The organism is Mesorhizobium sp. M8A.F.Ca.ET.165.01.1.1, assembly GCF_004792065.1.
In the GTDB taxonomy this organism is placed as follows: Bacteria; Pseudomonadota; Alphaproteobacteria; order Rhizobiales; family Rhizobiaceae; genus Mesorhizobium.
The window spans coordinates 103,457-161,127 of the sequence record NZ_SRTH01000015.1; the positions used below are offsets into that span (position 1 = coordinate 103,457).

Consider the following 57,671-nt stretch of genomic DNA (forward strand, 5'->3'; position numbering starts at 1 on the left):
AATGATGGACATTACCGGACCAAAAATCTCTTCGCGCGCAATTCGCATGGACGGCGAGACATCTTTGAAAATTGTCGGAAGGTAGAAGAAGCCTCCAGAAAGCCGGGGATCCTCTGGCCTCTTACCACCGAAGATCAGCGTCGCTCCGTCCTCCTTGCCGTACTCAACGTAACGCTCTGTCTTTGCCAATTGCTCTGCACTGACGAGGCATCCCATGTCCGTGTCCGGGTCGGATGGAATGCCGGCCGTGAGTTTCGACACGGATGCCACGATGTGCCCAATGACCTCGTCGTAAATACTCTCATGCAGGAAAACACGAGACGTCGAACCGCAGGACTGGCCACACCATGTAAAATTCATGCCCTGGACCGCGCCAGCTGCGACCTTCGCGGGGTCTGCATCGGGAAAGGCTATCAAAGCATTTTTGCCCCCTAGTTCGAGACTGAGTTTCTTTAACGTCCCGGCCGCGGAGCGAGCGATGGCCTTTCCTGTGGCGACCGACCCGATCAAGCCAACCATGGCGACTTTCGGGTGCTCGACAAGCGCTTGGCCGCATTCGAGTCCTCCCGGCAAAACCGTGAATACCCCGGGTGGAAACAGGTCGCCAACCAGTTCTGCAAACAGCAGCGTGGACAGTGGCGCCTGGGCGGGCGGTTTCATAATAATTGCGTTACCCGAAACGAGCGGGGCGGCTGCGCGTTGGGCGGCAAACAGAAATGGATGGTTATACGCATTGATACGCACGACCACGCCGAGGGGCTCCCTCACCGTGTAGTTGATTGAATCTGCACTGAAGGGGATAGTGGTTCCCTTTGCTTCCGTCGCAAGTCCTGCGAAGAACTCGAAGGTGGCGGCTCCGGATTCGGCGTCCTTAATCATCCGCTTGTATGGGCCACCAGAATCGACAGAATCTGTCAGAGTTATCCGCTCGGCATTGGCTCTGATGATTGCTGCCGCCTTGCGCAAAAGTGCGACCCGATCTTGCAACTTTGTTTGTCGCCACTCTCGGAAGCCTGCCTGTGCGGCGTCTACAGCGGCGTCAACATCCGCCTTACCTGCAATCGCGGTGATGCCAAGACTTGCTCCGGTAGCAGGATCGAAAACCTCTTCGCTCAAACCCGTCAGAGACTCGTGCCATCCGCCACCATAATAAAGCTTGCGGTGCGAGGGGAGGGCAGCCTGGATATTGGATTGCATGAGGGTCCTCGTGGCGAGCGTTCAATCTAGAGGCTATAACTACAAAATGTACGTTTCTTATCAAGCTTTTTTTGGAACGAGAACGGAAGGATCGCAAGGGGGAACACAAATGTCGCGGATATGAGTGTCCTGCGGAAATCCCCAATCCCCTCTTTGATTGAGTTAGCTTTGTGATGTAACTAGTGCTCCTTGGGATTGTACGCTTATCCCCTACGGCTGCGCAGATAGAGGTATATGGATGGCGAAAGTGACAACGACCAAGGAAGTCGCTCAAGGGAGAGTACGAAAACGCAAGTCGCAGCCAGCGCCCTTTTCTCCCCCGTTAACCGTTTCACACCGCGAGCTCTTGTACAAAGGTAGCGACGACCGCTTTCGACAGGTGATTTACCTTTTCGTTGAGGTGCTGGGACGCTTTTCGGTCTGCCGAGATGCGTTTGGTCGCTCGATCGGTCTGACCGGTTCGCAGTTCGCCGTCCTCGCCGGCGTTGCATACCGCCAAGGTGAGCAGGGCGTCACGATAAAGCGTTTAGCTCAATACATTCATCTCGCGCCGACGCACGTAACGACGGAGGTCGGCCGGCTTATCCGTATGGGCCTCCTGCAAAAATTCGCTGCTGACGATGACCGCAGAAGTGTGCTTGTCAGTTTGACTGCGGTTGGCGAGGAGACGGTCGTAACTGTCAACCACTTCGTCCGCCGCGTAAACGACGTCTTGTTTGAAGGTGTGTCCGCAGAGGATCTGGAGCGCGCGGAGGGCGTTTTCAACCGTCTGTCGCGCAACAGCGAGTTCGCCATAGCCGAGCTTAGAGTGGCCGAGCGTGAGAGCGCTGAAGGTGATAGTAGGTGGGGCATGGGCCGGTAAGGGGGATACAGCGCCAGTGCGCCCTCAGCACATTTGAGCCTGCAAGCGTTTCAAAATTCCCAACCAGTCGACCTGATAATTCCAGCATTCGACATTGCCGCATCTAGCCGAATTTGCGTTCACCTCTTGTTGTTGGTGACGCTGACGTCCAGCACCACCATTTACCGCGATCGAACGATGCGCTTGAAGGCACCTGTCGATGCCAGCCATGAGGGCAACCCGAACGCCGTGGCCTGGCGCGTAAGAACCGCTTCCCGCGCCCGCGATATCCCGACATGTCTGAAGGAGCTAGCGAACCTGTTTTTGAATCAAGTCGACGCCGCCAGCGGTCATGCCGTGGGCGAACCATGATGCGACCTGATTGAGATTTGGCCTGACCGCATCGGCTACGAGCAGATGCGCCACTGAATAGGATGCTATTATTTCGATAGCATGCTGCACATCGATAGCGCTGTGCACCTCACCTCGGGAAATCGCTGCTGTGAAGGCAGTCTCCATTTGGCGAAAAGTTTGAAAGACCACCTGTCGAAGCGACGATTTCACTAAAGGGGCTGACACAGCCTCTGCGAACATACACTGCAATATCTGGCCTGATCCACGAGACCAGCTGTTAAATACCTGCGTCAGGCAGGCGGCTATGTCCTCTTCAAAGGAATCTTTAAAAATTGGGGCGGCGCCATGATTTCTCCTCTCGTAGATATCTTTTAGCAAAGCAAACTTGTTTGGCCACCATCGATAGATCGTTGGCTTGCCCGCATGTGCTCGTCGTGCCACCGCCTCAAAGGAAAAGCCTGCGTGACCAGCCTCCAACACCAGGCTTTCAGCCGCCTTTAAAATAGCGTTCATTGTCTCGTCGCTTCTCCTCGGTCCAACTGAATGCCTGCTCATTGCCATCCACACCTTTCCGTCGAAACCGAAGCCGCTCAACGAAATGACAGGTGCCTTGCACAGCGGGCTACGGCACCCTTCCCGCACTTCGATCTTGCGCTAGATAGCTACATCATATACATTTATCGAAAGGTCTGTGGTTGTATAACTAGCGGTGCCTATTAGATGTTTGGCAAAGGTCTCATCCAGGTGCACGACGACTCGACGGGATGCGACTACTTCATCCTGGCCATCGACGGTCAAACTTTTGTAGCTCATCGGTCGAAACCAGATTTTGGCACGAGCTGTAAAAGCGATAAATCGCTAGTTCCAGATCGGCCTCGACGTGCAATTAATTTTTCGATCGCGAGATTCGGCATCACAGCACAGTACCAGGGCTGGGCAAAGAATTTGCAGTGCCGATCGGTGCGTGGAATCGCGAATTTGTTGAAGCAGCTCGTTCGCACTATGTCATCGCGATCGAGGCGTTCTAGATGGTATTCCGCCCGAACCTAGAGCTTTGGCGCTAACGCGCTTGGGTCGCCCACTGGAGCCTCACAGCGGCCACTGCTATCGGTAAGCCATCGTTGTAGTGGCCGGTGAGGCATAAAATCATCCGATCGAGGATACCGAAGCGGACAAGTGTGAAAGAGCGGTCAGTGGCGGCACGCCGCAACAGAGGGCGATAATTGCGGCCATGTCGTCAAAGTCCTGAACATCCATCTTGCGGCCAAGATGCGAGCTGTAGAGCGCGATGTTCAAGGCAGCCCTTGACGCGGAAACCCGGAGCCCAGACGGTAGGGTGCCAGTATGTTCGACGGCACCTCCAACTAGAATCGTTTGCTCGGCATGCTCGGTGTCAATCTCGACCTTCAGAAGTGCACGGTAGAGGTCGCCTGTTTGTCCAGCCGGCAGGTTTGCCATGCCGCCTTTTGACGCCTTGCGGGCCGCGCGCGTTGGGAGAACCACCGTGCGGTGCCACCGCACAGCCGGAGCAATTATTGCGTCGAACGCATTTTGGTCGAGGTAGGTTGCTGAAGGATCGGACCACCAGAGGCAGAAAAATGCGATATTTACATCAAGCCCAAGCGCATCCTGCAGATTGATACAACGCTCCTTCACTCCTGGGCGGGCGTAGAGTTCTAGAGAAAAACTCCACAAGTCCTTCTCTGCGACGTGGGGCATTTCGTCCTCCCAAGTTCGATCGGGTGCGAGTTAAACCAGCAGTGGGCAAGCCGCGGGCAGGACTGTTCACGCTGTCATTTGTGCGCGAGGGGTGCGTATAGTGCTGGAACCTATGCTCCGGACCACCTGACGAGATCCGGAGGCCTCATTCCAAAGAGATCGAGCGCCCTGCCCACGGTATGATCAACAATGTCATCAATCGTCTGAGGGCGAATATAGAAGGCGGGAACCGGTGGCATAACGATAGCACCAGCTTCAGTCACCTGCACCATGCTTTTAAGATGCCCAAGATGAAGCGGGGTCTCTCTCACCAACAGGACCAGCCGTCGCCGTTCCTTCAGGACGACGTCTGCCGCGCGCGTCAATAAGCTCGAAGTAGTGCCATGCGCTATCTCCGAGAGGCTCCTGATGGAGCAGGGCGCCACAATCATGCCAATTGTTTCGAATGAGCCACTTGAAATCGAAGCGGCAACATTTTCGTTGCGATGAACAACGCTAGCTAGTTCCTCAATCTCTTTGATCTTGAGTGAGACCTCATGCGTGGCCGTCAGCTTCGCTGATTTACTCATAACAAGGTGAGTTTCAAGATTCAGACGGCGTGCGATCTCAAGCGCCCGTATCCCGTAGATAATGCCCGAAGCTCCGCTAATTCCCACAATCAGGCGTTTCGACGATCCGGTCAAATGCTACCTCCAAAAATCAACCAACCTATCCTCGACGAACTGCAAAACATATCAAGGGGTGCATCGCCTGAGCAGGTGCAAAGTCGCGGTCCATCTTAAACGTTGCTTGAACCGCGGTTGCTTCAGGAGATCGCTCAACGAAGATTGGGGACGACGCTTAGACGACCGTTAAATGCAGCCAATCCAATGGCGGGGCGGTATATGCTCCTCGCTGTCCACCGTCACGCTAACATCCAGACCGCAGAAGTCAAGACATGTGAGCGAATAACATTTCATGATAGAACATCGTTGTAGGTAACGGCTTCCCTGCGCGCACAACGAGCTATCTCCCAGGGACGTCTCGCGCTGCACGTGGCGGTTGGCTTGAATGGCTTGAATGCGGAGCTTCGCCATCGCCTTAAAGGCAGGAGCCATGCCGGCAACTCGTGAATAGGGCGGAGGTCTTGTTCATAAACTGGAGCACTGCCTCGGGCGATGTTTCGAATCAACCTTCGCCTACAGGGTTCAACATTATGCATTCCACCTTGTGCTCGAGCTAGGCAGCAAGCTTCAGAAGCCGTGGTAACCCGCTCTCGCGGCGGGTGAAAGGTCAGCTCGCGCGAGAACCCGGGTCCCAGCAGCGGCATCAACTCGACGCTCTCGATACGGGCAGCGCCCTGGTGCAGGCAGAGAGGGGGCGTAATGGCGACACAGACGCCGGTCGCCACTCTGGCGGCGAGTGCGTCGGAGGTGTCGAATTCGAGCATGCGCGGCGGCTCCGGGCGTGGCGGGCGAAGATGCCACTCGACTTGCGTGCCGCTATGCGAGTGCGCTTTGTGCCAAATGAGCTGATGGTGAGAGAATATCTCGCGCCCGGCAATCGGGACCGAGGTTTTCGAGACTAACAAGAAACAGGGCGCGCTAAACAGCGGATGACCGATGCCGCCGTCACCTCCTCGACGAAGACCTAGTTAGCGCCCATCCGGGCTGGCATGACGCTTTGCGATCCCACCTTAGCTCTGGCCAATCATCCCGCTGCGGCCCGTGTTTGTGTTCACAAAATGGTCTAGGTCAGATCGTGGCAAGATCGAATCCGTAAAAAATGGGCCACTCTTTGTTGGAGCGGCCCCAGCTGGGGAGACAAATCAGATGATCAAAACCGTCCGTTTGGCGTTATTCCAAAGCAAGTTCCGACAGGACCCAGTGCATCGACAAGAGTTCGATACCTTTCCGGCTGATGTCTTGCTGCGACTGCGTCGGTAGGGTCAGTTCGGCCCAAACCCGGGCGAAGTCGGGCTCCCGTCGTCGAGTTTAGACAGCCAATCGATCAGGGCCGGGCGGTAGCGTGTAAGGCCCTTGTAGGTTGCAAGTTCTTCGGGCAGGTCGCGGATGACGCGGTGCAGGCGCCGCGCCCATTTCGGCTGCGTCACCAGTTCGTCCATCTTGATGAGGTAGCAGCGGATCGGGAAGACGATGCCGTTGGAGCGCGGCAGCCGCCAAAAACTCTGCAATTCGACGCGCAGATGCACCTTGTCGCCGACATTCTCGGGCGTCACCGTGGTGCGGTCCGGTCCCCATTTGTGGTAATTCTCCGGGCTGGTGTCGAGGCGCGGATTGACGGTCATCGTCCAGTTCAGTCGCCTGGCCGGTTTGCCCTGCTGGATATTGGTGAGGAATTTCAGCGCCCTGACGAAAATCCCCTTCTCGTGCGCCAGCGGCACTGGCGCGTGCCACTCGAAGAAGTTCATGCCGATGTCGAAATCGAGCGACCAGTCGGCCTGGGTGGTGACCATGCCGGCATCCATCCACAGATTGCCGTCGCGCTGGTCGAGGATGCAGAAATCGCCCTGGCTCTGGCGGGTGATGTATTCCATCGGCCCGTAAGGCAGCGTCGAGGTGTCGCCGAAGGTGAAGGTGTCATCGATGCCGAGCGGCCGGTTGATCCAGCGCCAGCGATCGCCGTTTCGCTCCAGGGTGAAATGCTCGGGGTAACCCAGCGCCTGCTGTTCCATCAGAAGCTCAAGCAGGTCCCAGCCGGCCAGCGTCATGTGCGGCAGCGACTGGCAGCGCAGCGGGTCCTCGGCCAGCACCAAAGCGCGGTCCTGCATCTCGGCGACATAGTGCTCGTCGACGTCGATCAGGTTTTCCAACACGCTGCCCTTGGGACCAACAACATGCGGCTCGATATTGACCGCATACATGTAGCTGTCTTCGTGGAACGGAAACGGGAAGCGCTTGATCTGCTCCGGGCTGTTCCTGAAGGTAAAGTCGCCCCGGAACGTCTCTTTTCTAAAGTCAATTCCCATAACATCCTCCTCCTGACCGACGAACGCGCCGATATGCCTCAGCGTTCAAGCACCAACGATTTGCCCTCGAAGCGGGAGACGCATGGCATGATCTTGCAGCCTGAACGGTGGTCTTCCTCGCTCAGCCAATGGTCGTTGTGGATGAACTTGCCGTCATACGAGATGACGTTGGTCTCGCACTGGCCGCAGACGCCGCCGCGGCAGAGATATGGCGGATCGACACCGGCGGCTTCGATGGCTTCAAGCAGGCTTTGCTGCTCGCCGATGCGGATGGTCTTGCCGCTGACGGCAAGTGTCACGTCGAAAGGCAGGCCGGGCTGGGGCGCCGCGAAATGCTCGTAGTGTACGGTCTCCGAGGGCCAGCCCAGCTCTGCAGCGCGGGCGCGGACCCAGTTGATCATGCCGGCCGGGCCGCAGACATAGAGATGCGTGCCCAGCGGCTGCGACGACAACAGCCGGTCCAGCTCGATGCGCTCGTCGCGATCGTCGTGATAGAGCCTGATGCGGTTGCCATAGCGCTCCTGCAGCACGTCGGCATAGGTGCCGAGCGAGACGGTGCGGCAGGTGTAGTGCAGTTCGAAATTGCCGCCGGACCCGGCGAGCTGCGCGGTCTGCGCCATGAACGGCGTGATGCCGATGCCGCCGGCCAGCATCAGATGCTTCTTCGCCCTGAGGTCGAGCGAGAACAGATTGACGGGGTAGCTGACCACCATCTCCAGGCCGGGCTTGACCGACCGGTGCATGAACAGCGAGCCGCCGCGGCCGACATCGTCGCGGCGCACCGAGATGGTGTATTCGCGCGTGTCGAGCGGCGAGCCCATCAGTGAATAAGGATTGAGCCTTGTGAGGTCGCCGTCGCGCATCTCGACCACGACATGGGCGCCGCCGGAAAAGGTCGACAATAGCTCGCCATCGCGGCGGCGAAAATGGAAGCGGGTGACGAGGTCGTTGACCGGAACGACATCGCTGACGACAACATCGAGCTTGGTGGTGCCGGTGCTCATGGGAAGGCCTCCTCCATTGGAGGAATTTCCGAGCGATCCTCGGCATTGATGCACACGCCCTGGAACGCCGCGAGACGCCGCGAATAATGATCGCGCACCAGAAGCAGCAAGCCGCAATGTGCGCAGGTCGCCGGCTGCGTCGTGACATTCTCGGTGATGCCCTTGCAGTGCACGCACTGCATGCGCCGCGCCAACGAGCCGCGATGCTCTGTTTGCATCGAGGTGTGATCGATGCCGGCTTCGAGCGCCACCTGCATGGCCTGGCCGATCAGCCCTTCGGTGCCGGCGAGGTAGAGGCGCAGGCCCATATGGGCGTTGCTCAGCGTCTGTTTCAGTCGCGGCAGCAGGCTGGCGAAGGACGGCGCCTGATGAAACTGCCCCGGCTTCAGCGCTTCGAGAGCGGCGACGTGTTTGCCGTCCGGATCCGGGATATAGACGATTTCGGCGCCTTCGAAAAATCCGGCCGGCGCTCTTGCGGCCATATCTGAAATAGCAAGAGCTCCTTCCGCGTCAGCAACAAAAAGGTGGTGGCTTCCGGTCTGCGGGGACAATGTTCCGAAGACCGGCCGACTGAGAATCGTCTTTACCGGCGTGGTGTCCAACGCCTCATCCCTTCGCAGTGCGCTTGATCTTCTTGGGGTCGTCGAAGGGCAGCGGCTGCGCCGTCGCCTTGATCGAGCCGCTCTTGTTGCGGATTTCGAGCTTGGTGTCCTTGACTGCACAGTCGACGTCGAGCCGGGCGATGCCCATCGATTTCTCGACCAGCGGCGAATACATGGCGCAGGTCACCACGCCTACCTTTTTGTCGTCGCGATAGACCGGCGCGCCCTCGTCGGCCGGCTCCTTGCCGTCGAGCAGAACGCCATAGATCTTGAAGCGTTCCTTGCCCTTGAGGCGGTAATGCTCTTCGGCGCCGCGGAAGCCAGTCTTGCCTGGGCTGACGGTGAAGTCGAGGCCGAGCTCCCACAGCGTGTCACCGGGGCCTTCATTCTCGAACGGATACTTTTGCGAATTATCGTAGGGGTAGAACAAGAGGTAGCTTTCGACGCGCAGCATATCGAGCGTGGTGAAGCGGCAAGGAATGATGCCGGCGCTCTTGCCCTCGTCCAGGATCCTGTCCCAGATCGTGCCGGCATCCTGACCACGGCAGAAGATTTCGTAGCCGCGCTCGCCTGTATAGCCGGTGCGCGAGATCATCACGGGCAAGCCGAACAGCTGCGTTTGCATGTGATGGAAATAGTTGAGATCGCGAATGCCAGGCACATGCTTGGCCAGATAGTCGACCGCTGTCGGACCCTGCAGCGACAAATCGTGCAGATTGTCGTCGAAGCGAACGGAAACATCGCGGCCGATCGACGCCCGGGTCAGTTCTTCATGACCAGACCCTGAGCCATGGACGACCATCCAGGAATTGGTGGATATCCGGTAGATGACACAATCATCGGTGAATTTGCCTTGGTCATTCAGCATGCACGCATAGACAGATTTGCCGGGATAGATCTTTTCGACATCACGGGTGGTTGCGAGATCGATGAGATGCGAGGCGTGCGGCCCTGTGATGTGCACCTTCTTCAGGCCCGACACATCCATAAGTCCGGCCTTGGTGCGGATGGCGATGTACTCCTCGTCGGCATCCTTGTCGTAGGTCCAGGCGGTTCCCATGCCGCTCCAGTCTTCGAGTTTCGAACCCAGCGCCCGGTGGCGATCCGCCAGGGTCGAAAATCTCCAGGATGCCGTCATCAGTAGTCCTCCTCCGAAACTGTCCCAATCGCGTCCGCGCTTTGCCTAAGGCTGGCGCCAAGTAAGCCATACTGAACTGAAATTCGAGCGCAGTGCAATACCCATATGCAATAAAGTTTACTGTAAGGCAACTTTTCGGTTTGCGAGCCTACCGCCGAACTCGTAAAGAATGCCTGCCCTAAAGGAACAGTTATGCGCTTTCAGAAATGAGGCTAGAGCGTCGAGATGGTTGGAGTGACCTCGTAGTTCCTGTGACGACTATGAAAGCCATTAAATTCAAGGTCTTGAAAGTGGAAGCGCGCGGCTGCGGGGCACCGCCGCGAGCCCTCAATCATGTCCGCCAGGCAGTTGACGAGGCCTTCGTATTCCCTGTGGATTGCTAGAAAACTCGCGTGCGGGAAACGATCCTGATGATGGCGAATGAGTTCGTTGGCGTCCTTCCCCAGCAGGATGGACGCGCCCCCCTTTGAGCTAGAGTCGACAAGAACCGTTCTGGCCAAGTGGGATGCATCTGTCTGGCCTCAACGGGAGCTTCGCAAACAGCCAAGGGGCTTGCCACCTCTGTCATCTGAAAAAGGGGAAATGGCGATGGTCCGGCGAAAAGTTCGTCGTTCGCGTCGACACAACTGCTTGGCGATGTGCCAAATGCGCGGCGAACCGCGTCAGACCCGCAGCTGATCTGCTGGATCCCTGTGTCGCTCCTGTCGGGGACTCCATCCGGAGGATGGCTGGTGCTGCTGAGCGGGACATAGGCTGTAAGCATCTGAAAAAATTACATTTAATTATATCCTACGCCGCCGACAATATGCTACTTGAAGCGTTGCTTTTACACTGATATGAATATAAAATTCATTGCAGGAATATCAGAAACCCCTCAAGTATGCCCCAGGGGCCGAAGGGTCACGAAGATGATCATGCTCCCGGAACAGGACCATCGCCCAAGAGACGAGCAGGGCGATGTTTTGGAAGAAAATCGGCCAATGAATTTCCGTGAAGATGCCCGCAGCTTGCTGTTCCGACTGCTCTTGTCGGTTGTGGCCGAACGCGAGCCAGACATAGCCGAAGTGCTGAATGGGCAAGTCGATCTCGACACATTGCCAAAGGAACGGCGCATCGCCGCTCTGCAGGCCGCTGGCATCTGGTTTCAGCTCCTGGCCATTGCCAGAGAACTGGCTGCAATGCGCTCACGCCGGGAGCTTGAGCAGGCCGGCGGGGCCGACGAGGTGATCGGGTCATTCTCCAATGTGGTTGGCCAGATCGCAGCGCAAGGCTACTCGGCCGCGACTGTACAGGAGGTCCTGAACGGGCTCTGTGTCGGACCGACGATGACGGCGCACCCTACCGAAGCAAAGCGCGTGACGGTGCTTGAGATTCACCGGCGCATCTACCGCAAATTGACGGAACTGGAGCAGCAGCGATGGGCGCCACGTGAGCGCGATACTCTGGTCCGCGATCTGAAGAGTGAGATCGAAATCCTGTGGATGACCGGCGAGCTAAGGCTGGAGCGCCCTTCCGTCGAGCGAGAGATTGCCTGGGGATTGCATTTTTTTCGTGAGGTGATTTTTGAGGCGACGACGCAGCTCTATGAGACCTTGGAGGGAGCATTGCGCCGGCACTATCCGCAGCATGATCTCAAGACGCCGTCGTTCATGCGCTATGGTTCCTGGATTGGGGGCGATCGCGATGGCAACCCCTATGTGACGGCAAAGATCACTGCATTTGCCTTGTCTGAGTGTCGCAACGCGGCCATCGAATGGTATCGGGAAAAGGTACGGCGGCTGGTCACAGTTTTGAGTGCCAGTTCCAATGTTGTCGATATGCCGGAGTTCTTTGGATCTGCGCTGACGGTGGCGCTTGATAAAAGCGGTGATGGACAGCAGATCGCGACGAGGAATTCGAATGAACCTCTTCGGCAGTTCGCTGCAGCCATGCTGTGTCGGCTTGATGCGCTGCATGGCAGGGGAAGTGGTGTTGCCTATCAGAATGAAGAGGGTTTCAGGAAGGACCTGCTATCGCTTTCGAAGGTGCTTGACGCCATCGGAGGCAATCTGATTGCCAAACGCTTCGTCCATCCGCTGGTGAGGCAGCTCGATACTTTTGGTTTTCGCACCGTGTCGCTGGATATCCGACAGAATTCGACGGTGGTCAATCGCGTCCTGGCGGAACTGTTCGCAGCAGCCTCGCCGCATGTTCCGGCGTGTCAACCTGGAAGCCCACAGTGGTCGGCGCGCATACGCGAAAGCCTTCACGCCGGCGAACGGCTCGAGATCAAACGAGACAATCTTGGTGAGGAAGCCCGTGAACTCCTCGATCTGTTTGATGTCATTCGCGACGCTGCGCTTGAAAGTGGTAACACGTCGATCGGCACCTTCATCCTGTCCATGACACAGTCTCCCGAGGACATTCTGGCGGTATACCTCCTTGCCCAGTATTGCGGTCTGGCGACCGCTCTCGATGGATCTGGCACGATCAGGCTCAAGGTCGTGCCCCTGTTCGAAACGATTGGCGATCTGCGCTCAGCACCAGAGATCATGGATCAATTGCTGGCGACGTCGATTGTTCGTCGATCGATACGTGACTTCGCCAACCGTCAGGAGATCATGCTCGGCTATTCTGACTCCAACAAGGATGGCGGGTTCCTCGCCTCTAACTGGGAATTGAGCAAAGCCCAGAAACGACTCACGCGGACGGGTCAGAAAAACAAGATCAAGATCAGCTTCTTCCATGGTCGTGGTGGATCGGTCAGCCGTGGCGGTGCGCCGACTGGAAGGGCGATCGCGGCCCAGCCCGCGCAAACAGTTGGTGGCGTGATGCGCGTGACTGAACAAGGCGAGGTGGTGTCTTCGAAATTCGCCAATCGCGGAACAGGGCTCTATCAGCTCGAAATCCTCGCCGCGAGTGTATTGGCCCACAGCGTCAAGTCGGCCGACGAGGCCGAACTTAAGGACAATCCGGAATTCGAAGAAGCGCTCGATGCCCTGACCGGCATGTCGCAGGCCTCCTATGCCAGCCTGATCAACGAGCCGGGATTCATCGACTATTTCAACCAGGCGAGTCCCGTCGAAGAGCTCGCCCTCCTGAAGATCGGGTCGAGACCTCCGCGTCGTTTTGGTGCAAGCAGCCTTGCTGATCTTCGAGCCATACCGTGGGTCTTTGCCTGGAGCCAGAACCGTCATCTTCTGACGGGATGGTACGGTATCGGCAGCGCATTGAATTCGTTCGTCTCCGTGCGAGGCGATCATGGCATTAATCTGCTGAAGCAGATGTTCGAGCGTTCGCGTTTCTTCCGCCTGATCGTCGATGAGGTGGACAAGACGCTATACCAGGCTGACATGGAAATTGGCCGCCTATATGCCGGGCTTGTCACTGATCCTGAGACAGGCGAGCGCATCCATAAGAAGATTGCTGCCGAATATCAGCTGACGCGCCGCATAATCGGGGAGATCACCGGCCCGGTCGACCTGTCGCGACGCTTTCCTGCGTTTAAGCGCCACTTCGACCGAACCCGACCGCAGATGGACGACATCCACAAGCTTCAGGTGAAGTTACTGCATGAGGTCCGAACGCATGATGGTTCGAAGCCAAGTCCTAAGCGGGCAATCAATGCGCTTCTGTTGTCGATCAACTGCATATCCGCTGGCCTTGGATGGACCGGCTAGCATCAGAGCTCGCTATTGTACTGAATAAGGAGGACACAAATGAATATTCCGACAAGACCGGACCTTGGCAGCCTCGGCCAGTTCTTTCGCACAGGCGTTGCAGAATCCGATCCGGCCGTCGACGCCGCGATGAATCGTGAACTGCAAAGGCAGCGGGACGAGATCGAACTGATCGCTTCGGAAAACATCGTTTCAAAGGCGGTGCTGGAGGCCCAAGGGTCTGTCCTGACCAACAAATACGCCGAGGGATATCCTGGCCGGCGTTACTACGGCGGTTGCCAGTATGTCGACGAGATAGAAGAACTGGCCCGCAATCGTGCCATGGAGCTGTTCGACTGCACTTATGCCAACGTGCAGCCCAATTCTGGCAGCCAGGCGAACCAGTCGGTCTTCATGGCGCTGATGCAGCCGGGTGACACGTTCATGGGGCTCAACCTTGCCGCCGGCGGCCACCTCACTCACGGATCTCCAGTCAGCCAATCGGGTAAGTGGTTCAACGTTGTCTCCTATGGCGTGAGGCCGCAGGATCAGCGGATTGACTATGATGAGGTGCGTCATCTCGCAATCAAGCATCGGCCGAAACTCATTCTGGCTGGCGGCTCGGCCTATCCTCGCATCATCGATTTCGAAATCTTCCGCAACATCTGTGACGAAGTTGGCGCCAAACTCTTTGTCGACATGGCCCATTTTGCCGGTCTGGTTGCAGGCGGGGTACATCCCAATCCGTTGCAGCACGCGCATGTCGTGAGCACCACCACGCACAAGACGCTGAGAGGTCCGCGCGGTGGCATGGTGCTGTCCAATGACGAGGAGATTGGGAAGAAGATCAACTCGTCGGTGTTTCCAGGCATCCAAGGGGGACCCTTGATGCATGTTATCGCAGGCAAGGCGGTTGCATTCGGTGAGGCGTTGAAGCCCGCGTTCAAAACCTATGCCGCCAATGTTGTCGCAAATGCCAAGGCTCTGGCCGAAACCATCGCGGCTGGTGGGGTGGACATCGTGTCCGGCGGCACGGACACCCATCTGATGCTCGTCGATCTGCGCCGCAAGCAATTGACCGGAAAGACTGTGGAAGCCGCTCTCGGTCGCGCTCACATCACCTGCAATAAGAACGGTATCCCCTTCGATCCGCAGACCCCTGCAGTCACTTCTGGGATCAGGCTCGGGACCCCCGCTTGTACGACGCGCGGCTTCATGGCCGAAGAATTTCGTCAGGTAGGGAAATTGACGATGAAGGTTGTCGACGGGCTTCTGGCAAACGGGGAACAAGGCAACAAGGCCGTCGAGAACGAAGTTCGCGAAGAAGTGGGCACGCTGGTGCGCAGGTTCCCCATCTACGATTAAACCGGGTTCAGGATCGACAATACCCATGGCCGAAGTGAACAGATTCAAGGTTATGATCGCGGACCGCAACCCGCTGGTCTTAAGTGCCCTTTGCGACATGATAAACAAGGATCAGCGTTTTGAACTCGCACAATGCGTTCAGAGCGGGGAAGCCTTCATCAAGGCGGCTTCCGAGCCGGTCTGCGCCTTTGATGTCGCGGTCGTCGGTTGGAAGCTGTCAGATATGGATGGTGGCGAGGTCCTGGCCGCGTTGCGAAGGCTCGAGCTTCACGTGCGTGTCGTGGTCTTCTCCAATGAGCACGACACCGCCATTTTGAAACAGTGCGTTCGCATGGGAGCACAAGGCTTTTGCTATCAGTTCGACGATCCATGTATTCTCTTCGAAACGTTACTCGTCGTCGCGAGAGGCAGGATCTGCATACCTTTCATCGATGTCGCCAAAATTAACGATACACCGTTGTCAAAACTTACACCGCGGGAGCGAGAGTTGCTGGCCGTTCTGGCGGACGGTTGGACCAATCTACAGATCGCGACGCGCACCGGTCTTTCCGAAAACACGGTCAAATACCATCTGAAAAATCTCTACGACAAGCTCGATGCACGCAATCGTGCTATGGCCGTGGCGCTGTATGCTGCAGAGAAGAAGCGGGGCGTGCCGCAAACTATCCGCTAAGTCCGGCAGACGACCTGGTGTCATTCACTCCACGTTCTGGCGCAGGCGGTCGGTCATTGAAGAAGGCCGCTTCACGCAGGGTTTGTTCTTGCCATCAGGCTCCAGCATGCGCCTGTCCGATTTCGCGCGCCAGACGCCCGCGATGCAGCACGCTTTTGGGTCGAACACGCACCCGCCGGTGATTTAGAAATATTCCTTTTAAGAAAGAAATATTATTTGTAGTATTCGTTTGGTTAAGCTATGGTTGGGCCGATAAAGGCAGAACGTCTCCTGCGAGACAGGTGCTATATGCAGGCATGTCTTTGCGAAACGCCGAGCGCGGAGTTCGTCATTTCCATGGAAATTGCCAACGTTTGCCCAGGCGGATTTCATCAACGTGGCTCATGCGAGGCGTCGCGCTTTCTGCCGCCGCTTCACGACGGGCATGCCCCATTCGGGCTTCATTTGTCTTTCCAGGATGCATTGGATTCTTACGAAGAATGGGCGGCTGAGGCCGACGAACCGTCGGTTGCGGTTGACGGTCAGCATGTGACGATCAGCTCCGTTTTCTGCCGAATGAGTGATTGCAAGGACCTGCTTCCCCGGCGCATGCTCGATGCACTGGTCGTTCTGGTTCCGCCAGAGGCTCAGAGATCGCTTGAAGCGGGTCGGACCACGTTTGCAAACGGGAGCCGACTGTTGTTGGCCATGTGCCATCAACGCCGCACCTGTCGTCGACAGATGCATAGTGACGAGCTGGCGCTCAATCACGTCGATTCGCTCCGGATGGAAAATATAATTCAAAAAATATTATCTCGGATTTATTGTTCCAAAGAGATATCGGCACCTCAGGTCAATATTATTTAAAATTCTAGTTGTAAAAAAAACATCGAAGTCATTCACAAATTTCTCTGGCTAGTACAGACAGTCATACTGATAACTGTCAGTGGTCTTGCGTGCGGTATAATTGAAAAGGGTAGGTTTGTCCTACCCTTTTGGGTCATGATGGAGTGCTCATATGGGCCTATTTCGAGGCGGGATCTTTGTATTTTCTCCCCGGATGGGTGTTGTTTCGAATGGGCCGAGATATCTATGCTCCAATCGGAACCAGGCGATGCCTTCAGAGCCGGGATTCGCCAAGCCGATATGAGGAGAATCTGTCATGGCCGGATACAACCATCTTTTCATCCCAGGACCGACCAACGTTCCTGAACGGGTCCGGCAGGCGATGAATGTTCCGATGGAGGACATGCGCGCCGGATCATTTCCGGAATTCACGCTGCCGTTGTTTGAAGACATCAAGAAGGTGTTCAAGAACGAGACCGGCCGCGTCTTCATATACCCCTCGTCAGGCACTGGCGCCTGGGAAGCGGCGATGACCAACGTGCTGAGCCCCGGCGACGGGGTGCTGATGTCACGGTTCGGCCAGTTCTCGCACCTTTGGATCGACATGGCCGACCGTCTCGGCTTCGTTGTGGATGCAATCGATTGCGAGTGGGGGACCGGTGTTCCGCTCGAGCTCTACGCCGAGCGGCTGAAGGCCGATAAGGGGCACCAGATCAAAGCGGTGTTCTGTACGCAAAACGAAACCGCCACCGGCGTGACCAGTGATGTCGCTGGTTGCCGTGCCACACTCGACGCGATTGGTCATCCTGCGCTGCTCTTCGTCGACGGTGTGTCATCGATCGGCTCAATCGATTTCCGACAGGAAGAATGGGGTGTCGACTGCGCCGTCAGCGGTTCCCAAAAGGGCTTCATGATGCCTGCGGGTCTCGGATTCTTATCGGTCAGCAAAAAAGCCATCGCCGCCTCTAGAGAGGCGACCCATCGGCGCTGCTATTTCTCGTTCGAGGACATGATCCGCGCCAACGATGCCGGCTATTTCCCCTACACGCCGGCGACACAGCTGCTGCGCGGCCTGCGCGCCTCGCTCGATCTGATCGCTGAGGAAGGGCTCGACAACATCTTCGCCCGTCACCATCGCCTCGCCGAAGGCGTGCGCAAGGCGGTCGACGCCTGGGGCCTGAAGCTGTGCGCAAAGGCGCCGAAATGGCACTCCGACACCGTCAGCGCCATCCTGGTGCCGGAAGGCATCGACAGCGGTGACGTCGTCAAGCGCGCCTACCAGACCTATCAGACCTCGCTCGGCGGCGGCCTCAACAAGGTGATGGGCAAGGTCTTCCGCATCGGTCATCTCGGTTGGCTGAACGAGGTGATGGTTCTGGCGTCACTGTCCGCCGCCGAACTGGCGCTGCTCGACTGCGGCGTCAAGCTGGCGCCGGGCTCCGGCGTCGGCGCCGCCATCCAGCATTTCCGCGCCTCGGCCGCGATGCCGGTCGCCGAAGCCGCCTGAGGGGAACCGACGATGAGCCACACCATCAACCATTTGAAAAAATTGCGGCTGCAGCGCAGCGAGCTGGCGGTTCCCGGTTCCAGCCCGGAAATGATCGACAAGGCGGCCAGCAGCGCCGCCGACTTCGTCTTCCTCGACATCGAGGACGCGGTCGCGCCGCCCGACAAGGAACGCGCCCGCAAGAACATCATCCAGGCGCTCAACGACATCGACTGGCGCGCCAAGGGCAAGACCGTCTCGGTGCGCATCAACGGGCTGGACACCCATTACATGTACCGCGACGTGGTCGATGTGATGGAGCAAGCCGGCGACCGGCTGGACACCATCCTGGTGCCCAAGGTCGGCGTCCCGGCCGATCTCTACATGGTCGAGGCCATGGTCAACCAGATCGAGATGGCCAAGGGTTTCAAGACCCGCGTCGGCCTCGAGGCGCTGATCGAGACCGCGCTCGGCATGGCCAATGTCGAGGCGATTGCCGCCACGCCCGGCCGGCTGGAGGCCATGCATTTCGGCGTCGCCGACTATGCGGCAAGCTGCAAGGCGCGCACCGTCAACATTGGCGGCCTCAATCCCGACTATCCCGGCGACCAGTGGCATTTCGCGCTATCGCGGATGACCGTCGCCTGCCGCGCCTATGGCCTGCGCGCCATTGACGGGCCGTTCGGCGATTTCTCCGATCCGGAGGGCTACATCGCCGGCGCCAGGCGCGCCGCTGCCCTTGGCATCGAAGGCAAATGGGCGATCCACCCGTCGCAGATCGCGCTCGCCAACGACGTCTTCTCACCGCCGGAAAAGGAGGTGACGCGGGCCAGGCGGATCATTGAAGTGCTCAAGGAAGCGGAGGAGCAGGGCAAGGGTGCTGCGTCTCTGGATGGCAAGATGATCGACGCTGCATCGGAACGCATGGCGCGCAACGTCCTGGTCACGCACGAAGCCATCGAGCGTCCGATGCATTTACGCGAAGCCGCACAGAACTGAGGAGGAGTTCGACATGGACATCCACGAGTATCAGGCGAAAGAATTGCTCTCCCGTCATGGGATCCATGTGCCGCGCGGCGGGCTGGCCTATAGCCCCGAGCAGGCAACGTATCGTGCCAGCGAAATCGGCGGCAGCAAATGGGTCGTCAAGGCGCAGGTTCATTCCGGCGCTCGCGGCAAGGCCGGCGGCATCAAAGTCTGTGCTTCCGATCAGGAGGTGTGCGATGCCGCCGAGTCCATGCTGGGCAGGAAGCTGGTGACCCACCAGACCGGCCCACGCGGCAAGCTGGTATCGCGGCTCTATATCGAGGAGACGGTCGAGATCCAACAGGAAATCTATCTCGCCTTTGTGCTGGATCGTAAGGCCGAGAGGGTCATGATCATAGCTTCCGCTTCTGGCGGCATGGAGATCGAAGAAATCGCGGAGAAAAAGCCTGACTCGATCATTCGGGCAACAGTCGATCCCGGTACGGGTATGCAGCAATACCAGGCGCGCGAAATCGCCTTTGGTCTGGGCCTGGAAACCAAATTGATCGGAAAGGCGACCGAGACGCTTCTGGGTTGCTATCGGGTGTTTCGCGACTATGACGCCGCGATGCTGGAAATCAACCCATTGGTCATCACCGGAGACGGCAATCTGATGGCCCTGGACGCCAAGATGTCGTTCGACGAGAACGCCTTGTTCCGGCGGCCGGAAATCTCCGAACTGCGCGACAAGAGCCAGGAAGACCCACGCGAAACCTTCGCCAGCGACCGCGGCCTCTCCTATGTCGGCCTCGACGGCAATATTGGCTGCATCATCAACGGCGCCGGCCTCGCCATGGCGACGATGGACATGATCAAGATCGCCGGCGGCGAGCCGGCCAACTTCCTCGACATTGGTGGCGGCGCCTCGCCCGAGCGGGTGGCGAAATCCTTCCGCGCCGTGCTTGGCGACAAGAATGTCGAGACCATCCTGGTCAACATCTTCGCCGGCATCAACCGCTGCGACTGGGTTGCGGAGGGCGTCATCAAGGCAATACGGGAAGTCGGCGTCAACGTGCCGCTGGTGGTGCGGCTTGCCGGCACCAAGGTCGAGGAAGGGCGCCGCATCCTGGCCGATTCAGGCGAGGCGGTGATTGTCGCCGACACGCTGGCGGAAGCCGCCGAAAAGGCCGTCGCCGCCTGGCGCGCGGCCACCAAGAAAAAAGCAGCCTGAGGGAGGTCGAGAAAATGGCAATCCTGCTCAACCGCAGCACCCGCGTCATCGTCCAGGGGTTTACCGGGAAGATCGGCAGTTTTCATGCCGAGGATATGCAGCGATACGGGACCAAGGTGGTTGGTGGCGTCACGCCCGGCAAGGGCGGCCAGACGCATCTCGGCCTGCCCGTCTTCAACACGGTCAAGGGCGCCGTGCGTGAGACCCGCGCGGAAGCGAGCATCGTCTTCGTGCCACCGCCCTTCGCCGCAGATTCGATCATGGAAGCCGCCGACGCCGGCATCAAACTCTGCGTCTGCATCACCGACGGCATCCCCTCGCAGGACATGATGCAGGTAAAGCGCTACATGCGCCGCTACCGCTTCGAGGACCGAATGCGGCTGATCGGCCCGAACTGCGCCGGCATGATCACGCCGGGACAGGCGCTGATGGGCATCATGCCGGGCAACATCTACCTGCCCGGCCGCGTCGGCATCGTCGGCCGCTCCGGCACGCTCGGCTATGAGGCGGCCTCGCAGATGAAGGCGCTCGGCATCGGTGTATCGACCAGCGTCGGCATCGGCGGCGACCCGATCAATGGGTCGTCCTTCCGCGACATTCTTGAACTGTTCGAGAAGGATGATGACACCGACGCGGTGGTCATGATTGGTGAAATCGGCGGATCGCAAGAAGCCGAGGCCGCCGAGTGGGCCAGATCGAATATGAAGAAACCGTTGATCGCCTACATCGCCGGGCTCTCTGCGCCGAAGGGAAGACGTATGGGCCATGCCGGAGCAATCATTTCCGCCTTCGGCGAGTCTGCACAGGAGAAGGTGGAGATCCTGCGTGACGCCGGCGTGACCATTGTGCCGACACCCGCCGCGTTCGGCGCTACAGTGGCCGGCGTGCTCGCCGAGCAAATGAAAGCCGCCTGATCCGAGTTCGTGCAATCGGGATTGGTTTTGACGGGCGATCCTTATCCAACCGGCGAGGAACTCGCATGAAGCCGCGCATAATTGTGACGAGGCGTTGGCCCGACGCTGTCGAGCGCGTCCTTGCGGAACGCTTCGACGTCACGCTGAACCAGGGAGATATTCCTTTCACATCGACGCAGCTCAAGGCCGCGATGGCGGGCTTTGATGCGATTCTGCCGACGGTCAGCGACAAGCTGCCCGCGTCTGTTTTTCCCGATGAGGACGGGCGCACCAAGTTGATCGCAAATTTCGGAGTTGGGTTCAGTCACATCGATCTCGATGCCGCCAGGCAGCGCGGCATCCTAGTGACAAACACGCCAGGCGTACTGACGGATTGCACCGCCGATATTGCCCTGAGCTTGCTGCTCGCGGTTGCGAGGCGCACCGGCGAGGGCGAACGCCAATTGCGGGCGGGAAAATGGTCGGGATGGTGTCCGACCCATATGATTGGCGCCAAAGTTTCGGGCAAGACGCTAGGCATCATCGGGATGGGGCGCATAGGCAAGGCAGTTGCGAAGCGTGCCCGTTTCGGCTTTGGCATGGACATCATATTCTTCAATCGCTCGCGCGTGGATGATGATGAGCTCCGGGCGATGGCTGCCACGCAGGTATCAAGCATCGAAGAAGTCCTCAATCGATCGGATTTCGTGTCGCTGCATTGCCCCGGAGGGGCCGAAAATCGACACTTGATCGACGTCAAGCGCATCGGCGCAATGAAGCCCGGGGGATTTCTGATCAATACGGCCAGAGGTGACGTTGTCGATCAGGATGCGCTTATTCAGGCGCTCGAGAACCGCACCATCGCTGGCGCCGGCCTGGATGTATTTGCCGAAGAGCCTCTCGTCCCCGAACGGCTCTTGCGATTGAACAATGTTGTTCTGCTTCCGCACCTGGGCTCTGCCACCGAAGAGACACGCGTGGCGATGGGGATGAAGGCGGTGGACAACCTGATCGCCTTCTCCGAGGGGCGTCAACCGCCCGACAGGGTGACCTAGGTGGTCATCCAATCGGCTGGCGTGCTCAAGGCCCTTCGCCAAGAGGCTGTAGCCCTGTTTCGCGACGGCGTGGCGGCAGCAAATCCTGAACACGCAGTGTCCGCGGCGTTGCTTGAGCGCAGTGAGCTGCTCGAGCGGGCGTCGCGGATCATTCTGGTCGCCTTCGGCAAGGCAGCCTGCTCCATGACGCGGGCTGCCCTGCCTTTTGTCCGCGACAAGTTGGAGAGGGCCATCGCCCTCACCAATCACGAGAACATCGACCCCATTGATGGGGTCCAGGTGATCACCGGCGGCCACCCGATCCCGGATCAGGGCAGCATTGCGGGCGCAGCGGCGATCGAGAATGCCGTTGCGGGCGCGCGGGACGGCGACCTGGTTCTTGTTCTGGTCAGCGGTGGCGGCTCGGCCTTGCTGTGTGCGCCGCCGTTGGGCATCGAACTCGCCGACAAGATAGCCCTCAACAAAGTATTGGTTCACTCCGGGGCGGACATTGGCGAGATCAATTCCGTCCGGCCATTGTTCTCGCGACTTAAGGGCGGCCAGCTTGCCCGTTTGGCGGGAAAAGCCCGCGTATTATCATTAATTCTCTCGGACGTTCGTGGCGACAAAGTCTCGGCAATCGCCAGCGGACCGACCGCGATGCCCGATGTCTCGGCCCGACGAGCAGTTGAGGTGCTTGATAAATATGGACTGCGGCCGAAGTTAACCACCGCTTTGAATTGCCGGCTTGATGAGTTCCAAGCGGTACCTCACGAGGCCGCGTATGATTTCGACAATGTCGAGAATGTCATTGTCGGGAGCAATCTGATCAGTCAGCGAAGGGTAGCTGACAAGGCCCGCATCCGGTTTCATTCCGTGGTTCACCCAAATGACTGGCTTTGCGGAGATGTCCTTGCTGCTGCAGCCACGCTCCACAAACGCGCACGCACGGCCGCCGAACACAATGCGCCTGTGGCACTGGTCTTTGGCGGGGAAACCACCGTAAAGGTGAGGGGTAGTGGGACCGGCGGGCGTAATCAGGAACTCGCCTTATGCTTTGCTCTGCTGAACGAACATTTGCCTATACGCAGACCATGGGTTTTTCTCAGTGGTGGAACCGACGGTCTTGACGGACCGACGGATTCAGCGGGCGGCATAGTTGATGTTGGCTCGCTTGACCGGATGCGGAAGACGGGCCTCGATCCCCTCGGCAGCCTGGAGAACAACGATTCCTACCGGGCGCTTGCTGGCTCAGGGGACTTGTTGATTACCGGCGCGACCGGCACCAATGTTGCCGATATTCAGATTGTCCTGATGCGCTGACCTTCAGTGTCCTCGGGCGCCCGGATAGTGCCGGCACCCTTTAACAACGCTTCGATGACAGCCAGCCGTGCCCAGTGCCAGGAGTCGGCGTATTGTAAGGTGTGGCAAATATGTTTACCTAAAGTGAAATCGTAGGGTCTGGGATTTGGGCGGTTCGAAATGGCAAAAGTCAAAAAGCTTGTGACGGCCGCCAAGGTGTCTGTCAACGAGCCAGAGGGCAAACCGCCCGCGGCGCCAGCCGTCCCACGTTCTGCTGTCTTGTCCCAGGATCCCCATGCCGTTCGCGATGCCAGGGAGAAAGTCCTTGAGCTTGCGATCGGTCGCGAGGTCCGAGCCTTTCGCAAGAAACTGGGCATTACTGTCGCGGACCTTGCGAGCACCACGAATATCTCGCTCGGCATGCTGTCGAAGATCGAGAACGGGATAACATCACCGTCCTTGACGACGCTACAGACGCTTTCCAATGCCCTGGGCGTGCCGATCACGGCCTTTTTTCGACGCTTCGAGGAGGATCGAAACGCTGTTTTCGTCAAGGCAGGCGAGGGCATGGACGTTGAACGGCGTGGCACCCGGGCAGGTCATCAGTACACCTTGCTTGGCCATATCGGTTCGAACACCAGCGGAGTCGAGGTCGAGCCCTACCTCATTACCTTGACGGAAGACTCCGACGTCTTTCCAATGTTCCAGCATGATGGCATGGAATTTCTCTACATGCTCGAGGGCGAGGTTGTGTATCGCCACGGCGGCAAGCTCTACCGCATGTTGCCTGGCGATAGCTTGTTCTTCGATGCTGATGCCCCGCACGGACCGGAAGAACTGATCAAACTTCCAATGCGCTACCTTTCCATCATCTCGTATCCGCAGAGCGGCGGACAGGATTAGCTGGGCAGAGGACCACGGGAACACGGGTTTATTTTGTGGCCGACTGAGGCCCTTAACCCAGCGGCGTTGCCTATTCTCGTCAACGCCTTCGCCAGCCTTGTCAGGCAGCCTTCGAGAATTTCTATAAAAAGCAGATAGTTGGCTCTCGCTGCTATCATCAGTTGGGTATGGTTCTGGCCTGTATGCGAGAAAAAAATGGTGTCCGCTTATTTCTCCCTCAGGAAAAAAAAATTCATGACAGTTGATTTGCCAATTTGGACCTGCTACCAAAATTGTCAGCTGCAATCACTATGGAGTGGCCGTCATGTGCGGAATCGTGGGGCTTTTTTTGAAGGACAAATCGCTTCAACCCCAATTGGGTGCGATGTTGTCCGAGATGTTGATCTCTATGACGGATCGCGGACCTGATAGTGCGGGCATTGCTATCTACGGACCTGCCACGCCTGGCCGCGCCAAGGTCACCATTCAGTCGCAGTCGCCGCAGTCCGATTTTGCCGGATTGGCAGCGGAGCTGCGCAAGAAGATTGGCGTCGAGGTCAAGGTCGCTGTCAATTCGACGCATGCCGTCATCGACGTCCCCTCAGACCGGATCGATGCGACCCGTGCGGCGCTTGGCGAGATCAGGCCATCGATCCGCGTCATGGGTTCGGGCGATAACGTCGAAATTTACAAGGAAGTGGGCTTGCCTGGGGACGTGGTCGATCGTTTCGGCCTGTCCAAGATGATTGGAACGCACGGCATCGGTCATACCCGTATGGCCACCGAATCGGCGGTGACGACCATGGGCGCCCATCCGTTTTCCACGGGGCCGGACCAGTGTCTGGTTCATAACGGCTCGCTGTCAAACCACAACAACGTTCGTCGTGAACTCAAGCGCGAAGGCATGAAGTTCGAAACCGAGAATGATACCGAGGTGGCGGCTGCTTATCTTTCATCGAAGATGGCTCACGGTATGAAGCTTGGCGAAGCGCTGGAGCACACACTCGGCGATCTGGATGGCTTCTTCACTTTTGTCGTTGGCACCAAATCAGGCTTCGGCGTGGTCCGTGACCCCATCGCCTGCAAGCCGGCAGTTCTCGCCGAAACCGACCAGTATGTGGCCTTCGGGTCGGAATACCGCGCTCTCGCGATGCTGCCTGGCATAGAAAACGCCAAGGTTTGGGAACCTGAGCCAGCAACTGTCTATTTCTGGGAGCATTGAGGTATGCATACGACCAATCTTGCCACGGCCGCAGCGCCGCGCAGTTCGGACCATTCAGCGGTTAAGTTCGATCTTGCCAAGACGCCGCTACGGGAACTCAACCAGGCGCTTCACAACATCAAGCCGGGGTCCAACGAGACGGCTTGGGAAATTCTAAACCCCGGCGGCGGGCATGCTGTCGCTGCTGGAGTGGACCAGCCAATCACTGTCGATATCAGGGGCAGCGTTGGCTATTACTGCGGCGGCATGAATAGCCAGGGCACCATTACGGTACATGGGTCGGCCGGACCTGGTGTTGGCGAAAACATGATGTCGGGTGAAATCATCGTGAAGGGTGACGCCAGCCAGTACGCTGGCGCTACCGGCAGGGGTGGCTTGCTGGTTATTGAAGGCAATGCGTCTTCGCGCTGCGGGATCTCCATGAAGGGCATCGATATCGTCGTTCATGGCGATATCGGACACATGTCGGCTTTCATGGCGCAATCAGGGCATCTGGTGGTACTCGGCGATGCGGGAGACGCGCTCGGAGACTCCATCTACGAAGCGAAGTTGTTCGTCAGGGGCAAGGTCCAGAGTCTTGGAGCCGACTGCATCGCCAAGGAAATGCGTCCCGAGCACATCGCCAAGCTGCAGGAACTGCTCGACCGCGCCGGTGTCAAGGGCGTGAAGCCGGAGGAGTTCACGCGCTACGGCTCCGCGCGCACCTTGTACAATTTCAACATCGACAACGCCGCCGCGTATTGAGGCCAGCATCATGACCTATCAGAATCCGCCAACCATCCCGCGCAAATCCGCGACGTTCGACGACTATACGATGTCGGAAATCCGCCGCGCCGCGGCCACGGGCATCTACGATATTCGCGGTAGCGGCGCCAAGCGCAAGCTCCCGCACTTCGATGACCTTTTGTTCCTCGGCGCGTCAATCTCCCGCTATCCGCTCGAAGGTTACCGTGAAAAGTGTGACACGACCGTCATACTCGGCGCACGCAACGCCAAGAAGCCGATTACATTGAAGATCCCGATCACTGTTGCCGGCATGAGTTTTGGCTCGCTGTCTGGCCCAGCCAAAGAGGCGCTGGGACGCGGTGCCACGCTGTCGGGAACATCAACGACTACCGGCGATGGCGGGATGACCGAGGAAGAACGAGGCCACTCGCAAACGCTGGTCTATCAGTATCTGCCCTCGCGTTATGGAATGAACCCGCGCGATCTTCGCCGCGCCGACGCAATCGAGATCGTTGTAGGCCAGGGTGCTAAGCCCGGCGGCGGCGGCATGCTGCTTGGCCAGAAGATCTCTGACCGCGTTGCCGAAATGCGCACGTTGCCCAAGGGGATCGACCAGCGTTCGGCTTGCCGGCATCCTGACTGGACAGGACCTGACGATCTTGAGATCAAGATTCTCGAGATCCGTGAGATCACCGATTGGGAAAAGCCTATCTACGTCAAGGTCGGTGGCGCACGTCCTTATTATGACACCGCGCTTGCGGTGAAGGCGGGTGCCGACGTGGTCGTGCTTGATGGAATGCAGGGCGGCACCGCCGCAACCCAGGAAGTGTTTATTGAAAACGTGGGCCAGCCTATACTTGCCTGCATTCGGCCCGCCGTCCAGGCGTTGCAAGATCTCGGCATGCACCGAAAGGTGCAACTCATCGTCTCTGGAGGCATCCGCAACGGCGCCGATGTCGCCAAGGCGTTGGCGCTGGGGGCCGATGCCGTGTCGATCGGAACGGCGGCGCTTATTGCTCTAGGCGACAACGATCCGCGTTGGGAGTCCGAGTACCAGAAACTTGGAACCACTGCTGGCGCATATGACGACTGGCACGAAGGCAAGGATCCGGCCGGTATCACCACGCAGGACCCCGAGCTGATGAAGCGGGTCGATCCGATCGCGGCGGGGCGACGGTTGGCCAACTACCTGAAGGTGATGACGCTGGAAGCGCAGACGATCGCGCGTGCGTGCGGGAAGAATCATCTGCACAATCTGGAGCCGGAGGACCTTTGTGCCCTGACGCTTGAGTCAGCAGCCATGGCCGGCGTGCCTTTGGCTGGCACGAACTGGGTACCGGGCAAAAACACCTTCTGATTCAGCAAAGCTGGGAGAGACAAGCTATGGGAACGGCTTTCGAGAGCAAACTGGAGCCTAAGGCGGCAACCGATCTGGGTGAATTCGCCAAGGCGCGGAGCATCAAGTATTTCATGATCTCCTATACCGACCTTTTTGGTGGGCAGCGCGCCAAGCTGGTTCCCGCTCAAGCAATCGCCGACATGCAGAAGGATGGTGCCGGTTTTGCCGGCTTCGCCACCTGGCTCGACCTGACGCCGGCACATCCCGACATGCTGGCGGTTCCGGATGCCTCCTCCGTCATCCAACTGCCGTGGAAGAGGGATGTAGCCTGGGTCGCCTCAGACTGCGTGATGGAAGGCAAAGGCGTCGAACAGGCGCCACGCAACACACTCAAGCGTCTGGTGGCGGACGCGGCCGAATTGGGCATGCGCGTCAAGACCGGTGTCGAGCCGGAGTTCTTCCTGACGACGCCGGGGGGAGAGAAAATCTCCGACGAGTACGATACCGCGGCGAAGTCCTGCTACGACCAGCAGGCCGTCATGCGTCGCTACGATGTCATCGCCGAGATCTGTGACGCCATGCTGGAGCTTGGCTGGAACCCCTATCAGAGTGACCATGAGGACGCGAACGGCCAGTTCGAGATGAACTGGCAGTATGACGACGTGCTGCCGACCGCGGACAAGCACTCGTTCTTCAAGTTCATGGTCAAGTCGATCGCAGAAAAGCACGGCTTGCGCGCCACCTTCATGCCGAAGCCATTCCAGGGTCTGACCGGAAATGGCTGCCACGCCCACATCTCGGTATGGGACCTTGCCGGCAAAACCAATGCGTTCGCAGACAAGAGCATGGAGCTGGGCCTTTCCCAACAGGGCCGGCATTTCCTCGGCGGCATCATGAAGCATGCCTCGGCACTTGCCGCGATCACCAATCCCACGGTCAATTCCTACAAGCGCATCAATGCCCCACGCACGATCTCCGGCGCGACATGGGCTCCCAACACGGTGACCTGGACCGGCAACAACCGAACCCACATGGTGCGCGTGCCTGGCCCTGGCCGCTTCGAACTCCGCCTGCCCGATGGCGCCGCCAACCCTTATCTCATGCAGGCAGTCATTCTCGCTGCTGGTCTTTCCGGAATTCGCACGAAAGCCGATCCGGGCGAACGCTCCGACATCGACATGTACAAGGACGGCCACAGCGTAACCAACGGTCCGAAGCTACCGCTAAACCTGCTCGACGCGCTGCGCCAATACGACAAGGACATCGAACTCAAGGCCGCGATGGGCGAGGAGTTTTCGACGGCGTTTCTCAAGCTGAAGCATCAGGAATGGAACTCCTATGCCTCCCATTTCACGCAATGGGAACGCGATCACACACTGGACGTCTAAATCCAAAGAGTCCGCGTGGAAAACGGCTCCGTCGCCGCCTCCGCTTCCTCCCAGGGCCCGGCGGAGCCGTTTTCGAACATTTTGGAAGTGCAACTTTCGCAGAATTGACCGATGAAATACTCCATCTTCTCCCTGGCGCGTGCGGCATTGTCCGGGCACAAAAACTGGTCCCGTACCTGGCGTGACCCGGCGCCTAAAAGTCGTTATGACGTCGTGATCATCGGCGGCGGCGGCCACGGGCTGGCCACTGCCTATTTCCTGGCCCACAAATACGGCATCAGGAATGTCGCCGTACTGGAAAAGGGCTGGATCGGCTCCGGCAATGCCGGCCGCAACACCACCATCATCCGCTCCAACTACATGCTGCCCGGCAATACCGGCTTCTACGAGCTGTCGATGAAGCTGTGGGAGCGGATGGAACAGGACCTCAACTATAACACGATGGTCAGCCAGCGCGGCATCATCAACCTCTACCATTCCGACGCCCAGCGCGACGCCTTCGCGCGGCGCGGCAACGTCATGCGCATCAACGGCATCGACGCCGATCTGCTCGACGCCACGCAGATCCGCAAGATGCTGCCGTTCCTCAACTACGACAATGCACGCTTCCCGATCCAGGGCGGACTGCTGCAACGCCGCGCGGGCACGGCGCGCCACGACGCCGTCGTGTGGGGCTATGCCCACGCGGCCGACAAGCTCGGCGTCGATGTCATCCAGAACTGCGAAGTGACCGGCTTCATCCGCGACCAGAACGGCGCGATCACCGGTGTCGAGACGTCGCGTGGCAGGATCGGCGCCGGCAAGGTCGGCATGGCGGTCGCCGGCAGCTCCTCGAAGGTGGCGGCGATGGCCGGCCTGCGCCTGCCGATCGAAAGCCACGTGCTGCAGGCCTTCGTGTCGGAAGCGATCAAGCCACTCATTCCCGGCGTCATCACCTTTGGCGCCGGCCATTTCTATGTCAGCCAGTCCGACAAGGGCGGCCTGGTCTTCGGCGGTGATCTCGACGGCTACAATTCCTATGCCCAGCGCGGCAACATGCCGGTCATGGAGGATGTCTGCGAAGGCGGCATGGCGCTGATGCCGATGATCGGCCGGGTGCGCATGCTGCGCCAGTGGGGCGGCATCATGGACATGTCCATGGACGGCACGCCGATCATCGATCGCTCGCCGGTCGACGGCCTCTACATCAATGCCGGCTGGTGCTACGGCGGTTTCAAGGCGACACCTGCCTCAGGCCTGACCTTCGCGCATCTGCTCGCCCGCGACGAACCGCATGAGGAAGCCAAACGCTTCCGCCTCGACCGCTTCCAGCGCGGCTTTATGATCGACGAAAAGGGGCAGGGGCCCCAGCCTAACCTTCACTGAAGACCAGAACAGGACTATCGGGAAATGCGCATAGCATGTCCATTTTGTGGAACGCGCGAAGTTGGCGAGTTCACCTATCTCGGTGACGCCAAACCGAAGCGCCCGGCCATGGTGGCCCTCGATGTCGCCGGCGGTGCCGTCGGCGAGGCGGAGGCGTTCTACGATTATGTCTATCTGCGCGACAACGTCGCCGGAGAGATGAACGAATACTGGTACCACGGCGGTGGCTGCCGCTCCTGGTTGCGCGTCTCCCGCAACACCGCCACGCATGAAATCACATCGGTTGTGGCTGCGCCCGGCGTAGGCGCCAGCTCTTCGCCGGCTCCAACCGCAGGTGTTAGATCATGACCGGCTCGCTGACGCTCACCTCCGCGCAAGGCAGGCCCGCGGCAGGTGCCAAGGTTCCCACGGCGGCTTCCGGCAGCGCCCAATCCAACCGCCTCGTCACCGGCGGCCTGATCGACCGTGCCGCACCGCTGAACTTCGCCTTCGACGGCAAGACGATGACTGGCTTTGCTGGTGACACGCTTGCCTCCGCGCTTGTCGCCAACGGCGTCAGGCTGGTTGGCCGCTCGTTCAAATACCATCGCCCGCGCGGCATCCTGACGGCCGGCTCGGAAGAGCCGAACGCGCTGGTCGAATTGCGCAGCGGCGCCCGCCGCGAGGCCAACACCAAGGCGACCACCACCGAGCTTTATGACGGCCTCGATGCGCTGAGCCAGAACCGCTGGCCATCGCTGCGCCACGACGTGATGGCGGTCAACCAGCTCCTGTCGCCGATCTTCGTCGCCGGGTTCTACTACAAGACCTTCATGTGGCCGGCGAAGTTCTGGGAGATGATCTATGAACCCGCCATCCGTCGCGCCGCCGGCCTTGGCCGGTCGAGCGGCCTGGCTGATCCGGATCACTACGACAAGGCCTGGGCGCATTGTGACGTGCTGGTGGCGGGCAGTGGCCCGGCCGGCATCTCCGCCGCACTCGCCGCCGGCCGCGCCGGCGCCCGCGTCATTCTCGCCGAGGAAGACAGCCGCGTCGGCGGCAGGCTCTTGTCCGATCACGCTGAGATCGACGGGCTGTTTTCGCGCGAATGGCTGACCAATGCGCTTGCCGAGCTCTCGTCCTTGCCCAACGTTCGCATCATGACCCGCACGGCGGTGTTCGGCGTCTACGACGGTGGAACCTATGGCGCCCTCGAACGCGTCAACGACCATGTGGCGACGCCCGCCAAGCATCGGGTCCGCCAGCGGCTCTGGCGCATCGTCGCCAAGCGTTGCGTGGTGGCGGCCGGCGCCATCGAGCGCCCGATCGTGTTTTCGGGTAATGATCGCCCAGGGGTGATGATGGCTTCGGCGGTCCGCACCTATATCGACCGTTTCGCCGCGACGCCGGGCAAGCGCATCGCGCTGTTCACCAACAACAATGACGGCTGGCAAACCGTCGAAGCAGCGCTGCGTGCCGGCATCGAGATATCCGGCGTCATCGATTCACGCCCGCACATTCCCGACCAGTTCCGGGCGGTTGCCGAGGCTTCCGGCTTCCGCGTCTTCAACGGCGTCGTCAGTGACGCCAGCGGCGGCGTGTCGGGAATAAGCAGGATCAGCATCGCCCAAGCCAGTGGCGGGACAGCGGAGATCGCCGCCGACACGCTGGCCATGTCCGGTGGCTGGAACCCGTCGGTCGGCCTGTCCTCGCATCAGCGCGGCCGACCCACCTGGCGCGACGACATTGCCGCCTTCGTGCCGGGCGATTGTCCGCCTGGAATGACTGTTTCTGGTGCGGCCAACGGTGACTTTTCGCTTAGCGCCTGCTTGCGTGGCGGTCATGCCTCGGGCATCGAGGCCGCCGCCGAATGCGGCCACAAGCAAAAGGCCGGCGCCGCGTCCGCGGCCGTCGCGGAGGTATTCTCGATCGCGCCGCTGTGGCATGTCGAGGGCAAGCACAAGGCATTCGTCGACTTCCAGCATGACGTCACGGCGTCGGACATTGCGCTCGCCCAGCGCGAAGGCTTTGAATCGGTCGAGCATCTGAAGCGGTACACGACGCTTGGCATGGCGACGGATCAGGGCCGCAATTCCAACGTCACCGGTCTTGCCATCATGGCCGAAGTCAGCGGGCGCACGATCCCGCAGACCGGCACCACCATCTACCGGCCGCCGCAGGTTCCGGTTGCCATCGGTGCCCTTGCCGGCCACCATCGCGACGAAAAATTCCATTCGACTCGGTTGACGCCCTCGCACCGCTGGGCCGCCGAGCGCGGCGCCGTATTCGTCGACACCGGCCTGTGGAAGCGCGCGCAATGGTATCCGCTGCCCGGCGAAAAGGACTGGCTGACGTCGGTTGACCGCGAAGTGCTGACGGTGCGCAACGGCGTTGGTTTCTGCGATGTCTCCACGCTCGGCAAGATTGACGTAATGGGTCCCGACGCCGGCGCCTTCCTCGACCGCGTCTACATCAACATCTTCTCCTCGCTCGGCGTCGGCAAGGCGCGCTATGGCCTGATGCTGCGCGACGACGGCATCGTCATGGACGACGGCACCACGTCGCGGCTTGCCGAGGACCATTATTTCCTGACCACCACCACGGCCAAGGCCGGCCCGGTGATGCAACATCTCGAATATTGCCGGCAGGTGCTGTGGCCCGAACTCGACGTGCAACTGACATCGTGCACCGACCAGTGGGCGCAATTCTCGATCGCCGGGCCGAAAACTCGCGATCTGCTGCGCGAGATCGTCGACCCGGCCGAAGACCTGTCCAATGAAGGCTTCCCCTTCATGGGCGTGCGCGAGGTGAAGCTGCGCGGCGGCGTCACGGCCCGGCTGTTCCGCATTTCTTTCTCGGGTGAAATGGCCTTCGAGATTTCCGTGCCGGCGCGCTATGGCGACGCCCTGGTGCGCAACCTGATGATTGCCGGCAAGCCGTTCGGCGTCATCTCGTATGGCACCGAGGCGCTCGGCGTCATGCGCATCGAGAAGGGCCACGTCGCAGGTCCCGAACTCAACGGCACGACGACGGCGGGTGATCTCGGCCTCGGCAAGATGGCGTCGAAGAAGAAGGATTTCGTCGGCCGCGTTCTCGCCGCTCGCGAAGGCCTCGTCGATCCGAACCGCCAGGTTGTGGTCGGCCTAAAGCCGGTCGACAAGGCACGACGGCTGCGTTCGGGCGCGCACATCATCCCCAAGGGCGCGATACCGGGACCCGACACCGACCAGGGCTACGCAACCTCGGTCTGCCACTCGCCGATGCTTGGCCAGTGGATCGGCCTTGGCCTGGTCGAGCGCGGCCGCGAGCGCTTTGGCGAAATCGTCCGTGTGCATGACCCATTGCGCGGCGAGGACTACGACGTCGAGATCTGCAATCCGGTCTTCTACGATCCCGAGGGAGGACGCCAGCGTGGCTGATTTTACCTGGACCGCCAGTTCGCCGCTGCAGCATGCAGCCGCTCCTGGTCGCCGAGGCGCGGCCGTGCTTCAACCTGGCATCGTCTTGTCGGAGGTGCGCGACTTCAGCCTGGTCCTGGTCTTCGCCCGGCGCGGGCAGGGGCCGGCCACCGCCAAGGCCGCCAAGGCACGGTTTGATGTAGAAGCGCCGTCAACGCCCCAGGCCGTCGCGGGCGAGTCCGCCACGCTGATCTGGTCAGGCGCCGACCAGTTCTATGCCCTGTTTGCCAACGCGAAGGAGCAATCGCCGGTCGACGCGCTACGCGAAAGTTTTGCAGGCAAGGCGTCGCTTTCCGATCAGTCGGACGGCCGGGCGCTGATCCGGATATCCGGCCCAAGCGCGCGCAAGATGCTGGCCAAGCTGTCATCGCTTGATCTGGACGATACGGTCTTCCCCGTCGGTGCGGCCGCCGCGACCTCGATCGACCACACCGGCGTCAATTTGTGGCGCGGCGCCAACGCTGACGATGGATCACCAGTCTTCAACGTCCTGGCTTTCACCAGCTTTGCCGATAGCATCTGGCATAGTATCTTAGACGCATCCGCCGAATATGGCACTGAGATCGTCGGTTCTGATGGGCTCTAACGGAAGCTTCATTTTTGGCGGTCGACTGCCTGCAGTCAACCCAAATCAAGCGCGTCGCCTGGTGGAGACATCAATGCAGCACTGCCGCTTTAAGTGTCATCCTCGACCGTACTGACGTGAATCTCGGTCGGCACGAGGGGCAGAGCCTTTGTAGGACGGCGCATCGATAACCTGTCTCCCCCGAGCGAAGCTCGCTTGAAAGGCTGTATCGCTCAACGGATCGCCTCTATAGTTGTGGCGCTCCCATGCACTCGGACCACAATCATGAACCATCAAAGCTCGGGATCAAACATCCGGCTGAAATCGATCAAGAGGGGTCATCCAGTCTAACGACGTCGCCGGCAATGCGCTGGAGCTGCGCCACAGCGTTCCCGACAAGTCGTCCCATTACTTTTTGCTCCGATGCGATCTCGGCCAAGGGTACCAGCACAAATGCACGATTGAACATTTCCGGATGAGGCAGGGCACAGCCTGGGAGGCGAATTTCCGCGTCACCAACGAACAGAACGTCGATATCAATGAGACGAGGCCCCCACGGTCTCTCTGGTGTACGCCCAATCTGGCTTTCGATCGCTTTGCAACGTTGCAGCAGATGGCGTGGAGGCAGACTGGTCAAGCCGATTGCACAGCCGTTGACAAACCAATCCTGGTCCGTCGCGCCCCAGGCAGCCGTCTTGTAGAAATGTGAGACGGCATCGATTTCCACGCCTTCTTCGAGGCTGAGCAATGACAATGCGGCGCGAAGGTTCGCCTGTTTGTTGCCTATGTTGCTGCCAAGGGCAAAGGCTACCCGCGACTTGCGCGCGCGGCGTACTTCGATTCCGACATGATCCAAGGCGTGGGCAATCGGGGCAGAAGGCTTGCGGATCCGGACCAGCACCTCAGACACGGATGGAAATCCGACAAGAACTCTCTCGGCGATACGGTCACCGAGCGTTTCGATCAACCTAAAGGGGCCGGAAGCCGACACCTCGACCGCGAGGTTGCATAGCGTGGCGTAGCAGACGGCCTTCGAATAGTCGTCGTCACGCACGCATTGTTCAAGATCCGAGACGCAATCGATATCGATGAAAAATTTCTGCCCCAGACGCGTCTCTTCGCTCAGCACTCCATGATACCCGTGTACGCAGAGGTTGGACACAAAAACCCGGTCGGTCACCGCCGCGATGCTGGGCCTCGGCGAATCCTCAAGCAGACCGGCTGAGTGACGGGTTGTGGGAGATGCGAACGGGACGTTCAATTGACGGCCCGTTCCAGTTCCCGCGATTCCGCGAAGCTGCCTGAGGCCTCGAAATTTTCGTCGGAAACTTTTCCAACTCCCGTCGGCGGCATGCCTGCGACATCCTCGTTGTGCGGATAAAACGGCATTGCTGCCAGCGGGCCTTGGCTGGCAGCAAGTCCGGTGGAGTCCGGCGAACACATGACGGTTTGCACAGCAATCGTCGCCGCTAACCCGTGCATCTCAGAACAGGCCTTCGATCTGGCCGGCCTCGTTGAGGAAGATCTTCTCCGAGGACGGCGCCTTGGGCAGGCCGGGCATGGTCATGACCTCGCCGCAGATGATGACGACGAAGCCGGCGCCCGCCGACAGCCTGACCTCGCGCACCGGCACGGTGTGGCCGGTCGGTGCGCCGCGCAGGTTCGGGTCGGTCGAGAACGAGTACTGGGTCTTGGCCATGCAGACCGGCAGATTGCCGTAGCCGGCGTCTTCCCAGGCCTTGAGCTGGTCGCGCACCGACTTGTCGGCGATCGCTTCCGAGCCGCGATAGATGCGCTGGACGATGGTGTTGATCTTCTCGAACAGCGGCATGTCATCGGGATAGAGCGGCGCGAACTGCGAGGCGCCGGATTCGGCCAGCGCCACCACCTTGTTGGCGAGGTCCTCGATGCCGGCGGAGCCCTTGGCCCAGTGCTTGCACAGGATCGCCTCTTCGCCCATCGAGGCGACATAGTCCTTCATCGCCTGGATCTCGGCGTCGGTGTCGGAATAGAAGTGGTTGATGGCAACCACCGCCGGCACGCCGAACTGGCGGATGTTCTCGATGTGGCGGCCGAGATTGGCGCAGCCCTTCTTGACCGCCTCGATGTTTTCCTTGCCGAGGTCTTCCTTCTTGACGCCGCCATTCATCTTCATGGCGCGCACGGTGGCGACGATGACGGCCGCTGCCGGCTTCAGGCCCGCCTTGCGGCACTTGATGTCGAAGAACTTTTCAGCGCCAAGGTCGGCGCCGAAACCGGCTTCGGTGACGACGTAGTCGGCGAGCTTCAGCGCCGTCGTGGTGGCGACGACCGAGTTGCAACCATGCGCGATGTTGGCGAACGGACCGCCATGGACGAAGGCCGGGTTGTTCTCGAGCGTCTGCACCAGGTTCGGCTGCATGGCGTCCTTCAGAAGCACGGCCATGGCGCCGTCGGCCTTGAGGTCGCGGGCATAGACCGGCGACTTGTCGCGGCGATAGGCGACGATGATGTCGCCGAGACGCTTTTCGAGATCCTTGAGGTCTGTCGACAGGCACAGGATGGCCATGACTTCGGAAGCGACGGTGATGTCGAAGCCGGCCTCGCGCGGATAGCCGTTGGCGACGCCACCGAGCGAGCAGATGATCTCGCGCAGCGCCCGGTCGTTCATGTCCATGACGCGGCGCCAGGCGACGCGGCGGGTGTCGATGCCGAGCTCATTGCCCCAGTAGATGTGGTTGTCGATCAGCGCCGACAGAAGATTGTGCGCGGTGGTGATGGCGTGGAAGTCGCCGGTGAAATGGAGGTTCATGTCCTCCATCGGCACGACCTGTGCGTAGCCGCCGCCGGCGGCACCGCCCTTGACGCCGAAATTCGGGCCGAGCGAGGCTTCGCGAATGCAGACGATCGCCTTCTTGCCGATGCGGTTGAGGCCGTCGCCCAGACCGACCGTGGTCGTGGTCTTGCCTTCGCCGGCCGGCGTCGGGTTGATGGCGGTGACCAGGATCAGCTTGCCGTCCTTGTTGCCCTTCACCGACTTGATGAACTCGGCGGAAACCTTCGCCTTGTCGTGGCCGTAGGGCAAAAGGTGCTCGGTCGGGATGCCGATCTTGGCGCCGATCTCCTGGATCTGCTTTTTCTTGGCGGCGCGCGCGATCTCGATGTCGGATGATACTTCGGCCATGGGTTCTGCCTCAATGAGAGTTCGGATTGAGCGGACGATGCGCCTATTGAGCGCGCGATGCAGCGGAAAGTGATAGCGGCGCCTGCCCGGCTGCGCGGCGGGCAGCGGTCAACGTATTGGCCATGAGCATGGCGATCGTCATCGGCCCGACACCGCCTGGAACCGGGGTAATGTTGCCCGCCACAAGTTCGGCTTCTGCGTAGGCCACATCGCCAACCAGCCGGGGCTTTCCCTCGCCATTAAAGACACGGTTGATCCCGACGTCGACGACGGTTGCCCCCGGCATGATCCAGTCACCTCTGATCATTTCCGCTCGGCCAACTGCAGCGATCAATATGTCAGCGGTCCGGCAAAGCGCGGGCAAATCCTTGGTTCGGCTGTGGGCAACAGTTACGGTGGCATTCGCGTTGAGCAACAGGCTCGCCATTGGCTTGCCGACGATGTTGGAACGACCCACCACCACAGCATTGAGACCAGAAAGGTCACGGCCGCGTGCACGTTCTATCAGCAGCATGGATCCAGCTGGCGTGCACGGCACGAAAGCTGTGTCGAGCTCACCGGTGCCGAGTTTGCCGACATTGATGAAATGGAAGCCGTCGACATCCTTGTCTGGTGCGATCGTTTGAATGATCCGCCCTGTGTCTATGTGAGCCGGCAGAGGCAGTTGCACCAGAATGCCGTGGACCGAAGCGGTCGCATTGAGCTTTTCGATGAGCTCGACAAGCTCTGCCTCGTTGATATCGGCTGGCAATGTGTGTTGCACCGAGTGGAAGCCGCACTCCTTGGCCTTCTTGCCCTTTGAGGAGACGTAGACCTGGCTCGCCGGGTCCTCGCCCACGATAACGACAGCAATACCTGGCGTGACGCCGCTGGAGGCTATCAAGTCAGCGGTCGCGGCCTTAACTTGATTGACCACGTCGGCCGCAGCGAGCTTACCGTCCATCACTTTCGCCATCGGTCGGATGACTCCTCATCGTTCGTGCAAGGCTGGAATCCCTTTGCATCCAGGGCGCCAGAGTCCGCATTGCGGAGGTGACTCGAAATCCGAGCTTTGGCCCAAAGGTCGCTGATTTCTCGGGGCGGAGTCGTATCAGCGGAGCAACGCAAATGTCAACTAAGATGCAATAAATATTCATAACAAGAATATTTGACTGGCGCCGGCTTGCGGGTTTCGGACTGCCGAAACTTTTAGGAGGGGCCAGCTCGCGCCGGTCCCTCCTCGTCGGTTGGCTGGCTCAGAGAACGAAGAACCAGTTGGCAAGCAGCACCACCATTATGCCGGCTAGAAGGGTCAGGTATGGCAGGATGCCAGCTTTCCTGACGCTCAGGTCGCTCGGCGTCATGCCAAGGTCGTCAAGCATGTGCTCGGGGAATTTCCCGCCGTCCTGGACATAGTGACGGAAGCAGAAGACCGGGAGGATCAAAGCTGCGGTGATCAAACCGGCCCATAGAGCCATTGGATTCCAGACCTTTGCGCCGGCACCCATAAAGGCCGCATTGCAATAGGCAAAAAGCGCACCGAGCGTAATCAGCCAAGTCGGTGCCCGCCACGGCCGCTTGATGGCGCCATTGTCTATGCGATGTATCCAGCCGGAGTTCAGGTTGAGGAAGTTGAAGATGATGTAGCCGCAGTTCGACACAGCCAGGATAAAGAAGAAGCTTGTCGCGTCAGCGGAGGCGATGGCCAGTACGATCAGATTGAATATCAGGTCGGTCCACATGGCGCGCGTGGGGGCACCATGCTCGTTGACATGGCTAAGATAGCGCGGCAGCCACCCATCGACGGAACCTTGATAAAGCGTGCGTGAGGACCCAGCCATTGCCGTCATGATGGCGAGCAGCAACGCCAAGATCATCAGCATGACGAGCAAGGTCTTTACCAAGCCGCCACCGCCGACCATGCCCGCGAGAGCATCGGCGACGCCTGAGCCGTCCACGATCGGCGTAGCCAGCATGCCATTCAATCCGAGCACGCCTTGAAAGGTGAACGGGACCAGCACGAAGAGCAGCATGCACAACAGCCCGGAATAGAAAATGGCCTTGAATGTATCAGTAGCCGGGTTCTTGAACTCAGACGTGTAGCAGACGGCAGTTTCGAATGCATAAGTGGACCATGCCGCGATGAACATACCTCCAAGAACAAGCGTCCAACCGCCAATGTTCCATGCGCCGGGGGCGGGTGCATAGGGGGCGGCGAGCGGAACGAAGGGAGCATAGTTGGCCCAATTGATCTGACCTGTGATGATAGGCACGACGCCAACGATCAGCAGTGGAACGATGACCAGCAGTCCTACGACTTTTTGAACCGCCGCTGTTCCAAGAATGCCTCGGTGTTGGATGGCGAAGGTGATGAGCATCAGCACTGCGCCGATGAAGAACGTGGCGTTGAGAGAGAAACCGACCGGTCCCAGATTATGACTGTAGAGCGTCCATGTACGAATGGCGGGCGTTGCGGCAGCGGTCACTGCTGCGAGGGCATCTGTAGCACTCGCGCCAACGTTCGCGGCAAGATATTGGGCGACTTCTGGCGAGGCAGCTGTGAAAATGGGCACGGGCGTCAGGGCATTGAGAATGTAAGCCGCAGCAATTGAGCAACCAAGCGACAGCACCGGTGACCAAGCGAACCAGTTACACCATACGGACAACGGTGCCACGAATTTGGAATAGCGAAGCCAGGCCGTTGCCCCGTAGACCGAGGCGCCGCCTGACTTATTGGGAAAAAGGCCCGCGATTTCGGCATAGGTAAAAGACTGAATAAAGCCCATCGTCATGGATGCGATCCAGATCGCGAAGGCGACGTTGCCGGCCGTCCCCGCAATGCCGCCGATCGAAAACAGGACCAATGGTGGCACGCCGCTGGCCACCCAGAATGCACCACGCCAGTCGATGGTTCTGTGCAGTTGCCCCGCCGGCTCTGCAGGGCTTGTGTCGACGAGTGAACTCATTTGCTAGCTCCCATTGTTGTAGATCTCATCCTGGCACAGGCCCTACCGCGTTGCGTGTCGGTTCACTTAATCAACCCAGAGTTGCTGGAATGACCGCAAAGCACACATCATGTGGATCAGAGCATGCCTCCTCTAGGGATTGTTCGTTCTGATCGCTGTTAATTCAGGCAGGATCCGCCGGTCGCGGCGCAGCAAAGTCCCCAGATCCCCCTCACCAGATGATTGCTGGTAAGAAAAAAATTTCACTGTGAGGAGAATACTTGGTCTTTCCGGCCTGTCAAGAAGGTTTCGGTTGGCATGTAATCGAGGCCTGACACCAAAACATGCGCGTGGCGGTTTGTGTCCCGCCTCCGTGTCAAACGAGAGGTCAAGTCGATTGCTCCGCGTGTTTCTCGGTTCGAGGTCGCAACATTTGGATGGTGCCTCTGGGGAGTGTTCTCAACTGGTCGTCGGCGAATTGGGTGCTCCTTGGGCGGGTTTCAGGGTGCTCGTTTCTAAGCACACGGCCTTGCCGACAACAGCCATCCTGCACCTGCCCGACTCCGAGCAGGTGCGTGACTGTGTGTGGTTGAGATCGATCGGTTTGCTGATCAACTCCAGATGCAGAAACCACGCAAGGATGGCTGCGCAATCGGAATTTAGAACGCCACACAGGCCTTGGATGAGGAACAAAGGTCGGGGCCCACTGCCCGGCGATCTCATATACTTCGGCGTGTGGGCTCATCCTAGTCGGATGAGTCTGAGGAGAAAGCGTCCGGCAGCAGAGCGGACGCCCCTGAGCGGCCGGAATGTTGCAGAGCAAATCTTCGCAGCACGGGACGGCGGCGGCATGGAATGGCGTGCAGATCGGCGGACTGCTCTGAGTTCATTGCGGCCACATCGAACTGCCCCTGAGGGGGTCAAACTTGCATAACATGCTGGCCTGAACTTGGTCTGGTCTCCAGAGTTCACTTCGGAACTCAGTAATGGCCCGGCAATCCGGTGACTCTCGCTGCCAACTTAAAATCAGACGTTCTGCACCAAGGACTCGCTGCATCCTCTTCAATGGCCGACAATGGATTTCGACAAAGGCCGGAAGACGACCGGGCAGGTCGCTACGGGCGGGTGCGATCACCCGCGACGGCAGCCTCACAGATATTGCTAGCCGCGTCTTTCGGTGAAGGGTTCGTTTCCGGTTGGGCGCGCACCACTCTCGCGCTCAAACCCCGCAGTGCCTTCGAAGTCGAAGAACTTCTGAATCGCGAGTGCCGAAGCGCCTCGGGACCAGACGTTGTTGTCCCAGTCAATTTCGATCGGCGGCGGGGTCGCGAACGAGGATTCGCGGACAGCGGCAATGAGGGGCTCGATAAGCGCCGGGCCAAAACGAACCGCTTCTCCGCCGACGATGACGACTTCCGGGTCGATGAGATCGATCAGGCCGCTGAGCCGGTGACCGATCTCGCGGCCGACTTCGCTGAGATAGTCCAGAGCGAGCCGTTCGCCTGCTTCGATGGCCTGCTGTAGGTCGGCAGGGAGCTTGCGGGAGCGCTTGCTGATTTCAATCCAGGCGCTGTCCATGGCTGGCTCGGAGAGACGCCGATCCCAATTCAAGCGGTCCTGCGTCGCAATCGAGTCATCGCCGTCCTTGACGGGGAACCCGATCTCGCCAGCCGCGGATCGCGCCCCACGATGGATCTGGCCATTGAAAATCAGCGCCGCCCCGACGCCCGTGCCTATGATCAACACCAGCACCGAACTGCGTCGCCGTCCGTGTCCGAAGAGTTGCTGGGCTATGGCGAACGCATTGACGTCGTTGTCGACCCAGACGGGTACGCTGATCTGCGACGCGATCATTTCCGCGATCGGCACGTCCCACCATCCCAGGCGCTGCGAGACCAGACAGACGCCACGGTTGACGTCGACCAATCCTGGCATCGCCATGCCGATGCCGACAAGTTTCTGCCGGCCTTCGCGCCGATCACCCATAAGCGTGGCCACGCCCTCCTTGACGGCATGGGCGACGGCCACGGGGCCGTGGTCGGGGAGCGGCAGTTCGCAGGCGCCAATCGTGCGGGTGGAAAGGTCCGTGAGTGTGCCCTCCAGCCGGCCCTCCGTCAGCTTGAACCCGATGGACCAATGTCTGGCATAGTCGATGCTGAGTGGTATCGGCCGGCGGCCGCCGCTGCTTTGGGTGCTCTTGCCTTCCAAGACGATGCCTTCGTCAATCAGTGCGGCCGTAACACCGGTAACCGCGGCTGGGCTCAGACCTGTCATCGCAGCTATCTCGACCCGGCTTAGATCACCTTCCCGACGCAGGCAGTTGAGTATCAGGCGCCGGTTCATCGCCCGCGTCGTATTTTGGTCCGCCTTGAGTTTCATGACTTACTTCATTCTGTGAATTAAGTATTGCATTAGCGCGCATGATGCCCTATGAAGGCTGAAGAGATCAAGCCGCGTAACGATGCGGCAGATCGCTCCCGGGGAGGGGTTCCGGACCGAGCTAACACGACTGTTGCCGCCCATGGGCAGCAACAGCAGGTGATTTTTGCAATGCACGCCTCTTTCCCGCGAGGGCATGGAGCATCGTCTCCAGTTTGCCCTCGACGGCGGAGCTGTGCGCGGAGAACAGGCGGCTATGGCACCACAACTCAGATCGTCTTCGCCAAGCGCCCAATGGGCTACGATCCGCGTCGACGCGCATCAGGCGTCGGACAGTCCATCCGTCTGGGCGGATGGCGTGGTTACGCCCGACTTCAAGGGTTTTGGCGGCTGCTTCAACGAGCTTGGGTGGAAGGCCCTTTCGCATCTTGACGAAAACGAGCGCGGCGAGGTGCTCGGTGCCCTGTTCTCGGACGATGGCTGCGCCTTCAACTATTGCCGGCTCCCGATCGGGGCCAACGATTACGCGGAGAGTTGGTACAGCCACAACGAGACCGAGGGGGACTTCGCCATGGAGACCTTCTCGATAGCCCGCGACCGGCAATATCTGATCCCTTACATCAGGGCCGCGCGCGCGGTGCGTGGCGACGATTTCCATCTCTTCGCCTCGCCGTGGAGCCCGCCGACCTGGATGAAGTTCCCGCGGGCGCATAACCACGGAACGTTGATCTGGGAGCCGCGCTATCGCCACGCCTATGCGAATTACTTCGTCCGTTTCGTCAAGGCATACGAGGACGAGGGGATCGCGATCAATGCGGTGCACGTCCAGAACGAGCCGAACTCGGATCAGAAATTTCCTTCCTGCATTTGGACAGGCGCGAAAATGCGCGACTTCATCCGCGACGATCTGGGAGCTGCCTTCAGGTCTGCCGGCCTTGATGCCGAGATATGGGCGGGCACGATCGAGCGCGGCGACTTCAATGACTGGGCGGGCACCATTCTGTCGGATCCGGCTGCGGCCTCTTTCGTGAAGGGGATGGGATTCCAATGGGCCGGCAAGCACGGCGTGCAGCGAACGCGCCAGGCCTTTCCAGATCTGCCGATTATTCAGACCGAAAACGAATGCGGTGACGGCGCCAACAGTTGGGATCAAGCCCACTACGTCTTCGACTTGATCCAGCATTACCTGAGCAATGGAGCCGAGGCTTACCTTTACTGGAACATGGTGCTGGAGCCCGGAGGCGTCAGCACCTGGGGCTGGCGCCAGAACGCCATGGTGACCGTCGATCCCACCACGCGCAGCGCCATTTTCAATCCCGAGTTCTACGTCATGAAGCACTTCGCCGGCTTCGTGCGACCGGGCGCGGCCGTATTGAAGACCGGTGGCCCGATGGCCGCAAACACCCTGGCTTTCCGCAACCTCGATGGCGGCGAAGTCTTCGTCGTGCAGAACGCGCAGGATATCGAGAGGACGATCACGGTCCGGGGCAGCCGTGAATCGGCAACTTTGAACCTCGCCCCCTTTTCCATAAGTACGCTCACTCTTTGAAACCAAGCGGCGGGCGCCAAGCCCGTTCTCTAGGGAGGAAACCGAAATGAAAAAATTGTCATGCTTGCCCATGCTGGGGGCAGCATCGCTTCTGGCCACATTCTTTGCATCTGCGGCGTTCGCGGATGTGACGGTCCACGTTCTTCGGCCAGAGGTACCGAATACCGAAAAGGCCTATCACCAAAAAATGGCCACGGACTTCGAGAAGTCGCATCCAGGTGTCGATATCGCTTTCGAATACATCGCCAACGAGGCCTACAAGCAGAAGCTTACGACGCTGCTGCAGTCGGATCAGAAACCGGACCTCATTTTCAGTTGGGCGGGGGGCGTGCTCACGCAACAGGCCAAAGCCGGCGTTCTCCAGGACATCTCCGCATCCGTCACCAGCCAGTGGTCGGCGTCGATCGCTAGCGCCGGATTGTCGGCGTTCACCGTCAACGCAAAAGTCTATGGCATGCCGGTCAACGCGAGCGATGTGGTGTTTTGGACCAATCTCGATCTCGCAAAGAAGGCTGGTGTCGACCCTGAAAGCATCAAGACCTGGGATGATTTTCTGGCAGCGGTCAAGAAGGCAAAGGAGGCTGGTGTCACGCCGATCATGGTTGGCGGCAAGGACAAATGGCCACTGCACTTCTACTACGGCTATCTGTGGGTGCGTGAGGCGGGCAAGGACGGAATGGCCGCGGCCATGGGCGGCGAAGGCGACGGTTTCTCTGCCGCGCCCTTCGTGAAGGCTGGCGAGGACTTCAAGAAACTCGTCGATCTGCAGCCCTTCGAGGCTGGTTTCATGGATACCACGTTCGAGCAGGCGACGGGCCAGTTCGGGGACGGCAAGGCCTTGTTTCATCTCATGGGTGATTGGGAGTACGGGACCGAGAAGCAGAATTCGGTCAGCGGCAAGGGCATTCCGGACGACAAGCTCGGAACCATACGCTTCCCTGCGGTCGCAGGTGGGGCCGGCGAGGCGACCGACACGTTCGGGGGCATCAACGGTTACGCGGTCATTGCCGGAGCACCACCGGAAGCGGTCGAATTCCTGAAATACATGACCGACACCGAAAATCAGAAGCTGGCGGGCGCCCAGGGTCTCTTCATACCGATCGCCAAGGGCGTGGAAGAGAGCATTGCGAATCCCTTCTTCCGCAAGATGTCCGAGGCGCTCGCTGTCTCGAAGTTCCATCAGATCTTTCTCGATCAGGCGCTCGGATCCGATGTCGGGGCCACGGTCACGGACGTGGCCGCGGATCTGGCCCAAGGCGTCGTCACGCCAGAGGCGGCGGCAAAGACCGTGCAGGACGCCTGGTCCATGCGCTGATGGCTTTGACCGGGCGCGAACCACGCGCCCGGTCTTTCAATCCATCCAGGGAGGATGAAAATGACCGAGCTTGCTGCGCCCGGACTAGCTCCGAGCATGCGTAGTGGAAGGCGCTTCACCAGCCAAACCAGCGCCCTCCTTCTGATGTTGCCGCCCGCGCTGGTGCTTTTCACATTGTTTGTGGCGTTACCTCTGTTCGACGCCGCGTACTACAGCCTGTTCAAGTGGGACGGCTACGGCACACCGACAGATTTCATCGGTCTGGACAATTTCAAGCAGGCCCTGGGCCATGCCGTCTTCTGGCAAGCAGTACGCAATACGCTGATCGTGCTTGCGGTTTCCGTTTTCGTTCAGCTACCCATCGCGTTGGGCCTCGCCTTGCTGATCTACGAGAAGACCCCTGCCAATACGCTGTTTCGCCTCATCTTCTTTCTGCCTTTCATCCTGGCCGAGGTAGCTTCGGGCCTGATTTGGAGTTTCGTATTCGACGGCAACACGGGCGTGGCTGCCGCTCTCTTCCATGCGCTGGGAATGGAGCCCGTTTTCATTCTCGCGGATCGCCACTGGGCATTCGCGGCCATTACGCTGGTCGTCGTCTGGAAATATTTCGGGTTTCACATGATGATCTATATCGCCGCCCTGCAGGGCGTGCCCAAGGAAATGCTCGAGGCGGCACGGCTGGAAGGTGCCGGGCGCTGGGCGATCGTGCGCCATGTCCAGGTGCCGATGATCGCCTCGGCCATCGCCGTGTCGGTGTTTTTCTCCATCGTCGGCTCCTTGCAACTCTTCGACGTTGTGATCCCGCTCACCAATGGTGGCCCGTCCAACTCCACGCATACGATTGTCACCTATCTCTACACTTTCGGCCTCACCCGAACGCGTATCGGCTTCGGAAGTGCAGTCGGCGTCATGCTGTTCGTCACCGCTGTCGCTTTCGCCGTTCTCTACCAACGCCAGATTAGCAAGGGGAGCCGGTCATGAATGCGTTCAGATTTCTTCCAGCGCTTGGAAAGGCCGCCGTCCTGCTGGTCTTCACCGGTTTCGTGCTGGGGCCGTTAACGGTCGCCGTCTTTGGCGGCTTCAAGACCAATGGCGAACTCCGCGTCAATCCCTTTGGCATCCCGCAGCAATGGGACTTCGAGTTCTACGCGGCCATGCTGGGCGATCCGGCGTTCTGGCGCTACATGGGAAACTCGCTGATCATCTCGCTGTTGACCGTGTTTTTGACCCTGATCGTCTCAGCGGCGGCGGCTTATGTCTTCGCCCAGATCCGCTTTCTTGGGTCGAGAATGATGCAAGCCTATCTGCTGGCGGGTCTTGTCTTTCCGTTCGCCACCGCGATCCTGCCGCTATTCATCAAGGTGCGTGACCTCGGGCTGCTCGACAGCTACTGGGCCGTTATCCTGCCCCAGACAGCTTTTGGCCTTTCGCTTTCGATCATGCTGTTCAAGACGTTCTTCGAACAGTTGCCGAAGGATCTCTTCGAGGCGGCACATGTCGAAGGCTGCGGCTATGTCCGGTTCTTCTGGCAATTCACGCTGCCCCTCTCGACGCCGATTCTGGCGACCGTCGGGGTGTTCGTGTTCGTTCAGAGCTGGAACAATTTCCTGCTGCCGCTCGTCGTCATCAACTCGCGGGAACTGTTCACCTGGCCACTCGGAATGATGCAGTTTCGAGGCGAATATCTCTCGGAGTGGAACCGCACCCTGGCTTTCATATCCCTGACCATTCTGCCTGCGGTCGCCTTCTTCATCGCGGCCCAGAAATACATCGTTGCCGGACTGACGGGAGGGGCGGTCAAAGGCTGACCGTTTCTGTCGGACACCAAAGAAACCTAGGGAGGAATTCATGGCCGCCGTCGAACTTTCGAGCATCAACAAGACCTTTGGTTCTGTCGAGACCATACCCAACCTGACGCTCTCCATTCCCCATGGCTCTTTCACCGTGCTGGTCGGTCCGTCCGGTTGTGGCAAGTCCACACTGCTCCGGATGGTCGCCGGCCTGGAACAACCGACGAAGGGATCGATTGCCATCGGCAATCGTGACGTCACCCACGAGGAACCGTCGAAACGCGGCATCTCGATGGTCTTCCAGTCCTATGCGTTGTTTCCACACATGACCGTGGAACAGAACATCGACTTCGGTCTGCGGCTCGCCAAGGTTCCGCAGGCGGAACGTGAAGCGCGCGTCGCAGCCGCTGCCGAGGTGCTGCACCTCAAGCCTCTGCTGCAACGCAAGCCGGCGGCACTCTCCGGCGGCCAGCGCCAGCGCGTCGCCATCGGGCGCTCGATCGTCCGAAACCCGGAGGTTTTCCTGTTCGATGAACCGCTTTCCAATCTCGACGCGGCACTGCGTACCCAAATGCGTGTTGAACTCGCGGATCTGCACAAGCGGCTTAACGCGACGATGATCTATGTCACCCACGACCAGGTCGAGGCGATGACACTGGCAGACCAGATCGTCGTGATGAATGCCGGGCGTATCGAGCAGGTCGGGTCGCCGATGGAACTCTACGACGCGCCAAACACCTTGTTTGTCGCTACGTTCATCGGATCTCCGCGCATGAACCTGATATCGGGAGAGAGTGCAAAAGCCGAAGGCGCCGCCACGATCGGCGTACGCCCCGAACATATCGCAATAGACGACGCCAATGGCATCTGGACGGGCAGGTTGCGTTTCGCCGAGCATCTCGGCAACGAGACGATCGCCTATGTGGAGTCGGATGAGGGCGAAATTACCATACGCCTCGCAGGGCATCATGGCCTCACGGACGGGACGCTACGCATGACACCTGACCGGCTGCACCTGCATCGCTTCGATGAGAACGGCCGGCGAATTTCGGCTGTAAACTGACTTTGTCCCGCAATGTAGAAACTGCAGCTGGCCCCGAGGACGGTCCGCTCTTTCCAAAGGCTTCCGGCGCTACCGTGCGATATCTCGCGCCATTTAAAGGAGTTTTCCAATGACCACCGATTTCTTCGGGGGAATCGAGTCCATTCGCTATGAGGGGCCGGATTCGACCAATCCGCTGGCCTACCGCTTCTATAACCCGGATGAGGTCGTGGCCGGCAAGCGGTTGGAAGACCATCTGCGCTTCGCTGTCGCCTACTGGCATTCCTTCGCCTGGCCGGGCGGTGATCCGTTCGGTGGCCAGACCTTCGACCGTCCCTGGTTCCCCAAGGCCGGCGGTGTCGACACGATGGAACTGGCGAAACTCAAGGCCGATGTCGCCTTCGAGATGTTCTCGCTGCTTGGCGCGCCCTATTTCTGCTTCCACGACGCCGACGTGCGGCCGGAAGGCAAGGACTTCTCCGAAAGCGCTGCCCGCCTCGACGAGATCGCGGACTACTTTGCGGACAAGATGAAAAGGACCGGCGTCAAGCTGCTTTGGGGCACGGCGAACCTTTTCTCCAACCGCCGCTTCATATCTGGGGCCGCCACCAACCCGGATCCCGATGTGTTCGCCTATGCGGCGGCGACGGTGAAGAGCTGCCTTGACGTCACCAAGCGGCTCAAGGGCGAGAACTATGTGCTGTGGGGCGGCCGTGAGGGCTATGAAACGCTGCTCAACACCGACCTTGGGCGCGAGCAGGAACAGGCCGGCCGCTTCCTCAACCTCGTCGTCGACTACAAGCACAAGATCGGCTTCAAGGGCACCATCCTGATCGAGCCGAAGCCGCAGGAGCCGACCAAGCACCAGTATGATTACGACGTCGCCACTCTTTATGGCTTCCTGAAGCGCTTCGGACTGGAGAAGGAGATCAAGCTCAACATCGAGCAGGGCCACGCCATCCTCGCCGGCCATTCCTTCGAGCACGAACTGGCGCTGGCCAATGCGCTCGGCGTGTTCGGCTCGATCGACATGAACCGCAACGACTACCAGTCGGGCTGGGACACCGACCAGTTCCCCAACAACGTTCCGGAGATGGCGCTGGCCTACTACCAAGTCCTGCAGGCCGGCGGCTTCAAGACCGGCGGCACCAATTTCGACGCCAAGCTGCGCCGCCAGTCGCTCGACCCGCAGGATCTGCTGATCGGCCATATCGGCGGCATGGATTCCTGCGCGCGCGGCCTCAAGGCCGCCGCCCGCATGGTAGAGGACAAGGCGTTGTCCGCGCCGCTGGCGGAGCGCTACGCCGGCTGGAACACGGCCGAGGCCAAGGCGATGCTGTCGGGCAAGCGCACGCTGGAGGAGATCGCCGAGCGCGTCGTCAAGAAGAAGATCGAGCCGCAGCCAAAGTCCGGCCGCCAGGAATATCTGGAAAACATCGTCAACCGCTACGTCTGAAGGCGGAAAGCTGACAGATCACGCTCCATTTCGCGCCTGGATCGGCGCGGCTATTTGGCGAAGACGGCGGCCGCGTCAGGGGAGCGTCCAGCGCATGGCATTGTGGTAATCAGGCCGTTGCGGGACGCGCCAGAGCGCGCGTCGGCGCCACCACTGTCGGCACCTCGATGCTGCGACGCCACTTTGAAAAACGATCGCGGCCAGCGGAGGCGGAATGCAATGCAGCGGCCCTGTCATCGCCGGGCCGGGTTTCGTCGTCTCGGCTTAGTCTGAATGGTCAGCTGCGCTCTGGAAAGCGAATGTTGGCCAGCCCTGCGGCACTTCGTGGAGCAAAACGCATCAATACCAAAACGGTGCTCATCAACCGAGATAGGCCCGATGCAGGATATCCGGTTGCTGTTGAAGATTCGCGGGGGTGCCGCTGAAACTGAAACGGCCACGCGACATCACGTGGGCCGCCTGAGCATTTTTCAGCGCGAGTGCGGTAAACTGCTCGATCAGGAGTATGCCGGTACCGTGCTGGGCCAGTCTGCTCAGCACATCCATCAGCCGCTTGACGATCAGCGGTGCAAGGCCGAGCGACATCTCGTCGGCGAGAATGAATTTTGGTTGCGCGACCAGACCTTGGCCGAGCGACAGCATCTGTTGCTGACCACCAGACAGCGTACCCGCGCGCTGTTGCTTTCGCTCGGCCAGTTCGGGGAAGATCGTGTAGACTTCCTCGACGGCTTCGGCTGCACCTCTTGCAGACAGCTGAAAACCGGCGGCTTTCAAATTGTCGTCGACGTTGAGGCCGTTGAGCACCCGGTGCCCCTCCGGCACGGCGGCGACGCCAGCCGCGCGGATGGCTTCGGGCGATTTGCCGGTGAGCGGTTTGCCGTCGATTTCGACTGTGCCTGCCGCGATCGGGATCGCACCGGCGAGCGCCAAGACGAGTGAGCTCTTGCCGGCGCCGTTCGGGCCGAGAAGGGCAGTGATGTGGCCGCTTACCAGCGTGAAGGACAGGTCCTTGACGACACGCTTGCCGCCCCGATCAATCGCCAAATCACGAACTGTCAGGATGCTCATGCGGCGTCTTCCATGCCGAGATAGACGGCGCGGACTTTCTCATCGGTCAGCACGCTGGCCGTGTTGCCAACGGCGATCAACGAACCAAAATCGAGCACCATGGTCTCCCGACAAACCGCCTGGATCAAGTCGACATCGTGATCAATCAGCAGCGTGATGGATCTGGTTGCGTCGTGAATGCTGGAGATGACTTGCCGCAATTTCTCGACCTCTCCCTGGGAGAAGCCTGCTCCCGGTTCATCCAGAAGGATCACCCGTGGGCGTCCCACGACGCAGCGCGCGATTTCGATCATCCGACGCTCAAAAGCATTCAACCCTCCAGCCGAGACTCGGCGTAGCACCGAGAGCCCGACGAATTCCAGCGCGGCAGCCGTCGCATTCAGCCGCTCGGTCGCCGACAGTCCGAGTTGGTCAAGCAAGACGAGGACGTTGTCCTCCACCGTCAGTTCGTCCACCACCTGTTCCTTCTGAAAGGAACGGCGCAGGCCCCAGCGAGCCCGCCCATGTGGTTTCATCGGCAGTATGTTGGTGTCCATCATGTGGATTGAGCCGCTTTGGGGCAGAACGAAGCCGGACAATACGTTGAGAAGGGTCGTTTTGCCGGCCCCGTTTGGCCCGATGATACCGCAGACCGGCTGTGTGAGTTCGACGGTGACCGCATTGAGCGCGGTAACTCCCCCGAAGGCAACGGATAGATTCTCGATCGAGATCATGCGGAGGGCTCCGTCTTGCGCAACCGCTTCAAACCATCCGACAGCTGTCCGGCCAGCCCCCTGGGAGCCGTGGAAAGCGCGTGAATAAGGGCAAATCCGAAGATGATGTAGGCCGCGTTGCCGTCCACGCCGAGGTTGTTGAGGAACGCCGGGAGGAGCCGATAGAGCAGTGCCGCGATCACAGCGCCATACCAGTGCCAGGCGCCGCCGACGACCGTCAGCGCGAAGATCATTACCGATTCCGCGGGCGGGAAAGAGCGTGCATCAAGCAGTTGGAGATTGCCCGCGAGCAAGGCACCCGCAATGCCGGCGAGAAACCCGGAAAGGGCAAAGCCCCATACTTTATAGAGCGTCACATTGACACCCGCGGCCATGGCGGCGGCCTCGCTTTTGCGAATAAGCGCCCAACCACGGCCGGCGCGGCTGCGTTCATGGATGTCGATCAACAGGAAGCTGACGGCCACCACGATCAGACAATAGCTGAAGAAGGCCGCGTCCGATTGTGCGATCGCCGGCCGTGGCAGATAACCGATCGCCTTGACTTCGAAACCGGCAAAGCCGCCACCCCCATTGGGGAACTGAATGACATTGATGAGGATACCGAAGCCACCCGCCGCCATCAACGTGATGAGCGCCAGATAAAGGCCGCGCATTCGCAGCGCCGGATAGGCGAGGATCATGCCGATCAATCCGGCAAAGAGGCCGCCAGCAAGAAGGTTCAGTTCGAATGGCAGTTTGAAGCCATGGCCGAAACGGAGCGCCACCCAGCCGCCGCATCCCATGAGCGAGACCTGGGCCAGAGACACAAGGCCGAGACGCCGATAGAGGACCGCGATGCTGGCGGAGGTCAGTGTGTAGATCGCCACGGCGGTCAAGACTTTGAGCCATAAGGCGCTTGCGACAAACGGCACCACGATGGCCGCGCCGACGAAAAAAAGCTGCGGTGCATAGCGGCCGGACGAAAAGCTGGCCGGGCTCATGCCAGAAGGGGCCAGAAGTCCGGAAAGAGGCTTTTGCGCTGCTTGCATGCTCTCAGTCCTGTCCGGCAAAGGTCAGCCTACGGCCGCGCTGGAGCCACATCATGGCAAGGATAGCCACGATAAAGGGCGTTGCGACGCGGAACGGCGCGAACGGCTTGTAGAGTGTGACCACGCTTTCAAGGACGCCGATGGCAAGGCCGCCGGCAAAAGTCGCGGGTATGGATGTAAGGCGACCGAGGATGGTGGTCGCGATGATGGGAATGACGAGGAAGGTCAGCACTGCGGGGTCAAGTCGCACGAGGGATGCAAACATCAAGCCAGTGAAACCAGCGAGCACGCCTGAAATGGCCCAGGCGATCGTCTCCACCCTGATTACCGGCGTACCCAGGATCGATGCGACCTCACGGTTGTCGGCGAGCGCACGCATCATCAAACCAATGCGGGTGCGTATCAGGAAGACACCCATTCCGATGGTAATGCTGAAAGCTGCAAGCAGTGACAAAATCCGGATTCCGGTGATTCTCAGACCTAGGATCGACATGGAGGCCCCGTCGAGGGTGAGTGTCAGCTTGCGCGGTGTAACCACCCACAGGAGGTTCATGGCGCCGAGCAAAGCGAGGGCAAACCCGAGCGTAGCGACCGCCTTGACGATGGGTTCGCGATGCGCGAGGCCCGGCGCGATCAGCCGGCCATAGGAGACGGACAGGGCGAGGGCGATCCCGATGCAGGCTACCCAGGCAACGGGCTCGGGCCATTGCCATTCAAGCAGTTGCCAGGCGACCACGGCGCCCACGGCGCCGATGGCGCCGTAGGCAAAATTGAGCACGCCGGTGGCGCGGTTGAGCAGCACCAGCCCAACCCCGCCGAGTGCATAGAGTGCGCCGACGGCAAGGCCGGATACGAGAAACAGGCCAAGGACGTTCATGTCTTCGCCGATCAGTTTGCTATGCCGAGGGCTTTTTCCGCGGAGCGGATAGGATCGAGATACGCGCTGTCGACGTCAGTGCAGCCGCCGACGACCTTGAAGCCGTTGCCCGAAATCTGAACCATCATGTTCGCATGGTTGGGCATGTGCCGGTCGGCTTTGCCAACGTAGTAGGGGCCGCAGAGCAGGTCCGAGGTCTCGTTCTTGATTCCCCGGATCGCCTCTGAGACCGATTTGCGATCAATGGTCGCCGGATCGAGCTTCAGGAGGGCATCGGTGAAGAAGCGGGCGGAGAGATAGCCCGACTGGCTGAAGGTGTCGCGCGGATCCTCCGGGCGAGCATACTTGTCCATGATCGCGCGCCAGTTGCTGGCGTCTGGACCGGTGCCATCGATCGGCGTGAGCTCGATATTGACGTTCATGACACCATTCCAATAGGCGCCGAGCATGGCGGGAACCGCGGCATCATAGAGGGGTGTCGAGGATATCCACTTGAAGTTATCGCGCAGGTTCTGTTCCTCGACGGCCTTGAGGTAGGCTGCGGCCATTCCTCGCGGCAGGTTCACGAGAACGGTGTCGGCGCCGCTCGCTACGGTTTCCAGAACGGAGGCATTCATATCTGCCGCGCCCGGATCGAGCAGAAGGCTTGAGCCGGAGAGTCCTTTGGACTGCATGTACTTCTCGGTCCAGCCACAGGAATAGGGACCGACCGAGGGGATGGTGAGCCCGATGCAAACGACGTTCTTTGAACCGAGATTGGCAACGGCCCATTGGGCTGCTCCGACGCTCGAGGGCAGGGGTCCCTCATTGGTCGAAACAATGTTCTTCGATTCGAAGCATTCGGCGACGGCGCAAGCTGCCGCCATCGCCATGACATCCTCCTCTGCGTAGAGCTTGGCGTTGACGCCCATCTCAACAAAAGAGCCGTTGGCAACCAGCGCGACGACGCCCTTGTCCTTTACCAGTTTGGTCGCGACCTGGCTCGCGACTTCCGGGTTCCACTGGTCGTCTTCAACCAGATATTCGATCGGGCGGCCGTGGATACCGCCATTGGCATTGAGACAGTTGAAATAGGCGCGCGCGGCGTCGGCTGAAGACGAGAAGTCGTCAGGGCCAGTTTGGCCGACCAGGGCACCAACCCTGATCGGCACGCCGGTCGCCTTCTGACCGTTGTTCAATCCACATTGCGGTGCAGCCATGGCTGAGCCACTCGCCAGGATAAGCGCGGCCGTTGATGCCGCCAGAAGTATCGTTGTGCGTTTCATGCTTTCTCCTCCCAAAGAACTCTTGAAATCAGTAGGTCGTCCGAAATCCCGTCACTTCATGCGACGAGGTCCTTACCCAGCATAAAGCGGGCGGCGCGCTCGCCGATCATGATGACCGGTGCATTGGTGTTGCCCGAGACAAGGGTTGGCATGATGGAGGCGTCCGCCACGCGTAGCCCTTCTACGCCGCGGACCGCGAGATCCTCGCCAACAACGGCCATGCGGTCGTCCGGCCTGCCCATCCGGGCCGTGCCCGAAGGATGAAAAACCGTCTTCGAAATCGAGCGGATATAGTCCCGCAGGGCTTCGGGATCTCGCTCCAGTCCGGGCGTTGGCAGGACACGCCGCTTCACGATGCGGGCGAGCGATGGGGCTTCAATGATCCGGATCGCCCATTCCACCCCGCGTACGAGCGTGTCGAGATCGGCAGGACTGGAGAAGGAATTCGCGTTGAACAGGGCACTATCCCTAGGATTGGCCGAACGCAGCTTGACCGTGCCCCGTGATTTCGGCCTCAGGAAACAAGGACCGATGGCAATGCCGTGACCTGGTTCCGCAGCCCGGTCGGCAAAGCCGATGAAGGTTGGCAGGACATGAAACTGGATATCCGGCTGGCCGGTCCCGGCCGTGTCGACGAAGCCGCCCGACTCCACAACATTGGATGTGAGGAGGCCGGTCTTGGTGAGAAGATATTGCAGCATGTGGCCCGCCGCCTTCAGCCCCTTGTCCTGGGCGAAGAGCGAGATCGGATCCTTGACCTCCGCCTGAACCGTGGCTTCGAGGTGATCCTGATAGTTTTCTCCGACGCCCGGCAGATCCATGATCACGTCGATCCCAAGGTTCTTCAGATGCTCGGCCTCGCCGATGCCCGAGAGCTGCAGGATCTTGGGTGTGGCAAGCGCGCCTGCCGTTAGAACAATCTCGCGTCGGGCCCTATAGGTGACGCCGGTCTCGGTCAGAACACCGACCGCTTTCCTGCCTTCAAACAGGACTTTATGAACGCGGGTTTCGGTCAATATGGTCAGGTTCGAGCGTTTCTCGGCGTCGCGCAAGAAGGCTTGCGCAGCGCTCCAGCGCCGACCGTTGTGCGTTGTTGTCTGGTAGAAGCCGACGCCTTGCTGCACCTTGCCGTTAAAGTCTTCGTTGTACGGAAGGCCGGCCTCCTGGGCTGCCCGGATGAAGGCCCAGGACAGAGGATGACCAAAGCGGCGATCGGAGACCTTGAGTTCGCCGGTTGCTCCATGGAATTCGCCCGAAAGGCGCTGGTTGGCCTCAACGTCGCGAAACACCGGAAGAACCTTGTCATAGGACCAGTTGCGGCATCCCATTTGCGCCCAGGTGTCGTAATCCTGCTGCTGGCCACGAATATAGATCATGGCGTTCAAGGAACTGCCGCCGCCGATCACATTGCCCTGTGGCACGACGTTGGGCTTGCCGTTCAACCCCTTGTCCGGCTCGGACACGTAGAAGTGCACATCCTTGCCCTTCTCGATCACCTTGAAGAACGTCGCCGGGATATGGATGAATTTGTCGGTGTCGCGCGCGCCGCTTTCAATAAGCAGGACCTTGTTTTGCGGATTCTCCGACAGCCGGGCTGCAACGACGCAGCCGGACGAGCCGCCACCGACGATGATATAGTCGAATTCGTTCATGGGTTGCTCCGATGCGGAAGGGCAGACGCTCGCGACAGCGTTGGTGTCAGCAAAAGATCGTTTGAATGGTGGTGAATTCCTTCAGCCCTTCGACGCCGAATTCAACGCCGATCCCGGACTGCTTTACCCCACCAAAGGGCGCATTCGGCTGGATTGCTCCATGCTTGTTGATCCACACGGAGCCGCATTCCAGTTGACCGGCCACCTGTTTCGCCCTTGCCGTATCCCGGCCCCAGACGGAGCCGCCGAGGCCCGCCGGATTGTCGTTGGCCTTCGCGATCACGTCGGCGAGGTCGATGTAGCGGATGATTGGCAGGGCGGGGCCAAATTGCTCGCGATCGACGAGCTCGCAGCCATGATCGACATCGGCAACGATTGTGATCGGATAGAAGTAACCGGTTCCACCGTTGCTCTGGCCGCCGATCAGAACGCGGCCGCCTTTGGCGCGTGCATCCTCGACATAGGAAGCTACGATGTCGAGTTGCATCCGATTCTGCACGGGACCAAGGATCGATTGTTCCGACAGGCCGTCGCCAACCGGAATGTGGGCTGCATAGGCGACGAGGCTTTCGCACACGGCGTCATAAAGGCTGTCATGGACATACAGGCGCTTCAGGCAGGCGCAGGTTTGGCCGTTGTTGATGAAGGCGCCCCAGAACAGCCCTTCGGCGATTTCCTTGGGGTCGGCGTCGGGGAGCACGATGCCGGCGTCGTTGCCGCCTAATTCCAATGTGAGCCGCTTGAGCGTATCGACGGCATTGGCCATGACCTTCTTGCCAGTGGAGGTGGAGCCGGTGAAGGTCAGTTTGGCGATGCCTGGATGGGCGGACATGGCGGCGCCAATCTCGTTCTCGCCAGTGACGACGTTGACGACGCCCGCCGGCAGAACCTCGTTCATCAGCTCAACAAGGCGAATGGTCGACAATGGTGTCTGGGGTGATGGCTTGATGACAACGGTGTTGCCGGCGCGGATTGCGGGAATGATGTGCCAGCAGGCAATCATCACCGGCCAGTTCCATGGCGTGATCGAGCCGACAACGCCGATGGGCTTGCGATGCAGCTCCACGCGACCCTCAGGCGTATCCTGCAGGACTTCGACGGGAAGCTCGATTTCCGCCGTGTGGCGGGTCCACGCGACAGCACCACCGATCTCGAAGCGAGAGCCGAGACCATTGAGCGGCTTTCCCTGTTCGAGCGTCAACAGGCGCGCAAGATCTTCCGAATTTTCTTCTATCTTGGCGGCAATGGCGCGGCAGGCGTCGGCCAGCTCCAGACTCGATTTCAACTGCC

At 59.7% G+C, this 57,671-nt stretch carries 47 protein-coding genes (2 of these 47 running past the window's edge); 25 read left to right on the forward strand and 22 right to left on the reverse strand.

Annotation, left to right across the window (positions count from 1 at the left end; translation table 11 throughout):
• Positions 1 to 1,197: the 5' portion of an aldehyde dehydrogenase family protein gene (locus EN808_RS28785; protein WP_135917431.1), read on the reverse strand. 264 nt of this gene lie to the left of the window's left edge; the window shows 1,197 of its 1,461 coding nt (coding positions 1-1,197); its start codon is at positions 1,195 to 1,197; its stop codon lies beyond the left edge, outside the window.
• Between the two features lie 238 nt (positions 1,198 to 1,435).
• Here EN808_RS28785 and EN808_RS28790 point away from each other — a divergent pair, with 238 nt between their 5' ends.
• Positions 1,436 to 2,059, forward strand: coding sequence for a MarR family winged helix-turn-helix transcriptional regulator (locus EN808_RS28790; protein ID WP_135917433.1), 624 nt, complete (start codon positions 1,436 to 1,438; stop codon positions 2,057 to 2,059).
• 288 nt (positions 2,060 to 2,347) lie between these two features.
• Here EN808_RS28790 and EN808_RS28795 read toward each other — a convergent pair whose 3' ends face one another.
• The 7 genes from EN808_RS28795 to EN808_RS28830 all read right to left on the reverse strand — a co-directional run bounded on the left by EN808_RS28795 (position 2,348) and on the right by EN808_RS28830 (position 9,823).
• A complete protein-coding gene (locus tag EN808_RS28795) occupies positions 2,348 to 2,905 on the reverse strand; it encodes a TetR/AcrR family transcriptional regulator (RefSeq protein WP_245521032.1) in 558 nt (185 codons plus the stop codon).
• Between the two features lie 633 nt (positions 2,906 to 3,538).
• Positions 3,539 to 4,111 (reverse strand): TIGR02444 family protein, encoded by a 573-nt coding sequence (locus EN808_RS28800; RefSeq protein WP_135917437.1) that lies wholly within the window; start codon positions 4,109 to 4,111, stop codon positions 3,539 to 3,541.
• Between the two features lie 110 nt (positions 4,112 to 4,221).
• On the reverse strand, positions 4,222 to 4,794 hold the full coding sequence (locus EN808_RS28805; RefSeq protein ID WP_135880828.1) for a UbiX family flavin prenyltransferase: 573 nt from the start codon (positions 4,792 to 4,794) through the stop codon (positions 4,222 to 4,224).
• 1,244 nt (positions 4,795 to 6,038) lie between these two features.
• Entirely contained in the window at positions 6,039 to 7,079 is a 1,041-nt protein-coding gene (locus tag EN808_RS28815; RefSeq protein WP_135917439.1) for a DUF3445 domain-containing protein, read from the reverse strand.
• A 38-nt stretch (positions 7,080 to 7,117) separates the two neighbouring features.
• Complete coding sequence (locus EN808_RS28820; protein ID WP_135917441.1) at positions 7,118 to 8,083, reverse strand: PDR/VanB family oxidoreductase; 966 nt, start codon at positions 8,081 to 8,083, stop codon at positions 7,118 to 7,120.
• Positions 8,080 to 8,685 carry a dimethylamine monooxygenase subunit DmmA family protein gene (locus EN808_RS28825; RefSeq protein WP_135917444.1) on the reverse strand — a complete coding sequence of 202 codons (606 nt, stop codon included), beginning with the start codon at positions 8,683 to 8,685 and terminating at the stop codon, positions 8,080 to 8,082. Before EN808_RS28825 ends, EN808_RS28820 begins: the two co-directional genes overlap by 4 nt.
• A 4-nt stretch (positions 8,686 to 8,689) precedes the next feature.
• Complete coding sequence (locus EN808_RS28830) at positions 8,690 to 9,823, reverse strand: aminomethyltransferase family protein (RefSeq protein WP_135917446.1); 1,134 nt, start codon at positions 9,821 to 9,823, stop codon at positions 8,690 to 8,692.
• Between the two features lie 908 nt (positions 9,824 to 10,731).
• On the opposite strand from EN808_RS28830, the gene EN808_RS28835 reads away from it, so the two are divergent.
• The 3 genes from EN808_RS28835 to EN808_RS28845 are packed head-to-tail and all read left to right on the forward strand — an operon-like array spanning position 10,732 to position 15,499.
• Positions 10,732 to 13,482, forward strand: a complete 2,751-nt coding sequence (locus tag EN808_RS28835) for a phosphoenolpyruvate carboxylase (RefSeq protein WP_245525143.1) — start codon at positions 10,732 to 10,734, stop codon at positions 13,480 to 13,482.
• A gap of 39 nt (positions 13,483 to 13,521) precedes the next feature.
• Positions 13,522 to 14,826, forward strand: a complete 1,305-nt coding sequence (glyA, locus tag EN808_RS28840) for a serine hydroxymethyltransferase (RefSeq protein WP_135906890.1) — start codon at positions 13,522 to 13,524, stop codon at positions 14,824 to 14,826.
• A gap of 25 nt (positions 14,827 to 14,851) precedes the next feature.
• Positions 14,852 to 15,499: a response regulator transcription factor gene (locus EN808_RS28845; RefSeq protein WP_135906892.1), complete on the forward strand. Its 648-nt coding sequence runs from the start codon at positions 14,852 to 14,854 to the stop codon at positions 15,497 to 15,499.
• A 381-nt stretch (positions 15,500 to 15,880) separates the two neighbouring features.
• Here EN808_RS28845 and EN808_RS36480 read toward each other — a convergent pair whose 3' ends face one another.
• A complete protein-coding gene (locus EN808_RS36480) occupies positions 15,881 to 16,282 on the reverse strand; it encodes a hypothetical protein (protein ID WP_189522235.1) in 402 nt (133 codons plus the stop codon).
• Between the two features lie 358 nt (positions 16,283 to 16,640).
• Here EN808_RS36480 and EN808_RS28855 point away from each other — a divergent pair, with 358 nt between their 5' ends.
• From EN808_RS28855 to EN808_RS28925, 15 genes are all read left to right on the forward strand, one after another.
• A complete protein-coding gene (locus tag EN808_RS28855) occupies positions 16,641 to 17,831 on the forward strand; it encodes an aminotransferase class V-fold PLP-dependent enzyme (RefSeq protein WP_135917448.1) in 1,191 nt (396 codons plus the stop codon).
• Positions 17,832 to 17,843: 12 nt separating this feature from the next.
• Positions 17,844 to 18,809: a CoA ester lyase gene (locus EN808_RS28860; protein ID WP_135917450.1), complete on the forward strand. Its 966-nt coding sequence runs from the start codon at positions 17,844 to 17,846 to the stop codon at positions 18,807 to 18,809.
• 13 nt (positions 18,810 to 18,822) lie between these two features.
• Positions 18,823 to 20,007 (forward strand): malate--CoA ligase subunit beta, encoded by a 1,185-nt coding sequence (locus EN808_RS28865; protein ID WP_135880819.1) that lies wholly within the window; start codon positions 18,823 to 18,825, stop codon positions 20,005 to 20,007.
• Positions 20,008 to 20,021: 14 nt separating this feature from the next.
• Positions 20,022 to 20,921, forward strand: coding sequence for a succinate--CoA ligase subunit alpha (gene sucD, locus EN808_RS28870; protein WP_135880818.1), 900 nt, complete (start codon positions 20,022 to 20,024; stop codon positions 20,919 to 20,921).
• 65 nt (positions 20,922 to 20,986) lie between these two features.
• A complete protein-coding gene (locus tag EN808_RS28875) occupies positions 20,987 to 21,955 on the forward strand; it encodes a D-glycerate dehydrogenase (protein WP_135917452.1) in 969 nt (322 codons plus the stop codon).
• Positions 21,956 to 23,257 carry a DUF4147 domain-containing protein gene (locus EN808_RS28880; RefSeq protein WP_135917454.1) on the forward strand — a complete coding sequence of 434 codons (1,302 nt, stop codon included), beginning with the start codon at positions 21,956 to 21,958 and terminating at the stop codon, positions 23,255 to 23,257.
• 159 nt (positions 23,258 to 23,416) lie between these two features.
• Positions 23,417 to 24,139 (forward strand): XRE family transcriptional regulator, encoded by a 723-nt coding sequence (locus tag EN808_RS28885; RefSeq protein ID WP_135917456.1) that lies wholly within the window; start codon positions 23,417 to 23,419, stop codon positions 24,137 to 24,139.
• 304 nt (positions 24,140 to 24,443) lie between these two features.
• Positions 24,444 to 25,340, forward strand: coding sequence for a glutamine amidotransferase family protein (locus EN808_RS28890; RefSeq protein WP_135917458.1), 897 nt, complete (start codon positions 24,444 to 24,446; stop codon positions 25,338 to 25,340).
• Positions 25,341 to 25,343: 3 nt separating this feature from the next.
• Entirely contained in the window at positions 25,344 to 26,084 is a 741-nt protein-coding gene (locus EN808_RS28895; protein WP_135880813.1) for a GXGXG domain-containing protein, read from the forward strand.
• 10 nt (positions 26,085 to 26,094) lie between these two features.
• Positions 26,095 to 27,423, forward strand: coding sequence for an FMN-binding glutamate synthase family protein (locus tag EN808_RS28900; RefSeq protein WP_135880812.1), 1,329 nt, complete (start codon positions 26,095 to 26,097; stop codon positions 27,421 to 27,423).
• A gap of 26 nt (positions 27,424 to 27,449) precedes the next feature.
• Complete coding sequence (glnT, locus tag EN808_RS28905; protein ID WP_135917461.1) at positions 27,450 to 28,793, forward strand: type III glutamate--ammonia ligase; 1,344 nt, start codon at positions 27,450 to 27,452, stop codon at positions 28,791 to 28,793.
• Positions 28,794 to 28,904: 111 nt separating this feature from the next.
• On the forward strand, positions 28,905 to 30,158 hold the full coding sequence (locus EN808_RS28910; RefSeq protein ID WP_135880810.1) for a sarcosine oxidase subunit beta family protein: 1,254 nt from the start codon (positions 28,905 to 28,907) through the stop codon (positions 30,156 to 30,158).
• A gap of 24 nt (positions 30,159 to 30,182) precedes the next feature.
• Complete coding sequence (locus tag EN808_RS28915) at positions 30,183 to 30,506, forward strand: sarcosine oxidase subunit delta (RefSeq protein WP_135917463.1); 324 nt, start codon at positions 30,183 to 30,185, stop codon at positions 30,504 to 30,506.
• A complete protein-coding gene (locus tag EN808_RS28920) occupies positions 30,503 to 33,556 on the forward strand; it encodes a sarcosine oxidase subunit alpha family protein (protein WP_135917465.1) in 3,054 nt (1,017 codons plus the stop codon). The genes EN808_RS28915 and EN808_RS28920 overlap by 4 nt, the downstream gene beginning before the upstream one ends.
• Positions 33,557 to 33,650: 94 nt before the next feature.
• Positions 33,651 to 34,181 (forward strand): sarcosine oxidase subunit gamma family protein, encoded by a 531-nt coding sequence (locus tag EN808_RS28925; protein ID WP_348630945.1) that lies wholly within the window; start codon positions 33,651 to 33,653, stop codon positions 34,179 to 34,181.
• Positions 34,182 to 34,488: 307 nt separating this feature from the next.
• Here the strand turns inward: EN808_RS28925 and folK are convergent, their stop codons facing one another.
• From folK to EN808_RS28950, 6 genes are all read right to left on the reverse strand, one after another.
• A complete protein-coding gene (folK, locus tag EN808_RS28930; RefSeq protein WP_189522234.1) occupies positions 34,489 to 35,340 on the reverse strand; it encodes a 2-amino-4-hydroxy-6-hydroxymethyldihydropteridine diphosphokinase in 852 nt (283 codons plus the stop codon).
• Between the two features lie 77 nt (positions 35,341 to 35,417).
• On the reverse strand, positions 35,418 to 35,642 hold the full coding sequence (locus EN808_RS36485; RefSeq protein ID WP_189524184.1) for a hypothetical protein: 225 nt from the start codon (positions 35,640 to 35,642) through the stop codon (positions 35,418 to 35,420).
• A 1-nt stretch (position 35,643) separates the two neighbouring features.
• A complete protein-coding gene (locus EN808_RS28935) occupies positions 35,644 to 37,323 on the reverse strand; it encodes a formate--tetrahydrofolate ligase (RefSeq protein ID WP_135917470.1) in 1,680 nt (559 codons plus the stop codon).
• 43 nt (positions 37,324 to 37,366) lie between these two features.
• A complete protein-coding gene (folD, locus tag EN808_RS28940; protein WP_135880805.1) occupies positions 37,367 to 38,278 on the reverse strand; it encodes a bifunctional methylenetetrahydrofolate dehydrogenase/methenyltetrahydrofolate cyclohydrolase FolD in 912 nt (303 codons plus the stop codon).
• Positions 38,279 to 38,558: 280 nt separating this feature from the next.
• The gene (locus tag EN808_RS28945; RefSeq protein WP_135880804.1) at positions 38,559 to 40,268 is read right to left on the reverse strand and encodes an APC family permease; all 1,710 of its coding nucleotides are present in this window, start codon (positions 40,266 to 40,268) and stop codon (positions 38,559 to 38,561) included.
• A gap of 1,140 nt (positions 40,269 to 41,408) precedes the next feature.
• The gene (locus EN808_RS28950) at positions 41,409 to 42,626 is read right to left on the reverse strand and encodes an ROK family transcriptional regulator (protein ID WP_135880803.1); all 1,218 of its coding nucleotides are present in this window, start codon (positions 42,624 to 42,626) and stop codon (positions 41,409 to 41,411) included.
• 256 nt (positions 42,627 to 42,882) lie between these two features.
• Here EN808_RS28950 and EN808_RS28955 point away from each other — a divergent pair, with 256 nt between their 5' ends.
• The 6 genes from EN808_RS28955 (at position 42,883) to xylA (ending at position 49,778) form a co-directional block, all read left to right on the forward strand.
• Positions 42,883 to 44,175, forward strand: a complete 1,293-nt coding sequence (locus tag EN808_RS28955) for a glycoside hydrolase family 30 beta sandwich domain-containing protein (RefSeq protein ID WP_135880802.1) — start codon at positions 42,883 to 42,885, stop codon at positions 44,173 to 44,175.
• A gap of 70 nt (positions 44,176 to 44,245) precedes the next feature.
• On the forward strand, positions 44,246 to 45,490 hold the full coding sequence (locus EN808_RS28960) for an extracellular solute-binding protein (RefSeq protein ID WP_135917510.1): 1,245 nt from the start codon (positions 44,246 to 44,248) through the stop codon (positions 45,488 to 45,490).
• Between the two features lie 60 nt (positions 45,491 to 45,550).
• A complete protein-coding gene (locus tag EN808_RS28965) occupies positions 45,551 to 46,471 on the forward strand; it encodes a sugar ABC transporter permease (protein ID WP_135917472.1) in 921 nt (306 codons plus the stop codon).
• Positions 46,468 to 47,298: a carbohydrate ABC transporter permease gene (locus tag EN808_RS28970; protein ID WP_027030997.1), complete on the forward strand. Its 831-nt coding sequence runs from the start codon at positions 46,468 to 46,470 to the stop codon at positions 47,296 to 47,298. Before EN808_RS28965 ends, EN808_RS28970 begins: the two co-directional genes overlap by 4 nt.
• Before the next feature lie 40 nt (positions 47,299 to 47,338).
• Complete coding sequence (locus EN808_RS28975) at positions 47,339 to 48,343, forward strand: ATP-binding cassette domain-containing protein (RefSeq protein ID WP_135917475.1); 1,005 nt, start codon at positions 47,339 to 47,341, stop codon at positions 48,341 to 48,343.
• A 109-nt stretch (positions 48,344 to 48,452) separates the two neighbouring features.
• A complete protein-coding gene (gene xylA / locus EN808_RS28980) occupies positions 48,453 to 49,778 on the forward strand; it encodes a xylose isomerase (protein ID WP_135917477.1) in 1,326 nt (441 codons plus the stop codon).
• Between the two features lie 360 nt (positions 49,779 to 50,138).
• On the opposite strand, the gene EN808_RS28985 is transcribed toward xylA, so the two are convergent.
• The 7 genes in view from EN808_RS28985 to EN808_RS29015 are tightly spaced (at most 56 nt apart) and all read right to left on the reverse strand, a layout consistent with a single transcriptional unit that may run on beyond the window.
• The gene (locus EN808_RS28985) at positions 50,139 to 50,846 is read right to left on the reverse strand and encodes an ABC transporter ATP-binding protein (RefSeq protein ID WP_135880799.1); all 708 of its coding nucleotides are present in this window, start codon (positions 50,844 to 50,846) and stop codon (positions 50,139 to 50,141) included.
• A complete protein-coding gene (locus EN808_RS28990; RefSeq protein WP_135917479.1) occupies positions 50,843 to 51,559 on the reverse strand; it encodes an ATP-binding cassette domain-containing protein in 717 nt (238 codons plus the stop codon). Before EN808_RS28990 ends, EN808_RS28985 begins: the two co-directional genes overlap by 4 nt.
• Positions 51,556 to 52,587, reverse strand: a complete 1,032-nt coding sequence (locus EN808_RS28995; protein ID WP_210235466.1) for a branched-chain amino acid ABC transporter permease — start codon at positions 52,585 to 52,587, stop codon at positions 51,556 to 51,558. The genes EN808_RS28990 and EN808_RS28995 overlap by 4 nt, the downstream gene beginning before the upstream one ends.
• Positions 52,588 to 52,591: 4 nt before the next feature.
• Positions 52,592 to 53,464 carry a branched-chain amino acid ABC transporter permease gene (locus EN808_RS29000; protein WP_135917481.1) on the reverse strand — a complete coding sequence of 291 codons (873 nt, stop codon included), beginning with the start codon at positions 53,462 to 53,464 and terminating at the stop codon, positions 52,592 to 52,594.
• 11 nt (positions 53,465 to 53,475) lie between these two features.
• Entirely contained in the window at positions 53,476 to 54,729 is a 1,254-nt protein-coding gene (locus EN808_RS29005; RefSeq protein WP_135917483.1) for an ABC transporter substrate-binding protein, read from the reverse strand.
• Positions 54,730 to 54,785: 56 nt separating this feature from the next.
• Positions 54,786 to 56,381 (reverse strand): GMC family oxidoreductase N-terminal domain-containing protein, encoded by a 1,596-nt coding sequence (locus EN808_RS29010; RefSeq protein WP_135917485.1) that lies wholly within the window; start codon positions 56,379 to 56,381, stop codon positions 54,786 to 54,788.
• A 46-nt stretch (positions 56,382 to 56,427) separates the two neighbouring features.
• Positions 56,428 to 57,671: the 3' portion of an aldehyde dehydrogenase family protein gene (locus EN808_RS29015; RefSeq protein ID WP_135917487.1), read on the reverse strand. It continues 163 nt past the right edge of the window; only the last 1,244 of its 1,407 coding nucleotides appear in the window; its start codon lies off the right edge, out of view; it ends in the stop codon at positions 56,428 to 56,430.

Coding starts and splice junctions, on each gene's coding strand:
- EN808_RS28965 (WP_135917472.1), top strand. CDS start 45,551: ATGACCGAGCTTGCTGCGCCCGGACTAGCTCCGAGCATGCGTAGTGGA.
- EN808_RS28845 (WP_135906892.1), top strand. CDS start 14,852: ATGGCCGAAGTGAACAGATTCAAGGTTATGATCGCGGACCGCAACCCG.
- EN808_RS28800 (WP_135917437.1), bottom strand. CDS start 4,111: ATGCCCCACGTCGCAGAGAAGGACTTGTGGAGTTTTTCTCTAGAACTC.
- EN808_RS28945 (WP_135880804.1), bottom strand. CDS start 40,268: ATGAGTTCACTCGTCGACACAAGCCCTGCAGAGCCGGCGGGGCAACTG.
- EN808_RS28835 (WP_245525143.1), top strand. CDS start 10,732: ATGATCATGCTCCCGGAACAGGACCATCGCCCAAGAGACGAGCAGGGC.
- EN808_RS28995 (WP_210235466.1), bottom strand. CDS start 52,587: ATGCAAGCAGCGCAAAAGCCTCTTTCCGGACTTCTGGCCCCTTCTGGC.
- folD (WP_135880805.1), bottom strand. CDS start 38,278: ATGGCGAAAGTGATGGACGGTAAGCTCGCTGCGGCCGACGTGGTCAAT.
- EN808_RS28935 (WP_135917470.1), bottom strand. CDS start 37,323: ATGGCCGAAGTATCATCCGACATCGAGATCGCGCGCGCCGCCAAGAAA.
- EN808_RS28990 (WP_135917479.1), bottom strand. CDS start 51,559: ATGATCTCGATCGAGAATCTATCCGTTGCCTTCGGGGGAGTTACCGCG.
- EN808_RS28820 (WP_135917441.1), bottom strand. CDS start 8,083: ATGAGCACCGGCACCACCAAGCTCGATGTTGTCGTCAGCGATGTCGTT.
- EN808_RS28815 (WP_135917439.1), bottom strand. CDS start 7,079: ATGGGAATTGACTTTAGAAAAGAGACGTTCCGGGGCGACTTTACCTTC.
- EN808_RS29010 (WP_135917485.1), bottom strand. CDS start 56,381: ATGAACGAATTCGACTATATCATCGTCGGTGGCGGCTCGTCCGGCTGC.
- EN808_RS28970 (WP_027030997.1), top strand. CDS start 46,468: ATGAATGCGTTCAGATTTCTTCCAGCGCTTGGAAAGGCCGCCGTCCTG.
- EN808_RS28890 (WP_135917458.1), top strand. CDS start 24,444: ATGTGCGGAATCGTGGGGCTTTTTTTGAAGGACAAATCGCTTCAACCC.
- EN808_RS28865 (WP_135880819.1), top strand. CDS start 18,823: ATGGACATCCACGAGTATCAGGCGAAAGAATTGCTCTCCCGTCATGGG.
- EN808_RS28895 (WP_135880813.1), top strand. CDS start 25,344: ATGCATACGACCAATCTTGCCACGGCCGCAGCGCCGCGCAGTTCGGAC.
- EN808_RS28910 (WP_135880810.1), top strand. CDS start 28,905: ATGAAATACTCCATCTTCTCCCTGGCGCGTGCGGCATTGTCCGGGCAC.
- EN808_RS28960 (WP_135917510.1), top strand. CDS start 44,246: ATGCTGGGGGCAGCATCGCTTCTGGCCACATTCTTTGCATCTGCGGCG.
- EN808_RS28875 (WP_135917452.1), top strand. CDS start 20,987: ATGAAGCCGCGCATAATTGTGACGAGGCGTTGGCCCGACGCTGTCGAG.
- EN808_RS28985 (WP_135880799.1), bottom strand. CDS start 50,846: ATGAGCATCCTGACAGTTCGTGATTTGGCGATTGATCGGGGCGGCAAG.
- EN808_RS28830 (WP_135917446.1), bottom strand. CDS start 9,823: ATGACGGCATCCTGGAGATTTTCGACCCTGGCGGATCGCCACCGGGCG.
- EN808_RS28860 (WP_135917450.1), top strand. CDS start 17,844: ATGAGCCACACCATCAACCATTTGAAAAAATTGCGGCTGCAGCGCAGC.
- glnT (WP_135917461.1), top strand. CDS start 27,450: ATGGGAACGGCTTTCGAGAGCAAACTGGAGCCTAAGGCGGCAACCGAT.
- EN808_RS28790 (WP_135917433.1), top strand. CDS start 1,436: ATGGCGAAAGTGACAACGACCAAGGAAGTCGCTCAAGGGAGAGTACGA.
- EN808_RS28975 (WP_135917475.1), top strand. CDS start 47,339: ATGGCCGCCGTCGAACTTTCGAGCATCAACAAGACCTTTGGTTCTGTC.
- sucD (WP_135880818.1), top strand. CDS start 20,022: ATGGCAATCCTGCTCAACCGCAGCACCCGCGTCATCGTCCAGGGGTTT.
- EN808_RS28915 (WP_135917463.1), top strand. CDS start 30,183: ATGCGCATAGCATGTCCATTTTGTGGAACGCGCGAAGTTGGCGAGTTC.
- glyA (WP_135906890.1), top strand. CDS start 13,522: ATGAATATTCCGACAAGACCGGACCTTGGCAGCCTCGGCCAGTTCTTT.
- EN808_RS29000 (WP_135917481.1), bottom strand. CDS start 53,464: ATGAACGTCCTTGGCCTGTTTCTCGTATCCGGCCTTGCCGTCGGCGCA.
- EN808_RS28885 (WP_135917456.1), top strand. CDS start 23,417: ATGGCAAAAGTCAAAAAGCTTGTGACGGCCGCCAAGGTGTCTGTCAAC.
- EN808_RS28855 (WP_135917448.1), top strand. CDS start 16,641: ATGGCCGGATACAACCATCTTTTCATCCCAGGACCGACCAACGTTCCT.
- EN808_RS28920 (WP_135917465.1), top strand. CDS start 30,503: ATGACCGGCTCGCTGACGCTCACCTCCGCGCAAGGCAGGCCCGCGGCA.
- xylA (WP_135917477.1), top strand. CDS start 48,453: ATGACCACCGATTTCTTCGGGGGAATCGAGTCCATTCGCTATGAGGGG.
- EN808_RS28900 (WP_135880812.1), top strand. CDS start 26,095: ATGACCTATCAGAATCCGCCAACCATCCCGCGCAAATCCGCGACGTTC.
- EN808_RS28950 (WP_135880803.1), bottom strand. CDS start 42,626: ATGAAACTCAAGGCGGACCAAAATACGACGCGGGCGATGAACCGGCGC.
- EN808_RS28955 (WP_135880802.1), top strand. CDS start 42,883: ATGGCACCACAACTCAGATCGTCTTCGCCAAGCGCCCAATGGGCTACG.
- EN808_RS28795 (WP_245521032.1), bottom strand. CDS start 2,905: ATGAACGCTATTTTAAAGGCGGCTGAAAGCCTGGTGTTGGAGGCTGGT.
- EN808_RS29005 (WP_135917483.1), bottom strand. CDS start 54,729: ATGAAACGCACAACGATACTTCTGGCGGCATCAACGGCCGCGCTTATC.
- EN808_RS36485 (WP_189524184.1), bottom strand. CDS start 35,642: ATGCACGGGTTAGCGGCGACGATTGCTGTGCAAACCGTCATGTGTTCG.